Source organism: Mesorhizobium sp. M1307, from assembly GCF_040318155.1.
GTDB lineage: Bacteria > Pseudomonadota > Alphaproteobacteria > Rhizobiales > Rhizobiaceae > Mesorhizobium.
Map to the genome: position 1 here is coordinate 205,786 of NZ_JAMYLR010000005.1, position 53,796 is coordinate 259,581.

A 53,796-nucleotide genomic window follows, 5' to 3' on the forward strand; every position below is an offset into this window, starting at 1 on the left:
CATTTTTGAAAAACTGCTCCGGAGCACGGGTTATAGCGATGAACGACAAGAAGGCCAGCAACCAGATGTGGGGCGGACGTTTTGCCTCGGGTCCGGCCGCAATCATGGAAGCGATCAACGCGTCGATCTCGTTCGACCGCAAACTCTATGCGCAGGATATTCGCGGCTCGATCGCCCATAGCCAGATGCTGGCGCAAACGGGCATTATTTCGGCGGCCGATCAAGAAAAAATCGCTCACGGGCTGAACACGATCCTCGCAGAGATCGAGGCCGGCACCTTCGAGTTCTCGACCAGGCTGGAAGACATCCACATGAATGTCGAGGCCCGTCTGGCCGATTTGATCGGCCCCGCCGCCGGCCGCCTGCATACCGCCCGCTCGCGCAACGACCAGGTGGCGGTCGACCTCAGGCTGTGGGTCAAGGACGAATGCTTTCGTGTCGCCGAGGCGCTGAAGGGCCTGATCACGGCGTTCCTGGATCGGGCCGAGGAGCATGCGGCAACGGTGATGCCGGGCTTCACCCACATGCAGGCGGCGCAGCCGGTGACCTTCGGCCACCACTGCATGGCTTATGTCGAGATGTTTGCACGCGACCTGTCGCGCGTCCGCGATGCGATTGAGCGGATGGATGAAAGCCCGCTCGGCGCCGCCGCCCTTGCCGGCACCAGCTTTTCCATCGACCGGCACCAGACGGCGAAGGCGCTTGGCTTCCGCGAGCCGATGCGCAATTCGCTCGACAGTGTTTCGGACCGCGATTTCGCGCTCGAGTTCCTGGGCTTGGCGGCGATCTGCGCGACGCATCTGTCGCGGCTGGCCGAAGAGATCATCATCTGGTCGACGCCGCAATTCGGCTTCGTCAGGCTATCGGATAGTTTCTCGACGGGTTCGTCGATCATGCCGCAGAAGAAGAACCCGGACGCTGCCGAACTGGTGCGCGGCAAGACCGGCCGCGTCACCGGCCATCTCGTCGGCCTGCTGACGGTGATGAAGGGCATGCCGCTGACCTATGGCAAGGACATGCAGGAAGACAAGGAATCCGTCTTCGACGCGGCCGAGACGCTCGACCTGATGCTGGCGGCAATGACCGGCATGGTGCGCGACATGACGGTGAACACTGCTGCGATGAAAAAGGCGGCCGGCGCCGGCTATTCGACTGCGACCGACCTCGCCGACTGGCTGGTGCGCACGCTCGGCCTGCCGTTCCGCGAGGCGCACCATATCACTGGCCGGGCGGTGGCGCTGGCCGAGGACAGGAAGATCGGGCTCGACAGGCTTTCGCTGGAGGATCTGCAGTCCATTCACCCCGGTATCAGCGCCGACGTGTTTTCGGTTCTTGCCGTGCAGAATTCTGTAAAGAGCCGCACGAGCTTCGGCGGCACCGCGCCGTCCGAGGTGCGCAAGCAGATCCGCTACTGGAAAAAGCGGCTCGCCAAGGCGTAAGACGCGGGGTGCAATGGCCGCAAAACTCGGCTAGAAGCGGCTGCGGGCAACAGTTTCGGACGGATGGCACGATGACCGGAAGCAGGATTTTGGTGACGCTGACGCTGCTGGCGGCAATGGCCACCGTTGCGGCCTGCGGCAGGAAGGCTGCGCTCGACACGCCGTACGCGGCAGCCGTGCAGGCCCGCAAGGACGCCGAGAAGGCCAAGCAACCTTTGCCGCCGGAGCCGGAAAAACCTGTCGAGGACAAGAAATTCATCCTCGACCCGCTGCTCTGATTTCGGACCAATCTCGTGAACCATTTCGACTACCGCGACGGCGCGCTGCATGCCGAGGACGTGGCGATATCAGACATCGCCGCCAGCGTCGGCACGCCGTTCTACTGTTATTCAACGGCGACGCTGACCAGGCATTTTCGCGTCTTCACCGAGGCCTTTGCCGGGCTCGATGCTCTCGTCTGCTATGCCATGAAGGCGAATTCCAACCAGGCCGTGCTGAGGGTGCTGGCAAGGCTCGGCGCCGGCGCCGACGTGGTCTCGGAGGGCGAATTGCGCCGCGCTTTGACGGCCGGCATCCCGGCAAGCAAGATCCTGTTTTCGGGCGTCGGCAAGACCGCTCGCGAAATGGATTTTGCGCTCTCGGCCGGCATTCTCTGTTTCAACGTCGAATCCGAACCGGAGCTGGAGCTGCTGTCGGCCCGCGCCACCGCGCTGGGCAAGATCGCGCCGATCTCGCTGCGCATCAATCCGGATGTCGACGCCAGGACGCACAAGAAGATTTCGACTGGGAAGGCCGAGAACAAGTTCGGCATTCCGTGGCAGCATGCGCGGAAGGTCTATGCGCGCGCGGCTGAGCTGCCGGGCATCAAGGTCACCGGCATAGACACCCATATCGGCAGCCAGATCACCGAATTGCAGCCCTTCGACGACGCCTTTGCGCTGCTGGTGGAGCTGGTCGGCGCCTTGCGCTCCGACGGTCATGCCATCGAGCACATCGATGTCGGCGGCGGCCTTGGCATTCCCTACCGCGTCGACAACAACCCGCCGCCTTTGCCCGATGCCTATGCCCAGATCGTCAGGAAGCATGTTGCCAAACTTGGGCTGAAAGTGACGTTCGAGCCAGGCCGGCTGATCGTCGGCAATGCCGGCATCCTGGTCTCGCAGGTGATCTTCGTGAAGGAGGGCGACGCCAAGAACTTCCTCGTCGTAGACGCCGCGATGAACGACCTGATCCGGCCGACGCTTTACGACGCTTTCCACGACATCAGGCCGGTGGCGCAGCAGCCGGCCGCTGCACCACGCATGAAGGTCGACGTCGTTGGCCCGGTTTGTGAGACCGGCGACTATCTCGGGCTCGACCGTGACCTGCCCCGGCTGAAATCCGGCGACCTGATCGCTGTCTCCACCGCCGGCGCCTATGGCGCCGTTCAGGCCGGCACCTACAATACCAGGCTGCTGGTACCGGAAGTGCTGGTCGACGGCGACCGCTTCCACGTTGTGCGCCCGCGCCAGACCTATGACGAGCTGATCGGACTGGACTCGGTGCCGGACTGGTTGGAGTAGAACTCTGCAGCTACAGCCGGTGCTGAATGAGCGCCCTGGTCTCGGCGATTCTGTCCTCATTCCGGCGATAGAATATCCACTGCTTGATGCGCTTGCTGCGCAAAAGCCCTGCCTGGGTGAGCACGCGCATATGCTCGCTGAGCGTTGCCTGGGTGATCCCCAGCTTTTCCGCGATCAGCAGCGCGCAGACGCCGTCCTCGACCAGATCGCCGTCCGTCTGCGACGGAAAATGCGCTCGCGGGTCCTTCAGCCAATCGAGGATCTGCAGCCTGCGCTCGTTGGCGATTGCTTTGAAGACATCGATCTCTTGCATTTAGGCACTTTGCCAAGTTACTAAGTTATGTCAACTCTGAATGTCAACTCTGGGAGTGAAAGCATGCTGCACGGCCACACGATCACACGCGAGCGCATTGCGGCGATAGAACCCCGCATCCGGCCCTTCGTGCGCCACACGCCGGTGCTGCGCGTCGACATGGCAGATTTCGGCCGCCCGCCTCTGCCTGTCGACCTGAAGCTTGAGTGCTTGCAGCATTCCGGCTCGTTCAAGGTACGTGGTGCGTTCACCAACCTCCTCGAACGGCCGGTTCCTGCGGCCGGCGTCGTCGCCGCATCGGGCGGCAACCACGGTGCGGCCGTCGCCTATGCCGCCATGCGGCTCGGCCACAAGGCGACCATCTTTGTTCCCGAAGTGAGCCCGCAGGCCAAGCTGGACCGCATCCGCGGCTACGGCGCCGAGCTGATCGTCGGCGGCGCCCGTTATGCCGAGGCGCTGGGTGCCAGCGAGAGCTTCGCCGAAAAATCCGGCGCGCTGCAGATCCACGCCTTCAACCAGGAGGAGACGCTGGTCGGGCAAGGCACGCTCGGCCTCGAGATCGAGGCCGACCTGCCGAAGCTCGACACCCTGCTGGTCGCCGTCGGCGGCGGCGGGCTGATCGGCGGCATCGCTGCCTGGTTTTCCGGCCGCATCAGGATCATCGCGGTCGAGCCGGAGGGTGCGCCGACGCTTCATCGCGCCTTCGAGGCGGGCCGACCCGTCGACGCGCCGGCTGAGGGCATCGCCGCCGATTCGCTCGCGCCAAAGCGTGTCGGCGAAATGATGTTTCCTATCGCCGAGGCATTCGTCGAGCGCTCGATCCTGGTCGGCGACGACGACATTATCGCCGCCCAGGCGGCGCTGTGGGACCGCGTGCGAATCATCTCCGAGCCGGGCGGTGCGGCCGCCTTCGCGGCGCTCCTGTCCGGCCGCTACGCACCGGCTGCAGGCGAGCGCGTTGCCGTACTGGTCTGCGGCGCAAACGCCAATCCGGCGAAATTCTGACAATATCCGGGGCATTATTGTTCACGTTTTGGGGAACCGCCTCGCCTTCGCCGTGTTTGTTGGTATCCTTAGGGCGATGTGCATCCGCTTGGACGCACGAAGTACGCGCTAAGATTTTAGGTCTTCGCATCGTGCTTCCCGAAAATCGACTTTTCGGGCCCATGCGATAGACTCGTGAGGCCTGGGCTATCCCGCCCGGCCAGGAAGGGCCGATGACACAACGACCCATTTTCACCAGCGATCGCAGTCTGGCCAGGCGCCTTGCCTTGAGCCGGCTGGGGACGCAGGTCTCGATAATCGTCGAACGCGGCTGGCCATTGCTGCTGCCACTGATCATCGTCGCCAGCCTGTTCCTCAGCATTTCGTGGCTCGGCCTGTTCCCATTTTTGCCCGATCTGGCGCGGATCGGTCTTATCACGGCATTCGGCGTCGCAGCGCTTGCCGCACTCTATCCACTGCGTTTCTTCCGCACGCCATCCAGTGCCGAGGTCGACCGCCGCATCGAGGCGGCCAACCGATTGCTGCACAGCCCGGTGCAGGTCCAGACCGATCGCCCGAGCGGCAAGGAAAGCATTTTTTCGCAAGCCCTGTGGCGCGAGCATCAGCGGCGCATGGCGGACCGGCTGGGCGAGCTTGGCGGCGACGTGCCGCGCACACGCGTGCCGGAACGCGACCCGTGGGCGCTGCGCGCCGTTGCCGCGCTTTTGTTGGTCACTGCCTTTGCCTTCTCCTTCGGGCCATCGGGCGGCAGGCTGAGCGACGGTTTTGTTGCCCGTGCCGCCCGCGACGTCGTGCCGCCGCGCATTGATGCCTGGGTGACGCCGCCGGCCTATACCGGCAGGCCGCCGGTATTCCTGAACGCCCCGGTCCTGGCCAACAACGCCACTCAAGCGCCGCCGGCCTTCACGGTTCCGGAGGGCAGCGATGTGTCGCTGCGCGTCACCGGCGGTTCGGGCGAGGAAACGCTGAGCTACGCCGACACCGACGGCAACACCCGCGCCATCGATCCGACCGGGCCGCAAGCCGCCAAGACTGAGGCAAGTCCGACAACGCCTTCCACCGTGCGCCAGTTCAGCGGCAAGTTAACGGCCGACGGCACGCTGACGCTGCAGTCCAGCGACGGCGAGCTCGGCCGCTGGGCCTTCGCCATAATTCCCGACAAGCCGCCGCAGATCCGCTTTGTCGGCGAGCCGAAGCGCGCCGTCAACGGCGCCTTCGAACTCAACTACCAGATCGACGACGACTATGGCGCGGCCTCCGCCAAGGCGGTTTTCGCATTGGCCGATCCGCAAGTGCCCAACGCGCATCCGCTCTATGGCCCGCCGGAAATGCCGCTGACGTTGCCGCGCCGCGGCGGCAAGGCCAATGCCGCTAAGACGACGAAGGATCTGACCGACCATGTCTGGGCAGGTGGCAACGTCAAGCTGTCGCTTGTCGCCACCGACGGTGCCGGACACACGGCGACCAGCGAAACCAAGACGCTGGTGATGCCGGAGCGGCCATTCTCCAACCCGTTGGCGCGGGCTGTGGTCGAGCAGCGCCGCATACTGGCGCTCGACGCCTATGCCAAGGACCGCGTGCTCGACCTGATGGATGCAATCACGCTCAGGCCGGAAGACACGTTCGACAACATGGCGCACTACCTCGCCATCATGAGCGCCCGCACCCGGCTGAAGATGGCAGACAGCGACGACCAGTTGCGCGACGAGGTCGCTTACCTCTGGGAGATCGCGCTCGGCATCGAGGAAGGCAATCTGTCGGCGGCCGAGAAGCGGCTGCGCCAGGCGCAGCAGGCGCTGCAGGACGCGATCAAGAACGGCGCCAGCGACCAAGAGATCGAGAAGGCGATGAAGGAACTGCGCGAGGCGATGAATCAGTTCCTGCAGGAATTCGCGGCGCGGGCGCAGCAGAATCCGAATGCGCCACAGATGCAGCAGAACGGCCAGGAACTGCGCCAGAGCGACATCGACCGCATGATGGACCAGATCGAGAACCTGGCGAAATCCGGCAATCGCGACCAGGCGCAGCAATTGCTGTCCGAGTTGCAGGACATGATGAACAATCTGCAGGCAGGCCGCCAGCAGCAAGGCGGCCAGCAAGACAGCGAGATGCGCCAGCAGATGGACAAGCTGGGCGAGATCATGCGGCGCCAGCAGGAGATGATGAACGACACTTTCCGTATGGACCAGATGCAGCGCGGCCAGCAACAGCGCGGGCAGAACCGCGACGAGCAGCTCGGCGAGAACGGTGAGCCAGGCCCGATGGGCGAAGAGGGCAAGCCCGGCCCGGGTGACGACCGCGATCCGCTCGGCCGGCCGAACCCGATGACGCCGCAGGAATTTGCTGACGCGCTGAAGCAATTGCAGGAAGGCCAGGGCAAGCTGCAGAGCGAGCTCGATCAATTGAGGAAGAGCCTCGAAGGCATGGGCCTCGACCCCAATGAGGGGTTTGGCGAGGCCGGCAAATCCATGGGCAATGCCGAACAGGCGCTCGGCGAGGGCGAAGGCGACCAGGCCGTCGGTCACCAGGGCCGCGCATTGGAGGCCTTGCGCAGGGGCGCCAAGGACATGATGAAGCAACTGCAGGCGATGCAAGGCGACCAGGGCGGCAACGGCCAGGGCGGACGCCAGCAGAATGCCGACCGTGACCCGCTCGGGCGGCCCCGCACCAGCGAGGGTCCCGACGACGGAAGTTCGGTGAGAGTGCCCGACGAGATCGACATGCAGCGTGCCCGCCAGATCCTCGAAGCGATCCGCAAGCGGCTCGGCAACGCGCTCAGCCCCGATATCGAGCGCAGCTATCTGGAGCGGTTGCTGGAGCTGAAGTAAGGCTGCCCCCCAATATTCGGAAGATCGCCGTGCGGTCCGTGGAGGCCGCCACCGCCGGACTGAGCGGCACGTTTTAACGGTTGGTGAACGCCTCGCGGATCGCCTCTTCCATGCCGTCGATGGCCTCGCCGGAAGCGTTCGGATTGCGCCGCAGCACCACGTTCGAGGAATCGATGTCGCCGAACCCGTCGGCGGCCGTAAGCTCGCGGCAGCCGGCCGGGATGTTGCTGCGCGAGATCGGCGCAATCGCCAACCCGGAGGTGACGGCGAGCCGCAGGCCGCCATTGGTATCGCTGGTGTAGGCGACACGATAGGCGAGACCGCGCTGTTCCAGCGACTTTATAGCGAAATCCTTGCACCAACCGGCACGGTTGTAGAGCGCGATCGGCACCGGCCGCTCCTCATGCATGTGATGCAGCTCCGACGTCACCCATACGGTCGGGTCATGCATCAGCACCTCACCGCCTGACAGATCCTGCCATTCGAACACCACCGCCAGATCGAGCTCGCCGGCGGCGAGCGCCGCGATCTGCGCACCGGAATGCGCGTAGCGGACGGTGATGTCGACCTGAGGATGGCGCTTGGCAAAGGCGCCGAGTGCCCGCGACAGGATCGCGTGGCCATATTCCTCCGGGATACCGATGCGCACCGGCCCGCCAAGCGGCGCCGCGACCATCGATGCCGCCGTCTCGTCGAGCAGTGAAACGATGCGCCTGGCGTTGGCGATGAGTTCGCCGCCGCGCTGCGTCAACGCTACACCGCGCGACCCGCGCTCGAACAGGCTGTCGCCGATCATGCCTTCGAGCCTCTTCATCTGCATCGAGACCGCCGACTGGGTGCGGCCGGCCCGCTCCGCCGCTTTGGTGAAATTGCCGGTGTCGGCGACCGCCACGAAGGTGCGCAACAGGTCGCTGTCGAGATTGGGTCGCATGTGCCCGCCATAAGAAAATCTGATTGCTGGCATCATTCCAATTCGTTTGCAACATGTCAAACGGCGGACGATAGTCGCCTTACCCATTGGATATGCGGCCGCGAAATCGGCTGCGGACCAATCAAAAGTGTCCTCACTCGTACCCGCTGCCCGAAACGGTGGCGGGTTCTTTTTACCCGGATGCAGGCCTGCTTTCGGCCGCGCACGCGGGAGACAGGAGCGCCTATGCAGAATCGGCTTGTGCTCGGCATCCTCAGCCTCTGTCTCGGCGTGCTGGTCTTTTCGCTGCAGGACCCGCTGGTCAAGGCGGTGTCGAGCCACTATCCGGTCACCGAGGTGATGGCGATCCGCTCGATCGTCGCCCTGCCGATCCTGGTTTTCCTTGTCCACGCCGATGTCGGATTGCAGGCAATCCTGTCGAAGCGGTTCGGCATGCTGACGATGCGCGCCTTCATCCAGTTCACCTCCTATACGGCCTACTACCTGGCAATCGCCGCCCTGCCGCTGGCTGACGCGGTGGCGCTCTATTTCATGGCGCCGCTGTTCATCATGGCGTTGGCCGGCCCCTATCTCGGCGAACGCGTGTCCTGGCAGGCGCTCGCCACCGTCCTGGTCGGCATGCTCGGCGTGCTGGTGATGGTGCGCCCGGGCGCCGGCTTGTTCGACTGGGCAGCGCTGCTGTCGCTAGGTTCGGCTCTGCTCTACGGTTTCTCGCAGCTGATGGCACGCAAGATCGGCGACACCGAATCCTCGACTGTCATGGCTTTCTATCAGAACGGCGCTTATCTGGTCGGCGCCGCATTTGTGGCGGCATTGTTTTGGCTGGCAGGCATTGACCACGCCGTGCATCCGAGTCTCGAATTCCTCGTCCGGCCATGGGTCTGGCCGGCGACGCCGGATCTCCTCAAGATGGGGGCATGCGGCTTCGTTGCCTCGGCCGGCATGATCCTGTTGTCGCAGGCCTACCGGCTGGCGCCCGCCAACAGCGTCGCCACCTTCGAATACACCGGTATCATCTGGTCGCCGCTATGGGGTTTTCTGTTCTTTGCCGAAGTGCCGCGACCAGCGACGGCGGCGGGCGCAGCCCTCATCATCGGCGCCGGCCTGTTTGCCCTCAATGCCAGCCGGCGCCTGAGCGGCGCGCCAGCCATTACGGCGACCTGCGACCCTGCCTGAAGGCGGTCGGCCTTGGGCTTTAGGCGAAGCAGGCGAGCGCCTGTTCGACGCGGGCGCGGATTTCAGCCAGCGTGAACGGCTTTTGCACGACGTCGAGAATAATGCCGTCCAATTCCTCGGCGCGCTCGCGCTGGTCGGCATAGCCGGTCATCAGCATGATCTTCATCGCCGGGAACAGCGCCGCTGCCGCCTTGGCCATCTTGATGCCGTCCATCTCCGGCATGCGGATGTCGGACAGCACAAGGTCATAGCTCCCTTGCGCCGCCCGGATCAGAGAAAGGCCATATGCGCCGTCGGCGGCAACAGTGACATTATGCCCGGCACGTTCGAGCGCACGAGCGGCGAGAGTGCGGACGGATTCATCGTCCTCGACGATCAGGAGCTTTGCCATGGGCAGCATATTTGGCGGGGAAAAGTTGATGTTTCCTGAAGGCGCCAAGGATCGATGAGGCCTTTTCAGAATTCGCTCCGCCGAGTCAGATGGCGTGGTTTTCGAGAACCGGAGCGGAGCGGACGTTCGAGTCCGCGAGCACCGACAGGTGGCCGCCGGAGTAGAACTATCAAAAGGCCTCAGGCGTCGCCCTTGACGATGCCGACGAACGGCAATTCGCGAAACGCGTGGGCGACGTCCATGCCATAACCGACGACGAAATAATCGGGGCAGTCAAAGCCGACATAGTCGGCGTTGAGCGTGGTCTGGCGGCGCATGCGCTTGTCGAGCAGCACGGCGATGGCACAGCTCCTCGCGCCGCGCGACAGCATGAGGTCGCGGGTGAAACTCAGTGTCTTGCCGGATTCCAGAATGTCGTCGATCAAAAGCACATCGCGGCCGGCGACCTCGTTGTCGATGTCGCGCAGCACCCTCACCTCACCGCTGGTCATGCCGGCGCCATAGCTGGAGATGAAGATGAACTCGACCTCCGGCGACAGGCCGACATCGTGCATGGCACGGATAAGATCGGCGGCGAAGATGAACGATCCCTTCAGCACCGAGATTACCAGAAGGTCGTGGTAGTCGTGCCCGGCGATCTCCTTGGCAAGTTCCAGGTTCCGCCGCGCGATGGCGGACGCCGAAAACAGGACTTCGATGTCCTTGCCGCGCACAACTGGCATTGGCTGCCCTTCCAGAAATGATCGCCTTGTAGGCGAAGCCGACCGAAACGGTCTTCAACCTGTTTCTAGGCATGTCGAGCCGGCTGGCAAGGCCAAATCTTTCGCAGGACGCCCGCGAACGGTCGGGTGTCCGCAGCGCGTAGCGGATCGTTTATCTGGTGACCTGTTGATTTTCTGGCGCCGCTCTAACGAACCAGCGCATGGCCGCCCGAAATCCAGAAGGCGGCAAAGGCGGCACCGACGCCGACAATCCAGAAGATCGGCCCACCATGCACCCACAACGGCCGTTCGACGGCGGTTTCGGGCTTGCGCAACATGTCCATGCCTTCGATCGAAGGCATGGACATCATGCGCGCAGGCGGCGGCGCAAAGTCTGGACGTGTAAAATGGCGGGGCAGCACCTCATAATCGGCATCGATAACCTCGGCGGTCAGGTCGCGCATGATGCGTTCCGGCTCGGCGGCCGGATCGGTCATGATTTCGCCGGAAACCGGGCGCGCGGTTCGATCCTCAGCCATCATGGCCCAACACTACCGCACCTGTTCGCTTTTCGTTTCTTTTGGGTAAACGGAAATGGTTAACGCTTCCCCACCGGAACCCCTGTGACTCGCTCGAAAAGCCCCCAAATTAACCGTCGGTTAACCATGCCGGCCGATGGTCTTTCCACAGAAAGGGCTGGCATCTTGCCGCCGAGAATTTCAGGTCGTCGAAAGTGATCCGCTTCGAAAATGTCGGCCTCCGCTATGGCATGGGTCCGGAGATTCTCCGCGACATCTCCTTGCACATTCCGGAGCGCTCCTTTCAGTTCCTGAGCGGACCTTCAGGCGCCGGCAAGACGACGTTGCTGCGGCTTTTGTTCATGTCGCTGAAGCCGACGCGCGGCCTGATCACCATTTTCGGCAAGGACCGCTCGCGCATCTCGCGTACCGAATTGCCGCATCTGAGACGTCGCATCGGCGTGGTGTTCCAGGATTTTCGCCTGCTCGACCATATGACTACCTACGAGAACGTGGCCTTGCCGCTGCGCGTGCGCGGCCGCGAGGAGGCGACCTATCGCACTGACGTCACCGAGCTGCTGAAATGGGTCGGCCTCGGCGAGCGCATGCATGTGCTGCCGCCGGTGCTGTCTGGCGGCGAGAAGCAGCGCGCCGCCATCGCCCGGGCGTTGATCGAGCAGCCCGAGATCCTCCTCGCCGACGAGCCGACCGGCAATGTCGACCCGCCGCTGGCACGACGCTTGCTGCGGTTGTTCATCGAGCTCAACCGGCTGGGCACCGCCGTGGTGATCGCCACACACGACCTCGGCCTGATGGAACAGGTCGACGCACGGCGAATGATCCTGGCCGGCGGAAGGCTGGACATCTATGACTGAGCTCTCCGTCGAACATTTCGAGGGTCAGGACGCCGCGGCGGCAAAGCCCCGCGTCCAGCGCAAAATGGCGCCGATCGTGCCGGCGCAGAACATCGCCGGCCGGGCGCTGGTGCTGGTCATCGCCATCATGACGTTTCTGTCCTGCCTGACGTTTGGCGCCGTCACGCTGGTGCGTGACACCGCCTCCGTCTGGGAGAACCAGATCTCGCGCGAAGCGACAATCCAGATCAAGCCGGTCGACGGCCTCGACATGGAGGCCGCACTTGCGCTGGCCTCGCAGATCGCCGGCGAATTCCCTGGCGTGAAAAGCGCCCGGATCGTCGACCACGAAGCGACGGCCCGGCTGCTCGAGCCTTGGCTGGGCTCGGGCCTGAACATCGATGAGCTGCCGGTGCCGCGCTTGATCATCATCACCATCGACGAGAATAGTCCGCCCGATTTCGCCGCACTGCGCGCGGCGATCACGCCGAAGCTGCCGAGTGCCTCGCTCGACGATCATCGCACCTGGGTCGACCGGCTGGTTGCCATGGCCCGCACCACGGTAACGATCGGTGTCGCAGTGCTGGCGCTGATGCTGTCGGCGACGGTGCTGACCGTTGTGTTCGCAACGCGCGGCGCCATGGCCGGCAATGGCCACATCATCGAGGTGCTGCATTTTGTCGGCGCCGAGGCGCGCTTCATCGCGCGCGAATTCCGCCGGCATTTTCTGGTCACCGGCATGAAGGGCGCCGCGGCAGGCGGCGCCGCGGCGATCCTGGTCTTCATCGTCTTCTCCTGGTGGTCGTCACGCAACATGGCAACGCCGCAGGCCGACCAGGCGACCGCCCTGTTCGGCAATTTCGCCATCGGCTCGGCGGGTTATCTCGGGGTCGCTGTCATGGTGCTGGTGATCGGCGCGCTGACGGCGGCAACCTCCCATTTCACCGTGGTTACCTATCTCAGCGACATCGACATTCGCCAGCCGGACGCCGGCTAAAGGAAAGATCGATCACGGATGGAAACGCATCGTCACGAAAATTGCATTTTTTTCCTACCAAAGGCCGTATTTCGGGATTAACCATTTCATGATGGACGTTCGGGACTCGACCGATACCGCTGGATGCATGCCAGTGCTGGTTGCGCGCCCGCCTGTATTCGCCGAGCCTGATGAATTTGCCAAGCCGGATCAGTTCGCCAAACATGGGCGGCTGCTGGCAGCCCGCTCCTTGCGCATCTCGGCTCTCCTTCTGCTCGCCTTTATGGCGCTGTTTGTCGCCGGCTTCGGCTGGTTCGCCAATACCGTCAGCCGCCTGACTACGCCCGCCAATCCGGCAAGGGCCGACGCTATCATCGTGCTGACCGGCGGCCAGTCGCGCCTCGACGCTGCGATGGGCCTGCTTGCGTTAGGCAAGGGCGAGCGGCTGCTGATCAGCGGCGTCCATCCCTCCGCCAGCCGCCGCCAGCTTCAGGCCGCGACCGGCGGCGACAAGAGGCTGTTTTCCTGCTGCGTCGACATCGACCGCGCCGCGCTCGACACGATCGGCAATGCCGAGGAAAGTGCCAAATGGGTCGAGGACCATGCCTACGGCACGGTCATTCTCGTCACCAATAATTATCATATGCCGCGTAGCTTGCTGGAAATGGGCCGGCTGCTGCACGGCGCCAGGCTCGAGCCCTATCCGGTGGTCAACACCAACCTCGAGAATGGCGGCTGGCTGACCAAGCCGGAAGCGCTGCGCGTGCTGTTCACCGAATACAACAAATACCTGCTGGCGCTGGCGCGCGGCATCATGCCGGTGAAGCAATCGCCCAACGGCGTCACGCTGGCCGACGCCGCGGGCGGAAACTGAACGGCACCGGCACTTTTATTCCCTAGCTCTTATTCCCTGGCTGCTGCATCTGATCGCAAGCGTGCGATCTCCTGTTCGAGCCGTTCGATGCGCTTGTCGCGTTCGCCCAGCGCCGCCGCCACGCCGGCAGCTTCGAAACGCTGCGGGATGTGCTGCGAGCAATTTGAATCCCAAGCCGAAACCGTAAACAGGATAACCTGCTCGGGTCGCGCCTTATAGTCTTGCGGCATCAGCTTTGCCGTCAGCTCGGCATCGCCCTCGACGACGCGCGCCCTGCCCCAGATCTTGATGCGCTGCCGGTGCGCATAATCGATCAGGAATAGGAAAGCCTGTGGGTTGTCGCTGAGGTTGCCCTGGGTGATGAACTGCCTGTTGCCGGAAAAATCGGCAAAGCCGATCGTCCGTTCGTCGAGCACCTTGAGGAAACCGGCAGGCCCGCCGCGATGCTGGATGTAAGGCTGCCCGTCCGCATTGGCGGTCGACAGAAAGACGCTGGTCTGCGCCTCGATGAAGGCGGCGAGATCGGGCGTGATTACCGCCTGCCAGCCGCCACGCTCCTCGACACGGGCATAGGCCTGGCGCGAGCCCTTGCGCGCCTGAATCGCCTTCACCGTCGGGGTGAAAGCAACATCGCTGGTGTGAGCGTTCATGGAAGCCTCCTCAAGCGCCGAGCTGCGCTGCATTGCTAGTAAGGAAATAGGTCCTTCCATCTTCGAGATGCAGATGCCATATCTGCAATCTATCCTTCCGTTTTTCGGGAGGGCAAATTTTCGGGAGAGCTATGGATCGCCTCCAGTCCATGTCGCTTTTCGTTGCCGCGGCGGAGACAGGCAGCCTCTCGGCTGCCGGGCGCCGCTTCGGCATTCCGCTGACGACGGTCAGCCGCAAGGTTTCGGACCTGGAGCGGCATCTGAAGACACGGCTGTTGAACCGCACGGCGCGGCAGCTGTCGCTGACCGATGCGGGCCATGCCTATCTCGCCGCGTGTCGTCGCATTCTCGACGAGGTCGGCGAGGCCGAGCGAATAGCCGCCGGCGAATACAGCGCCCCGACCGGCGAACTGATCGTCACTGCGCCGATCGTCTTCGGCCGCCTGCATGTGCTGCCGGTCATCACCAGCTTCCTCTCCGTCTATCCTGAGGTAGGTGTGCGGCTGACACTCGCCGACCGGATAACCCAGTTGGTCGAAGAGCACATCGACCTCGCCGTCCGCATCGGCGAGCTTGCCGATTCGAGCCTGATCGCCACCCGCCTGGGTTCGATCCGCCGCGTCGTTTGCGCGAGCCCGGCCTATCTCGCCGAGCACGGCACGCCGAAAACGCCGCAGGAGCTTGCAGCACACAGTGCAATCGCCTTTGAAGGGCTCACCGCCGCAGCCTGGAGCTTCGCCACCGGCAAGACCGAAGTCAGCGTGCCGGTCCGCTCCAGGTTACGGGTCAACACGGCTGAGGCAGCGATCGATGCGGCGATTGCCGGCGTCGGCGTGACGAGGCTGCTTTCCTACCAGATCGCCGCCGCAGTCCGGTCGGGTAGGCTGCGCCCGGTGCTTCAAGAGTTTGAGCCAGACCCATGGCCGGTGAGCCTCGTCCATGCCGGCCAGGGGCTACTGCCGGTGAAGCTGCGCGCATTCCTCGACTTCGCCGCCCCGCGCCTGAGACAGCGCCTGCTGCAGGCGGCGTGGCAAACGTGACGAAGACGGCCCATCGCAAGGCCGGGCCGATCGCCCGCCTCGCAGCGTTTCCTTTTTGCCGGCGCTTGGTGTAACCAACGCACACCTCCTCACCGGGCACTTGCTGTATGCTGTATTTCCGCTCGCTGGCGTTCAATCTCGCCTTCTACCTCAATTTGATCGTCCAGATGATCCTCTGGACCCCGTATTATTTCCTGTCGCCACGCCATCGCGCCTGGTTCGTGCCGAAATTCTGGTCGCGCACCAGCATGTGGCTCTACGACAAGATCGCCGGCACCAGAAGTGAGATCACCGGCCAGGAAAACCTGCCTGACGGCTCCTTCATCCTGGCGCCGAAGCACCAGTCCTTCTGGGACACGATCGCTTTCCTGCCTTATCTCGACGATCCCGTTTACATATTGAAACGGGAGCTGACCTGGATCCCGTTCTTCGGCTGGTACATTTTGAAGATGCGGATGATTCCTGTCGACCGCGGCAGCCGCTCGAAGGCATTGAAGACGGTGATCGCCGCGACCAAACAGGAATTGGCGCGCAATCCGCGCCAGCTGATCATCTATCCCGAGGGCACCCGCCGCGCGCCGGGCGACGAACCGGTCTACAAATACGGCATCGTCGAACTCTACGCGCAACTTGGCATTCCGGTGGTGCCGGTCGCTCACGTCGCCGGCCTCTATTGGCCGCGCCGCAAATTCCTGCGCTATCCCGGCACGATCAAGGCGCGCTTCCTGCCACCGATCCCGCCCGGCCTCGGCAAGGACGAATTCATGCAACGGCTGATCGGCGAGACGGAGGCCGCCTGCGACCAGCTCCTCGTCGAAGCGGCGCAGACACCGAACCCGCCGCCGATGCCGCCGACGGCGGTGAAACGGCTTGGTGAGCTGGACGCGAAACCTGAATTGAAAGACTGAGACACCCACCGCGGATGCCAGAAAGGCTCATGGCAAGGCAGCCAGGGCGGCTGTTGCAACCAGCGTCACGGCAAACACCAGATTGATGATCCGCGACGCCAGCGGTTTGCGCAGCAAACGTGCAAAAGCCGCGCCGGCGAGAAGCCACAAGAGATGAATGGCAACAATCATCAAGGCGAGGACCGCCAGCTTGGCTGAAATAGCAAGACCGCCGGCGCCGGAAGACGCGCCGGCAAACACGGCGGCAATCGCCACATAGGCTTTCGGATTGGCAACGGCCAGAAGGAACCCGCCCAGGAAAGTGGGAAGCGCCGCCCCACCAATGCGTGCCGCCAGTGGCGGCGGCGTCGCAATCTTGAACGCCAGATAGAGGATGTAGGCTGCTGACGCGACCGCCAACAGCGCTGCGAGCTTCGGCAGCGCGGTGAGAACGGCCATGATGCCCGTCGCCACGACCAAAAGCACGAGGACCGTCCCGACAACGATTCCCGAGGCATAACGGAGCGAATCGCGCAGGCCGAACGCGGCGCCGATCGCGGTGACACTTATCGTCGCCGGCCCTGGGCTGCCCATAACGATGGCCGATGCCAGCACAAGCGCCAGCAATCGCTCCCATAGCTGCTGATCGAGAAGACCCTGTCCGGCCATGCGGCGTCCCTGCATCCTGTGACGAGGCAGGGACGGTAGGGTAAGGCAGCGGCGCCGGTCTTGAACGATCGTGCGCGGCTATGCGCTGGCCTTGTCGAGCTCGACGATATCGTCCGGACTGAGCTGCAACGATGCGGCACGCACCAGGCTGTCGAGCTGGTCGAGCGTCGTCGCGCTGGCGATCGGAGCGGTGACGCCGGGCCGCGCCATGACCCAGGCAAGCGCCACTTCCGCCGGCTTGGCCGAATGTCTGGCCGACACCGCGTCGAGCGCTGAGAGAATGCGCATGCCGCGCGCGTTGAGATACCCTTTCACACCACTGCCGCGCGGGCTTTTGCCGAGATCGGCTTCGCTCCGGTACTTGCCGCTCAGAAACCCCTTGGCGAGGCTGAAATAGGTGATGACGCCGATGTCCTCGGCCGCGCACAGATCGCGCAGCGGACCATCGAAGGACGAGCGGTCGTAGAGATTGTATTCCGGCTGCAGCACCTCGTAGCGCGGCAGACCGCGCAGGCTTGCTACGTCAAGTGCGGCCCGCAACTGGGCGGCGTCGAGGTTGGAAGCGCCGGCATAACGGATTTTGCCCTTGTCGAGCAGTTTCTGGTAGGCGCCGAACGTTTCCTCATAAGGGGTCGCCGGGTCGGGCCAGTGCGACAGATAGAGATCGACGCTATCGACCTGCAGCCGCTTCAGCGAGGCGTCGATGGCCTTTTCGATGTAGGCGGCGGACAGATCCCTCTTGCCCTGCCCCATATCCGAACCGACCTTGGTGACAACGACAACCTTGTCGCGGTTGCCGCGGCTTTTCATCCATTTGCCGATAATGGTTTCGGATTCGCCGCCCTCGTGGCCGGGAATCCAGCGCGAATAGGAATCGGCCGTGTCGATGGCGTTGAGGCCAGCGTCGACAAAGCGGTCGAGTAGGTCGAACGAGGTTTTCTCATCGGCGGTCCAGCCGAACACATTGCCGCCCAGAACCAATGGCGCGATGGATAGGTCGGTGCGACCGAGACGACGTTTCTGCAAGGCTGATCTCCATGGTGATTCATGCTGGGGCGGGTGGGAGCCGCCGACCGGGCTAACCTATGTCGCACCGTGGCAACGTCAAACGCATAGCCTCTTTTCCAGCCCGCCGCCGCTTCACAAAACCGCGACCCGCCGCGCCGTGTCGGGCTTCAAGACGCTGTCCCGAATTTCCAAACCAGTACCCTCTGAGGAAACAATCTGGCAAGTTTAGCACATAGATTGTCAAATCTGCCAATTCAGACCTTTGCCGGCCGGCCATAGGTTCCGCGGCGCCGACGCAAATCTCGGCCAAGCCGGGACTGTTTGCCCCGGATCGTTTGTTGTGGAGATCGGAATGAAAGCAATTGTATTTGACGCCATCGGCTCGCCGCGCGACGTGCTCTATATGGACGACCTGCCGATGCCGCGGATCGGCGACGGCGAGGTGCTGGTCAGGATGGTCTCGGCCTCGATCAATCCGGGCGACTTCCTGTTTATCCAGAACCTCTATCCCGAACCGAAGAGGCCGCATTTTCCCCGGCAGATCGCGGGAAACCATGGCGCCGGCATCGTCGAAGCCGTTGGCGCGGACGTTTTGCTGGAACCGGGCACGCTTGTCGCATTCAGCTATTATGGCAGTTGGGCCGAGTACGCGGCCATTCCCGCCGAATGGCTGATCCCGTTGCTTGCCGGCTATCCGGTCGAACGCGCCGGGCAGATGGTGAACCCCATTACCGCGTGGGATCTGCTGGTGGATTCCCGTGTGCGGCCTGGCCAGTGGCTGGCTGTCACGGCCGGCTATTCGTCAATTTCGACAATGGTGATGCAGTTCGCCCAACGACGCGGTATCAACGTCATCGCGCTGGTGCGGCGCTCGCACCAAAGCTTCGATCTGAAGACGCTTGGCGCCGCCGCCATTCTTGACCTTTCTGACTTGAAGGCAAGTATCCGGGAAGCGGTGATGGATATCACCGGTGGCGCCGGATTGAACGGGATTATCGACAATGTCGGCGGACCTGTCAGCGGCGAATTGATCCGCACCCTGGCGCTCGGCGGGCAGATGGTGATCAATGGCGGCATGAGTGCCGAGCGCTTCGAACTGCACAATTTCGATGTGTTGCTGAGCGGCGTCGAGATCAGGGCGAATATCTATCGCTATTTCTTTTCGCCGCCGGTCGAAGCCGACCGGCCTGTGCTACGCGAGATCATCGACATCTTCGGCCAGCCCGGCTTCCACGTTCCTGTCGGCGGTCTCCACCCGCTGACCGAGTTCAAGCTGGCCGTGGCAAACAGCCTGGATCGCGCCGATCTTGGCAAACAGATTTTCGGGATGTAGCCCGCATCACGACACCGAAATCATCATCGTCAACGGTAAAAGAAGCTACGTCGCGACCCGTCTTGTCACTTCTTCCAGCCAGTGGTCGCTTATACCCAGTGCTTCGAGGTGCTCCAGCGTGCTGAGCACGTAATCCTCATTCCTCCCCGACTGGCCGACGGCGCCGCGGACGACAGCCGCCGCCTCGGCAGCGTCGAGCGCACCGGCATATTGCTCATGGCTGCGGTCGACAACGTAGGCCACGGCTTCCACCGTCTCGCCCCCATTGGTGCCGCGCCTGTCCGTCTCCTCGTTATCGAGGCGGATGCGGAGCACACGTTCGAGATAGACGTTGGTGACCAGCTCGCGTTCGCGCAGATAGGTGATGACCTCGTTGCGCAGCTCGCCTGGAACCCGGAACGCCAGCCCAATGCAGGAGCCGCCGCGGTCGAGGCCGAGCACCAGGCCCGGCCGTTCGCGCGTGCCGCGATGCACGAAAGAATAGACGCAGAGCGAACGGCGGTAGCCATGCAGGCGGGCGCGCCGCGTCTCGACATGCGCGAATCCCGGCCGCCAGATCAGTGAGCCGTAGCCAAAAACCCAAAAATCGCCCATATCGCCAAGCCTGATTGTGACGACCACCTCACCGGTGGTGTTTCAGTCCGTCTACCTGTTGTTGCCGCAAGCGACAGCCCGCCCCTGCCACCCGCGTTAACGAAAGCCGCAGCATGACGTCAAGTGACGAGCGCCCGCCGCCCAGCCAACGTCGCCGCCTGTTGTGGCTTGCCGCTTTCATTCTCGTGCTGTTCGGCATCTACAGCGCGGGCTGGTTCTACCTGGCGGACCTGGTCGAGAGCGCGACCGACAAGGCGGTCGCCGATCTCGACGACAAAGGCATCAGGGCCGACTGCGCCAATCTCGCGGTCAGCGGCTATCCCTTCAGCTTCACCCTTTCCTGCGACAGCCTGGCTTACGAGGACGACAGCCGCAACGTCGCGGCATCGACAGGCAAGATCAACGCCGCCACGCAGATCACCCGGCTTTTGTCGCCTGCCGCCGAGATCAGGGGGCCGCTCAGGACCTCAGTTCCCGGCATGACCCCGCTCTGGATCGACTGGGATGATCTGCGGGCCGACATGAAGCTGTCCTGGCCGCTGCCGAGGCGCCTCTCGCTGCAGGCAGAAGGCCTGTCCGGCCAGACCGATCCGGCAGACGACACCGATCCCGTCTCGCTGTTCAGCGCCGGAACTGCCATCGGGCAATTGCGCCCAAACGGCCCGGACATCGACTATGCCGGCAATTTCACCGATCTCGAAATCGACGCGGCGGCCATCGACGGGCGCGTCTTGCCGCCGCTCGACGGCAGCGGCGACGTGACGCTGAAGAACGGCGTGACGCTGATCAAGGCAAATCCGAAGAGCCTGCGCGGCCAGGCGGCCGAAATCCACAAGCTCGATCTGTCGTCCGGAACTGCGCGCATCACCGTTTCCGGACCGCTGTCGGTCGATGACGACGGTCTCATAAATGCCGACCTGACGATCAGGCTCAATGATCCAAAGGCCGTGGCGGCAATCCTCGCCACCGCCATCCCCGAGCAGAAGAAACAGATCCAAACCGGCTTTGCCGGACTGGCGCTGCTCGGCAACCAGCCGTCGATGCCGCTGAAGATCGTCAGGGGCAAGGCCTCGCTCGGCTTCATCCCGCTCGGCAAGATCAAGCCGCTCGACTAAAGTATCCGCGTTGGTCAAGGGACAGATGGTGTCCAGGTCCGATTGTCCCTGAGTAGTGCGTTTGCGAGGATGATGAGCTTTCGCATGATGGCTGTGATGGCGAGTTTTGAGGCTTTGCCGTCGGCCGTGAGCTGGTGGTATTTTGCCTTTAGATCGGGATTGAAGCGTTTCTGTGAAACGATGAACCGCTCTAAGCCGGGCCGGTCTGCGATCGGCTTACCGCGGCCTATCCCTTCGGCGGATGTTCGATCGCCTGGCGGCCGAAATCCGGTACGTCGATGTCCTGGCCGGCCTCGATAATCGAGCGGCGGACGGCGCGGGTGCGGGTGAACAGGTCGAACAGTTTTTCGCCGTCGCCCCAGCGGATCGCCCGCTGCAGCGAGGACAGATCCTCGGAAAACCGCGCCAGCATTTCGAGAATGGCGTCCTTGTTGTGCAGGCAGACGTCGCGCCACATGGTCGGGTCGGACGCCGCGAGACGGGTGAAGTCGCGAAAGCCGGAAGCCGAGTATTTGATGACCTCGGACTTGGTCACCGACTCCAGATCGTCGGCGGTACCGACGATGTTGTAAGCGATGATATGCGGCAGGTGCGAAACGATGGCCAGCGTCATGTCGTGATGCTGCGGGTCCATCGTATCGATGTTGGAGCCGCAGCGGCGCCAGAATTCCGAGAGCTTTTCCAGTGCTGCGGGATCGGTGCCGGGCAGCGGCGTGAAAATGCACCAGCGGTTCTCGAACAGTTCGGCAAAACCGGCGTCCGGTCCCGATTTTTCGGTGCCGGCCAAAGGATGGGCAGGGATGAAGTGCACGCCATCAGGCACGTGCGGCTGCATCTGCGCGATCACCGACGCCTTGGTCGAGCCGACATCGGTGAGGATGGCGCCCTTCTTCAGCGCCGGCGCGATCTCTGCGGCGACCGTGCCTGAAGAGCCGACCGGCACCGAAACGATAACCAGATCAGCATCGCGAACCGCCTCTTTCGCATCCGTCGTATAGGTGTCGCCAAGGCCGAGTTGGCTCGCGCGTGCCAGCGTCGCGTCGCTGCGCGTCGAAATCGCGACTTGGCCGGCGAGTCCCTCGCGGCGGATGACGCGGGCCAGCGACGAGCCGATCAGGCCGATGCCGACCAGCGCGATCTTTTCGAACATCGGTGAGGTCATGGTGTTCTAGCTTTTCAGGAATGTCGCGAGTGCTGCGACAACGCCGCGATTGGCCTCTTCGGTGCCGATGCTCATGCGCAGCGCGTTCGGAAAACCGTAGCCGGAAACGCGCCGCAATATGTAGCCGCGCGCACTGAGGTAGTCGTCGGCGGCCGCCGCCGAATGCTTTTTGTCCTCGGGAAAGTGGATGAGGATGAAATTGCCGACGCTCGGCGTCACCCGCAGCCCGAGCCCGCTTAGTTGCTCGCTCAGCCAGGCTAGCCAGGTCTCGTTGTGCGCGACGCTGCGTTCGATATGGGCGCGGTCGTGGATCGCCGCGATGCCGGCCTCGATCGCCGTCGCATTGACGTTGAAAGGCCCGCGCACGCGGTTGATCGCGTCGATGACGTGCATTGGCGCATACATCCAGCCGATCCGCGCCCCGCCCAGGCCTAATTTGGAGAAAGTGCGGGTCATGACCACGTTTTCCGCGCTGCCCACCAACTCGACGCCGGCTTCATAGTCGTTGCGCCGGACATATTCGGCGTAAGCTGCATCCAGCACCAGAAGCACGTTTCGCGGCAGGCCGGCATGCAGGCGGCGCACCTCCTGGAACGGCACGTAGGTGCCGGTTGGATTATTTGGATTGGCAAGGAAGATGATCCGGGTAGCCGGCGTCACCGCGGCGAGGATCGCATCGATGTCGGCGCGTTCATCGGTCTCCTTGACCGTTACCGGGACGGCACCGGCCGACTGTATGTAGATCTTGTAGACCATGAAGCCGTGTTCGGTGATGATGGCTTCGTCGGCGGGTGCGAGATAGGTCTGCGCCAGCAGGCCCAGAATCTCGTCGGAGCCGTTCGAGCAGACGATGTTCGCCGGGTTGAGCCCGTGCACCTCGGCGATCGCTTCCCTCAGGCGCCTGGCGCTGCCGTCGGGATAGACCGCGAGCTTGTCGGCGACCGCGCGCGCGGCCTCTATCGCCTTTGGCGAAGGACCGAGCGGGTTCTCGTTCGCCGACAATTTATGGACCTTGGCGGCACCTTCAGGCGCCGCGCTCTTGCCGGGCACATAGGCTTCGATGTCCATGATGCCGGCGCGGGGCCTTGGACGTGTCTGATCCGGGGTCTGGCTCATTTCATGAAATCCGTCGAGAGTGCCTCCATCGGGAGGCCGCAGCGGAAATACAAGCCGTGGCCCGGAATGTCGAGGGGCGGCAATTCGGGATCAAGAACTTGCCGTTGACGAACCCACGCGCGAGTCATAGAAGAGCATCGACAGTTCCGTGGTGATTTGGCCGGTCGGCTTGCAGCCACGTTAAACAACTTGCTAAAGGGCCGTTTGCATCTTGTAACCGGCTTTGCGAAGGCATGGCCGGTTTTTTGTTGCCCTGACTGGCTGTTGCCCGGACCGGCGGACAACGGAAGGCCGGGCAAGGAGATGTAATGGTCGTTTTGCGCGCTCGAAAAACCAACAACGAGGCCGACCAGCCGTCGAGCCCGGTGTTGCGTTTCGGCGCCGACAAGCCGCTCAAGCTCGACGCCGGCACGCTGCTGTCGCCGTTCCAGATCGCCTACCAGACCTATGGCACGCTCAACGACGCGCGTTCCAACGCCATCCTCGTCTGCCATGCGCTGACCGGCGACCAGCATGTCGCCAACACCAATCCGGTGACCGGCAAGCCGGGCTGGTGGGAGGTGCTGATCGGCCCCGGCAAGATCATCGACACCGACCGTTTCTTCGTCATCTCGTCAAACGTCATCGGCGGCTGCCTCGGCTCCACCGGCCCCGCCTCGACAAGTCCCGCCACAGCCAAGCCTTACGGGCTCGACCTGCCGATCCTCACCATCCGCGACATGGTGCGGGCGCAGTTGATGCTGGTCGAGCATTTCGGCATCGAACAGCTGTTCAGCGTGCTGGGCGGCTCGATGGGCGGCATGCAGGTGCTGCAATGGGCCTCCAGCTATCCCGAGCGCGTCTTCTCGGCGCTGCCGATCGCCACCGGCGCCCGTCATTCCTCGCAGAACATCGCTTTCCACGAGGTCGGCAGGCAGGCAGTGATGGCCGACCCGGACTGGCACGGTGGCAAATATTTCGAGCATGGCAAGCGGCCGGAAAAAGGGCTGGCGGTGGCGCGCATGGCCGCCCACATCACCTATCTGTCGGAAGCAGCGCTGCACCGCAAGTTCGGCCGCAACCTGCAGGACCGCGAAGCGCTGACCTTCGGTTTCGATGCCGACTTCCAGATCGAGAGCTATCTGCGCCATCAGGGCATGACCTTCGTCGATCGCTTCGATGCCAACTCCTATCTCTACATGACGCGGGCGATGGATTATTTCGATCTCGCCGCCGACCATGGCGGCCGGCTGGCCGATGCCTTCGCCGGCACCAAGACGCGCTTCTGCCTGGTTTCGTTCACTAGCGATTGGCTGTTCCCGACCGAGGAGAGCCGCTCGGTCGTGCACGCGCTGAACGCGGCCGGCGCCTCGGTATCGTTCGTCGAGATCGAGACCGACCGCGGCCACGACGCCTTCCTGCTCGACGAACCGGAACTGTTCGCCGCCATCAAGGGCTTCATCGCCTCGGCCGCTCGGGCGAGAGGGCTCGGCGCATGACCCCGAAAAGTTGCGGACCGTTCGGATCAGGACCATGCGCCAGGCATCAGCGCATGACCCCGAAAAGTTGCAGACTTTTCGGATCAGGATCATGCGCCAGGCAAGAGCCGAAGGCATGAGCGTCAACCGCGCCCAGCGCGTCGACCTCGAAGTCGTCGCCGATCTCATCCCGCCGCAGTCGCGGGTGCTGGACGTCGGTTCCGGCGACGGCCTGCTGCTCGAATTGCTGCAGGAGACCAAGAAGGTCGATGGCCGCGGGCTGGAACTGTCGCAGCGCGGCGTCAACGAATGCGTGGCGCGCGGCCTGTCGGTTATTCAAGGCGATGCCGACAAGGATCTCCAATTCTATCCCGACAAGGGTTTCGACTTCGTCGTTCTGTCGCAGACCTTGCAGGCGACCCGCAATCCGAAGCTGGTGCTCGACGAACTGCTCCGGATCGGCAACCGCGCCATCGTCTCATTCCCGAATTTCGGCCACTGGCGGGTGCGCCTTTCGCTGCTCTTCAACGGCCGCATGCCGGTGACCAAGGACCTGCCCTATTCCTGGTACGACACGCCCAACATCCATTTCTGCACCATTCGCGACTTCGTCAATCTGTGCGACGAGCTTGGCGCGACGGTGGAAAAGGCAACCGCGCTCGACGCCAACGGCCAGCGGATCGGCTTCTCGATGCCGTGGTGGTTCTGGAACTTTTTCGGCCAGCAAGCGGTATTTCTGCTGAAACGATAAGAGCCAATCGTGGCAGATCGTCCCCCTATTCAAGCACGTCCGTGGCCTTGTGCGGGTGCTGGACGCCATCAACGAAGACCACGTCGGACCGGGAATTGCCGGTACGCAGCGGCAATATCTCCTGATAGGCGGGCGAGTCGTACCATGCGCGCGCCTGCTGCCTGTCGGGAAATTCGATGATTATGAGATAGCCGGGCCAGGTGTTTTCAACGATTTCCACCTCGCCTCCGTGCACCACGAAGCGGCCGCCAAACGGTTCCAGCGTGGCATCGATCTTGTGCAGGTACTCGACGATCTGCGGTCCCGGCGTGACCTGGCGCATATGGGCGACGGCGTAGGCGGTCATGGCGTATCTCCTTGTGGTCGAAGGCCGGACAACCGGCTTGATGGGAGCAGTTTGCCGAGACGTAATGCGCTGGTCGATTACCCCAGAGGTAATGACACTGAATACAAAAACGAAGCGCGGCTGCCGTCACCTGAAAGATATTTCCGCCTGGCACCGATGATTTCCACCCACCTGCGCTGTCCTTATCGATGAGCGCGCCTGGATGGTCCGGCGGCCGGAAACGAGAGGTGATCCATGGGATCGTTGCAAAATCAGAATGTCGTCGTCGTCGGAGGCAGCCGTGGTGTCGGCCGCTCGATCGCGGAGGCCGCTCTCAAGGAGAAAGCGACGGTGCTGGCCGTTGCCCGCGGAAAACAGGCCCTGGCGCAATTTGCCTGGGAGGTCTCGGGCGTGAAGACGCTCGCGGTCGATGCTACGGTGGACTCCGCCCCGGATAAGGTCTTCGCCGCGCTTGAGCCGGACGTGCTGGTGATCTGCGCAGGTGCGCTGGCGCCTTCTGCGCCGGTGCATGAACAGAACTGGAAGGCGTTCTCGGCAAATTGGGACACGGACGTCAAGGCGTCGTTCCTGTTTTGCCGGGCCGCTCTGCGGCGTCCGCTCAAGCCGGGGACCCGGATCGTTCTGATCTCCAGCGGCGCGGCCTTGACCGGCGGACCACCGAACGCCGGCGGCTATGCCGGCGCAAAACGCATGCAGATGTTCCTGGCCGGTCATAGCCAGAAGGAGGCCGACCGGCTTGGCCTCGGCCTGCGCTTCATGGCGCTCGCGCCGATGCGCATCATGCCGGAAACCGGCGTGGGCAAGGCCGGCGTCGACAGCATAGCGGCCTATATGGGCATCCAGCCGGCGGACTTCATCGCCGCCATGACCGACATGCAAACGCCGGCCGATGTCGGACGGGCGGTGGTCGCACTCGCCACCGGCCAGCCGCAAGGCAGTTCCTTCATGGTGAGCGGTAGCGGGCTTGCCCCGGCCGCCTGAGGGGCGCGTAATGCAACGCTCGCTCGTAACCGCACAAGCCACATGACAGACGCTCAACCACCTCTGGAACCAGCACGCCAGCCGATCCTCGATCGGCTGGCCTTCGAGAAGGTCACGGCCGCGCATCGCCGCGAGCTCAAGCTGCATTGTTATCGCATGATGGGTTCGCTGCACGAGGCCGACGACCTCGTCCAGGACACGTTGCTTCGCGCCTGGCGCGCAAGATCGGAGTTCGACGGGCGAGGTTCGGTTCGCGGTTGGCTCTACATGATCGCGACCAACGCTTGCCTCAACGCCATCAAGGCGAGGTCGAGGGCGCGTCGCATTCTCCGGGAACCCGGACGGCAGCCCTCGCACGGGGCGGCCATAGGCGGGCCGGTAGCCGACATCGCCTGGCTGGAGCCCTACCCCGACGCCGAGCTTCCAGACATTGCCGGCAGCGAGCCAGGTCCGGAAGCCCGTTACGAGAGCCGCGAGGCCGTCCAGCTCGCCTTCGTCGCGGCGATCCAGGATCTGCCGCCCAGGCAGCGCGCCGCGCTGCTGCTTGCCGACGTCCTCGGATGGTCGGCCGTCGAGACGGCGCGTTTGCTGGGCGGATCGACGGCTTCGATCAACAGCGCGTTGCAGCGCGCCCGCGCAACCCTTGCAGCGCGCTATCCTCAGGGACGGCCGGCCAGCCGATCACGGCCCAGCCCCGAAGAAGGCCTGCTGCTCGAACGCTACATGCAGGCTTGGCAGGCCGCCAATCTCGACAGCTTGATCGAGCTGCTGCGTGAGGACGCCATCTATACCATGCCGCCTTGGCGTGAATGGTATCAAGGCCGCGAAGCAATCCGCGGTTTCTTCGAGACCGTCTGGCCGAGGTTTGGCGGCTTTCGCACGCTGGCCACCCGTGCCAATGCCCAGCCGGCGGTCGCGGTTTATTCCCGCAGCCACGACGGCCCTGAATGGCGGGCCCATTCCCTGCATGTGTTCGACGCAGCCGAGGGCGGGATCGCTTCCTTGACGATCTTCATAGGGCCGCTCGGGCCATCTCTGTTCCCGGCCTTCGGCCTGCCACCAGCTTAGCTTACCCCTGGGCCAGCCTTATCGGTCGAGTTCCGGGAAATATGGGTCCGAGAAAAACCTTCGGTCGCGCTCGCCTTGCAGGCAGTCGATCGGTGCGTCGATGCGGATCGTCCTCGGATCCACCTTGGGATACTCGATGCCGCTGACCTCGAGGATCAGTTTGCGGCGAGTGGCGGTGGCGAATTCGGAAGCAGCATAGATCGGCAGCACGAACGAGCCCGGCCCGCCGGTGACGCATTCGGCATAGTACCGGTCGAGATGGCTGAAGGTGGGTGACGGGCTGATCAGGATCGGCAGCCCGTTGATGACGATGCCCTTCGCCAGCGCCGCATCGCGTGCCGTTGTGACCGGCAAGCCGGTGTTGTTTGGGCCGTCCCCCGAGACGTCGATGACGCGGCGTTTGCCGGTGAAGGCCGTGCCGTTGAAAAGCTCGGCACCGAAAGCCACAGCACCGGAAATCGAGGTGCCGCGAAAGCTCCTGAACGGGCGGGCCGCGATCTTGTCGGCGAAAGCGTTGGCGCTCTCCTTGCTGTCGACGACCTGCCAGGCAATGACCGCATCGTCGCGGATGGTGCCGGCCCATTCGAAATAGGCGATGGCGATGCGGCCGAAGGTGCCGGCACGCACGGCGTTGATGAAGTCGGGGTGGCGCAGCGCCGCGACATAGCCGGCGCGCTGCAGGGCAAACTCCCTTTCATCCATCGACTGCGAGATGTCGACGGCCAGCACCAGCTCGACATCGACGGCAATTGCATTGGCCGGTGCGGCCGCAGGTGCCGCCGGGGTGCAGGCAAGGCAGGCGAGCAGGGCGAGAGCGTCAAGCATGGCCGATCGGAACGTTCCCATCTGAAACGATCGCGACAGTTTTTCGCCGCGATCGCGGCGAAATAAAGCTTGCCTTCTATTTCTTTCGGCCAGCCGAAACGACAACCGGGGGCGGTTCGATGGCACCTGCCCTGATACGGGCCGGCTTGAGTGGCGGCTGGCCGGCATCCTTGACGATGGTCAACGCCCGCCGGAAGAAGCGGGCATTGTGCTGGCCGCGGCCGATATTGAGGATCGCGGCGTCGGGAAGGCGCTTCTCCAGCATCGACAGCACTTGCCTCAGCGTTGGGCCGTCGAACGCGTCCAGCGCCTCGTCGATGATCACCCATTTCGGCCGTCGCAAGGCCAGCCTGGCAAAGGCCAGCAGACGCTGCTCGTCGTCGCTGAGCTCACGCTCCCAGCGCGCCGAGCGATCGAGCGAGGACGACAGGCGTTGCAGCCCGACATCGGCCAGCACCTCCGAGATCTCGGCATCGCTCGCCTCCGCCGCGCCGTCTGAATGGTTGAGCACCTCGCGCAGCTTGCCGAGCGGGAAATAGGGGGTACGCGGAACAAAGATCGGCGCTTCTCCGGCCGGCATGCCGATCCGTCCGCTGCCCCATGGCCACAGACCGGCAATGGCCCGGAAGAACAGCGTCTTGCCGGCGCCCGGATCTCCGGTGATCATGACCCGGTCGCCGGCGCGGATTTCGACATGCGGCTCGGCAAGCTTGGTGCATCCCTCCGGCGAGGCGACCTCGAGTTTCTCGAAGGTCAGGCTGCCGTCCGGGTTTTCGCCGAACGAAATGCGCCTTTCCGTATGGTGCAGCGCGTCGGTGTCGCCAAGCGCGATGCGAAAGTCGGCGACCCGCATCAGCGTAGCGCGCCAATCGGCGATGCCGCCGATATTGTTGATGAACCAGCGCAGCGACGAATGGACCTGGTTGAAAGCGCCGACGGCCATCATCAGGCCGCCAAAGCTGATATCGCCGGCGAAATAGACCGGTGAGGCGACCAGGATCGGTGCGACGACAGTGATCCAGCCATAGGTGTCGGTAACCCAGGAAAGATTGATCTGGGCGCTGTAGATGCGCCGCATGGCGCCCAGCACCATGCCGAGATCGAATTCGAGCCGGCGCCTGGCATCGGCCTCGCCGTGCGCCAGCGCGATGGCATCGACATTCTCGTTGACGCGAACCACCGAGGAGCGCAGCTCCGCTTCACGCGTATAGCGATCGTTGTTGAAGCGGATCAACGGTCGCCCGACCAGCCAGCTCAACCAGGAGGCGGTGCCAGCATAAAGGATCGCCGCCCAGACCATGTAGCCGGGTATGGCCAGCAAATGGCCGCCTATGTGGAAGACGAAGCCGGAAGACAGCGACCACAGGACCCCAACGAACGAGGCAAGCAGGATGCAGGACTGCAGCAGGCCGATGCCAAGACCGGTGGAAAGATCGGAGAGATGCCCGGCATCCTGCTGCAGGCGCTGGTCGGGATTGACGCCGATGGCGCCGGCATGGGTCAGCCGGAAGGCACGCGCCGGCCGCATCCATTCGTCGATCAGGTCGAGCGTCAGCGCCTCGCGCAGCTTCAGGCGGAGCATCTGGTCGAGCCAGGTCTGGCCGACATTGAGCACCACAAGCCCGCCGGCGATGCCGGCAAAGACCAGAAGCTGATGCAGGAAAGCCGGCATGTCGCGCCGCGCAAGCGCGTCGTAGAAAGGCTGGTTCCAGCGATTGAGCAGAACCTGCCCGATTGAGCTCGCCACGATGACGGCGACGATGCCGATCGCTGCCCAAAGCAATTGTTTTCGCAATGGCGAGCTGGTCAGTGCCAATTTGATTGTTGCCAGCTGCTCACGCAGGCTGCTGGCTTCGATCGACGTGGCAAGCTTCTGGGCGCTGGCCTCGACATCCGGACGATCATCCATCGGTTAAATCCTTGCATTCGGAGCAATGCCAAACCGGTCATAGGATCGGCCGCACGGCCTTCAATCGGACAGCAAACCTGATATCGTCAGATAGGCGTGAAAAAGCACGTCTCGGATCACGAACGCGTCATCCTGGCGGTGCCGGGTGTTCGGCCCGCGACAGCCGGCCAAGCGTCGGCGCGCCATGCGGCGAGAGAACCGGCACGAAGACGCGGCGGGACGCGCGCTGGGCAACCGGCACGCCTTGATAGAGCCGCTTCTGCGCCTCGACGACAATAACGCCCGAAAAGATCGGCCAGAAGCGCCGGCCGGCGCGTTCCAGCACGTTATGGAACTGCATCATGAAACGTCGCGGCGACGGCGGGAAGAACAGCGCATCGGACCACGCCGCCGGCGTGAAATTCGCTTCGCGCAGCAATTCGGTCAGCTGGCCGCGCGAGAACGGTCGGCCATTGCCGAAAGGCGTATGCTCGAAGCGTGCCCAGACACCGCGCCGGTTGGGCACGACGATGACGACGCGGCCGGCCGGCGACAGCACCCGCCAGATCTCGTTCAGCGTCTCGCGCGGGTTCTCGACATGTTCGAGCGAATGGACGAGCAGCATGCGGTCGATGCAGGAATCGACCAGCGGCAGTTCCTCATCGAAGACCAGCGCGGTCGCCGTCGGCCCGGTCGCCGGCCAGACCACCGCGCCCTGTGTTGCCGGCATGAAGGCAAAGACACGCTCGGCATCGCTGCCGAAGCGTTCCAGCCACGGCAAGGTATAGCCGAGGCCGACCAGCCGCTCGTTGGGCACGACGGCCCATATCGAGGACAGCGCCATGGTGATCGAGCGTTCGGCCAGGCGGCCGAGCGTGGTTGAATAAAACGAACGGAGATCGACAATGTCTGAATGCATGCGCGGAACGGTAGCTTCGAAGCAGTCCAAGTTCAACAAAGGCAGATGACATCGGCTGGCAGGCGCCCTATGTCTGCGGCAATAAAGGGAGAGATGCGATGCCGGTCGAGATCGAACAATTCATGTGCCGCAGCGACAATTTCGGCGTGCTGGTGCATGACCCGAAAAGCGGTCAGACGGCGCTCATCGATGCGCCCGAGGAGGCGCCCATCCTGGCGGCGATCAAGCGCACCGGCTGGACCCCGACGATGATCCTGACCACTCACCACCATCTCGACCACGTCGAGGCCAATCTGGCGCTGAAGGAGCGCTTCAAGCTGCGCATTGTCGGGCCGGAAGCCGAAAAGGCAAAGATTCCCGGCATCGACGAAACTGTCGAGCAAGGCTCGGTCGTCCATCTCGGCGACGAGCGGATCGAGGTCATCGCCACACCCGGCCATACCGCCGGCCATGTCACCTATCATCTGCCGGCGTCGAAAGTGGCTTTCGCCGCCGACACGCTGTTTGCGCTCGGCTGTGGGCGGCTGCTCGAATGCAAGCCGCCGGTGATGTACGAATCCCTGAAGAAGCTCGCGGCGCTGCCGGCCGAGACGGTTATCTATTGCGGCCATGAGTATACGCTGGCCAATGCCCGTTTCGCGCTCACCGTCGACCCGACCAATTCGGCGCTGAAAGAGCGCGCCGCCAAGGTCGAGGCGCTGCGCGCCGACGGCAAACCGACGCTGCCGACGACGATCGGCGAGGAACTGTCGACCAATCCGTTCCTGCGCTGGCACGATCCGGCGATCCGCAGGCATCTCGGCCTGGAGAAGGCCTCGGATGCCGAAGTGTTCGCCGAGATCCGCAAGCGCAAGGACAATTTCTGAGCGGCGCCAGGAGCTAGGGTCATGACCAGTTCCGCCGAAATCATCGCCCTGCTCGGCCTGAAGCCGCATCCGGAAGGCGGCTGGTATGCCGAGACCTTTCGCGACGGCGCGGAAGGCGCCCGCGGCCATTCGACGGCGATCTATTTCCTCCTGGAGAAGGACCAATTGTCGGCCTGGCACCGGGTCAGGGACGCGGCGGAGGTCTGGCACTTCTATGACGGCGCGCCGCTGGCGCTGTCGATACACCGAGAAGGCGGTCCCGTCATCGAGGAGATCCTCGGTACGGCACTTGCCGCGGGCGAGCGGCCGCAGATCGTCGTGCCGGCAGGCTGGTGGCAGTCGGCGCGCAGCCTCGGCGAATGGACCCTGGTCGGCTGCACCGTGGCGCCGGGTTTCGATTTCGCCGCCTTCGAACTCGCCGAACCAGGCTGGCTGCCGGGCACGCCCTAGGCACCTTAGCCCAACAGGAAACCCAGCGTGACCGCCAACTGGCCGACGTAATACAGCACCCAGACTGCATGGCGCACCCAAATGCGGTGCGGCGAGATGGCGGGCAGCAGGAACTTTTCCGCAGCGAGCAGCCCGTCGGACAGCATGAGCAGGACGACGCCGACGACGACCCAGACGCTGTTCAGGGTGAGCGCCGCAATGCCCATGGCAAGCAGTGCCGCGGCATGGATGCCAATCGGCAAACGCAAGGCCGGGCCGATGCGGCGCCAGAGCGCGAAAACCATCGCCAGCGCCAACACGGCCATCGCCAGGGCGATAATTCCTCGCCACGGTTCGGCCGAGAGCAGCCCGAGGCCGCTGCCGGCGCGCAGGAACAGCACGACGTAAAGCACATGCGCGGCAAGAAAACTGGCCGTGCCGCCAAGAAATGCCTTCTCGCCGTCGCGCGACAGGAAGGCGTCGCCGATGGCACTGGCGCCCAGCGCGGCGACGAGCAGCCATGGGCCGCCCTGCTGCGCGACCAGCACCGCCAGCATCGCCACCGCCAATGTCCTTGCCGCCGACCGCGAAAGGCGCGGCGGCATGCCGAGGCTGAACGCGTAAATCACCGCCGCCGCCAGCGAAAACAGCAGCGTCGCATTGGCATTGGCATCGATGCCGCCGGAAAACGGCATCAAGCGTTTGCCTCGCTCGTAGCCCTCTTGCGCAGCAACAGCGATTTCGCCGCCAGTGCCGCGCCGCCGGTGATCAGCACGCAGGCGGCGAGGATGCGCCATGACGGCTCGGCGAAGCCGGCGGCGATCAGCACCAGGGTGGACAGCAGCGGCGCGGCATAGCTCGCCGCCCCCAGCACCTGGATGTTGCCGCGCTTGACGCCGATGTCCCAGGCATAGAACGCCGCCCCCACCGGCATCAGACCGAGGCCGAGCACGGCCAGCCACTGGCCGGCGCCGGCGGGCAGCACCGTCTGTTCAAGCAACAGATGGCAGATGAGCGAAAGGGCCGCGGTGGCGGCGCAGAACCAGGTGACGATGCTGGTCGGCACCGACGGGAAGCGTCGCGACAACAGCGAATAGGACGACCACAGCACCGCGCAGACGCCGGCCATCGCGTAGCCGAAGGCATAACGCGCGTCGAAGGCAAGCCCGCCGCCCTTGGTGACGATCAGGACCGTGCCGGCAAGGCCGAGCAGCGCGCCGGCGACGTGGTTCCAGGCCAGCCGCTCGCCCGGCATCAGCGCCGACCCCAGCACGATCAGCAGCGGCCACAGATAGGCAATCAGGCTGGCCTCGACGGCCGGCGCATTGCGCAGCGCGGTGAAATAGAAGAAGTGGTAGCCGAACAGGCCGGCAATGCCGATCACCCAGACCTGGCGCGGTATCTTCGCGGCCCCGTCGGCTGCCGGCATGAACAGCCGGGCAACCAGCCCGACGCAGGTGCCGATCGTGAAGGTGATTGCTGAAAGCAGGAACGGCGGCACGGCGCCCGAGGCATCCGTAAGCAGCGCCAGCAGCGCCCACATGGCGACCGCGCAGAAGCCGATCAGTGTTGCGCGCGCCATACCCGTCGCCCCCTGCCCATCGTTGGCGGCGCACCATCACGCCTATTCGTTTGCTTCGAACCGCTCTGCGCTGATCGTCAGCGGGCCGATTTGCGTGCTGACCGTGGCGCGGATCGGCGCATATACGCCGCTTTGGCCGACCGGTGCAAACGTCACCATGATGCGGCTGCGTTTCTTCAGGTAGTTCAGCGCCTTGCGGTTCTTGCGGTAACCGGCCACCGGCTCGAAGCCCAGCCTGCAGGTGACCGTATCGCCCTTGTAGCCGGCCACCGAGATCGACCCTTTGGACTCGTAGGTCAGTTTCAGATCGGCACGCATTTCGCCGTCATAGAGCTTCACCGTGCGCCCGCAGACCTGGTCGAGGCTGTCGGCATGGATGACGGTGGCGGCCATCGGATCGAGGACCGATACGAGATGGCTGCCGGCCAGCGGTATCCAATTCTCGGGATTGCGCTTCTTCGGCTCAGGCACGACCTTGGTCGAGGTGACGACGCCGTTGGCAAACTGGATGTCGATCATCGATGCCTTCTTGCCGGACGTGTAGTCGGCGTGGAACGCTTGCGGCTGCAACTGCTTGCCCGAAATCTTGCCCTTCGACGAGATCGTGCCTCGCGTGTCGTCGAACAAAGTGGCGAGCCCGGCGGCGGAAACGCTGCCCTCGATCGAATAGGTGTCGCCCTCGTAATGGCTGGAGAATTTCGCCTTGGCCACGGAGAGGCCGAGGAACGACACCGAATATTCGCCCGTGAAGGATTGCGGCTCAGCGGCCGAAACCGTCGTCGAAAGCGCGACGGCCATCAGCACGACCAGGGCATGGAGGAAAGAACGAGGCATGGCGGGTCCTTGATTGTCGACCGGACGGGGCGGCTCCGGTCTGGCATGTCCCTGTGCGACCGCTTATAGGCTGAATTCCGGCCTTAATGTGAAAGGCGCCGTCGGCAGGCAACGTTGGGGCTGGTCGACAGCCAAAATAAAAAACCCGCCTCGGCGGGCGGGTCGTTGGAGCCAATTAGCACCATACCGAAATTAGTAGCATAGCTGCCGGCACAAAGCAAGAACAAAATGTGGCCACCTGGAAAATCGCTACAGGTTTGCGCAGCCCCTCATCGCCCTGCCGGGCACTTCTCCCCGTATAGGGACGGGGAGAAGGTCGCCTTGCAAAGGGTTTCGCCAATTTGCGAAGTTGCAGAAGCGCCGAGCCTGCGGCCAAGCCCCTTCTCCCCGTCACTATACGGGGAGAAGGTGCCGGCAGGCGGATGAGGGGCAGCGCCGGCATCGGTCATCTTTTGATTGATTCCCTTGGCACTAACCAACCCCAAGCTTGACGCCTCGGCGAAATGCAACTATGGAACGCCAACTTTTTCCATAAGGCCGCCTGACCGAAACCGCGCGCCACCCGGCGCGGGTCGAATGTTTGGCCAGGACCGAGAACCGAAGGTTAGAACCATGTCCCGCACCTGCGAACTCACTGCCAAGGCAGTCATGTCCGGCAACAATGTGAGCCACGCCAACAACAAGACCAAGCGTCGCTTCCTGCCCAATCTCGTCAATGTGACGCTGATCTCGGAAGCGCTGAACCAGAACGTGCGCCTGCGCATTTCGGCCAACGCGCTGCGTTCGGTCGAGCATCGCGGCGGCCTCGACGCCTTCCTGGCCAAGGCCGATGCCAAGGAATTGTCGCAGCGCGCCCGCCTGTTGAAGAAGCAGATCGCCAAGAAGCTCGCCGAGCAGCCGGCCGCCTGAGTTTTTCGGCGGCAGCCGCCTTCCAGGGCGCGGTCCGAACTCCGGATCGCGTTCCGCTGGTTCCATTACCCAGGATAAAAAAATGATTTTCCTCTCGCGGTACCTGCCCTTCGTGGCGGCCATGGCGCTCGTCGTCGTGGCCTCGAACATCCTCGTGCAGTTCCCGATGCAAGGCGCAATCGGCGGGCTGTCGCTGGCCGACATCCTGACCTGGGGCGCCTTCACCTATCCGTTCTCCTTCCTGGTCACCGATCTCGCCAACCGCCGCTATGGGCCGGCGGTGGCGCGCAGGATCGTCTTTGTCGGCTTCATGACAGCGGTGATCTGCTCGATCGTCATCCCACCGCTGCTGTTTCGCCACGGCCTGATCGAATTCGAGACCGCCGCCGACCGGCTGGTGCGCATTGCCGCGGCGTCGGGTGCCGCCTTCCTCACCGCGCAGTTGCTCGACGTCACCGTGTTCAACCGGCTGCGCCGGCAGAGCTGGTGGCGCGCACCGATCGTCGGCACGCTGGTCGGCTCCGTTTTCGATACGGTGGTGTTTTTCACCGTCGCCTTCGCGGCGGCGTTCGCCTTCGCCGGGCCCAACGACGGCTTTGCGCTGGAAACCGCGCCGCTGATGGGCGTGCTGCCGGTCGAGACGATGCGCTGGGTCTCCTGGGCGCTCGGCGATCTCAGCGTCAAGCTGATCATAGCGGTGGTGGCGCTGATCCCCTACCGGCTGCTTGCCGCCCGCTGGAGCCAGCCGGCACTGGCAGCATGATCCCGAAAAGTGGGAACCGGTTTTCGGACAAGATCATGCTCAAAGACTATCGAGCATGATCCCCTGGCTTCAACTGGACTCGGCAAAAACGCCTGACGGCGGACAGGAACTCCGCCTGAAGCGGCGCGGCGGCGAATTCTCGATCATGCTTGGCGCGAACGAGCTGATGAACAGCCGGCTCAGCGGTTCCGAAGAGGCGCTGGCGAAACTGTCCTGCCAAAGGATTGCCGGCCGCCGGACCCCAAACATCCTGATCGGCGGCCTCGGCATGGGCTTTACCTTGCGCGCGGCGCTGGCCGAGCTTGCCGACGACGCCCAGGTCACCGTTGCCGAACTGGTGCCGGCGGTCGTGATTTGGGCGCGCGGCCCGATGGCCGAGCTGTTCGGCGGCTGCCTTGACGACCCGCGCGTCAGCATTCGTGAGGCCGATGTCGGTCAGCTCATCCGATCGCAAGCTTCGGCCTGGGACGCGATCCTGCTCGATGTCGACAACGGCCCCGAGGGCATCGTCTACAAGGCCAACGATGCGCTCTACAGCGCAGCCGGCCTGATCAGCGCGAGAGCAGCTCTCAAGCCCGGCGGTGTGCTGGCGGTCTGGTCGCAGGGCCCTGACGCAGGTTTCACCCGAAGGCTCAAGCAGGCCGGCTTCACGGTCGAGGAGGTCAACATGCGGGCCCACGGCAAGCGCGGCGCCCGGCACGTCGTCTGGATCGCGAGCAAAGGGCAATAGGCCCCTCGCAATCCGGGCGGGCCTTGTGGACGCCGCCCGGTACACCGACGAACCTCTACCTCGCCTTCTGAAGCTCGGCGGCGAGCGCCTGCAGCAGCCCGCGCGTGCCCTCCTCGCGCCCTTGCGCTGAATCGACACCATCGAAGAAGGCACCCTGTTCGGTATAGGTCAGGCGGGTGCCCTCGCCGGAGGGTGCAAGCTCGACCGTGGTGAGCGACGCCGACAGCGGCTGCGCCCCGACCGCCATCCGGTATGAAAATACGATGCGCCGCTCAGGGACGATATCCTGGAACTGCGCATCGAGCCTGATTTCCGGGCCGCCCTGATAGCTGAACCGCGAAACCTCGCCGCCGCCGACATGGAAATCGAAGGTGAATTCGGCGATGGTGAAGCCGTCGCCTTCGACACGCCAGCGCCGCACCGTCGCCTTATCGGCAAAGGCGAGGAAGACGCGTTCGGGCGATTGCGGATAGGTCCGCTCGATCGTGAAGGTCGAATGGATGACGGAGTGCTGGTCGTTCACGGGGGCAATCTGGTTCATTTCTTTTCGTCCTTTTCCTGGTCGTGGAGTGTTGCGTTCGGTTGGTCAGTCTCCGCCAGGATCTGGCCGAGACGGTCGAGCTGGCGTTCGGCCGGCGTACGGTGCGCGGCGATCCAGTCGGCGAGCGGGGCGAGCCCGCCGGGCTCGATCCGGCAGGTGCGCACGCGTCCGACCTTCTCGCTGCGGATCAGCCCGCACGCTTCCAGCGCCTGAAGATGCTGGAGCACAGCGGCGAAGGTCATGCCGAACGGCTCCGCCAACTGGCTGACGGTGGCCGGCCCGCGGCTCAGCCTTTCCAGGATTGCCCGGCGCGTCGGCTCGGCAAGAGCCCGCAGGATGCTGTCGATCTCGGAATACTTAAGCATGGACTTGAGTATTTCGCCGATGACACAAATTGTCAAGTCACGACTAAAGTATTTTTGCAGATGGTGAGAGCCGGCTGGAAAACCCGCGACGCGGGTCATTGCCAGGGGAAATTGCAAGGGAAATTGCCTGCGCTGCAAAACGGCGCGGAAACGCCAGCGATGCTGTCAGCCAGCAGGCCGGTCGCGCGTCAATCCTCGTGCAGCACAAATTCCAGGTAAAGATTGCGCTGGAGGATCGAGTGGTTGTCGTCGGACATCAGCGACACGATCAGCGCGCCATCGTCGCGGGTCCAGACGTCGAGCGCTTCCATGTTGTCGATCTGGTAGCCCATGTCGGCTTCGAGCAGCACCGGCCCGTCGGCGACGGCGCCCTTCTCGACGCTTTCGCCATAGATGCGCCGCAGCCGCATCTTGACGCCGCCGGCCATCGAAAAACTGCGCTCCAGAAGCAACAGGTCGCCGTCCGGCAGGAAGGCGCCGTCGGTGATGTCGAAATCGCCATTGCGCTTGATGGTGAAGACGCCCTTGCGCGGCCCTTCGATGATCGCGGCAAAGATGTTGCCGGTCTTGTCGAGGCTCTTTTCCGACACCACGACCAGTCCGCCCGCGTGCTGCCCGTTGAGATTGGCGCGGGTGACGGTCTCAAAGCCGCGATTGCGGCGAAGTTCCCAGGCCGGAATCAGGAAATCCAATTGCCTGAACGGCGCCTTCATGCCGTCCGGATCGATCTTGAACTCGGCGATACGGTGATCGCGCTCGAAACCAACTGTGGCAATGCCGTCCTTGACCGCGAGGCCTTCGGCATCGACCGCCCATTTCTCGTCGATCGGCTGGCCGGCCGCATCGACCATCTGCTGCATGCGAAAATTCTGGATGCCGGAAGGCCGCTTGTCGGCATCGTGGACGAGGGTGCCGAAGAACCAGAAACCGGTGTCGGCAACGCCGATGAAATCGCTGCCTGGCTTGAGGAACCGAAGCGCCGACAGCGCGCCGAAATCGCGCGTCGGCGAGGTCATTTCGAGCCCGCCGACGAATTCGAGCGGCCCGAACTGTTTTTCGTCATTGCCGATGCGAAACTGGGTTATGGGCCGTGCCGAGATTTCGGCCGGCTCGACCGAGGCCGGCCCGGCAGCGACAGCCGGCGCCAAACTGACGCCCAACAACGCAATGGCGGCCAAAAGCTTCTGCCAAAAGCCGCCGCGGGAAAAAATCATCCGGCGCGCCGCATGCCGCCGCGCCGCGTGTCGCGCACGGTTTCCTCGGCGAACAGCGAGGCCAGCTGCTCGGTCATGGCGCCGGCCAGTTCTTCGGCATCGACGATGGTGACGGCGCGGCGATAGTAGCGGGTGACGTCGTGGCCAATGCCGATGGCCAAAAGCTCGACCGGCGAGCGCGTCTCGATGAGCTCGATGATGGCGCGCAGATGCCGCTCGAGATAATTGCCCGGATTGACCGACAGCGTCGAATCATCGACCGGCGCGCCGTCCGAGATCATCATCAGGATCTTGCGCTGCTCCGGCCGCGCGATCAGCCGGTTGTGCGCCCACAGCAGCGCCTCGCCGTCGATGTTTTCCTTGAGCAGGCCCTCGCGCATCATCAGGCCGAGGTTGCGGCGCGCCCGACGCCACGGATGGTCGGCGGATTTGTATATGATGTGGCGCAGATCGTTGAGCCGGCCGGGGTTCGGCGGCTTGCCTTCCTTCAGCCATTTCTCGCGCGCCTGTCCGCCCTTCCAGGCGCGGGTGGTGAAGCCGAGGATTTCGACCGAGACGCCGCAGCGTTCCAGCGTGCGCGCCAGGATGTCGGCGCAGGTCGCGGCGACGGTGATCGGCCGGCCGCGCATCGAACCCGAATTATCGAGCACCAGCGACACCACCGTGTCGCGGAATTTGGTATCGCGCTCCTGCTTGAAGGACAGAGGCTGCATCGGGTCGATGACGACGCGCACCAGCCGTGCCGGATCGAGATAGCCTTCTTCGAGGTCGAAATCCCAGGAGCGGTTCTGCTGCGCCATCAGGCGGCGCTGCAGCCGGTTGGCCAGCCGCCCGACGACGCCGGAAAGGTTGGCGAGCTGCTTGTCGAGGAAGGCGCGCAGCCGGTCGAGTTCCTCCTCCTCGCACAGTTCCTCCGCACCAACGGTCTCGTCGAAGGCCGTGGTGAAGACCTTGTAATCGATCTCTTTCGGCAGATTGGTGAAGGGGTTGTCGTTGCGGCGCGCCTCGCCGGGCGTCTCCGCATCGGCGTCGTCATCGTCGGAGAGATCCTCGGCGGTAGCGTCGGAGGCTTCCGTCTCGGCCGATTGCTCGTCGTCCGACGATGCCTCGGTATCCTCGGACTGCGACTGCTCGGAGCCGGAATCGTCTTCGCCGCCCTCCTCGCTCTGCTCCTCGCCTTGCGGTTGGTTTTCGTCGTTGTCCTCGGAGTCTTCCGTCTCCTGGTCATCGCCGAGCTCCTCGGCCATTTCCATGGAGGCGAGCATCTCGCGCACCACGCGGGCGAACGCCTGCTGGTCATCGAGCTTTGCCGACAGCCCGTCGAGATCGGCGCTGGCTTTTTCCTCGACCCAGGGCCGCCAGAGATCGACCAGCCGTTCGCCGCTTTTCGGCACAGTGCGGCCGGTCAGCTTTTCGCGCACCATCAGCGCCAGCGCTTCCTCGATCGGCGCGTCGGCCTTGTCCTTGACGTCGACGAGGTTGGTCCTGGCGTATTTGTCCTCCAGCATCGAGCCGATATTGTCGGCGACGCCCTGCATGGCGCGGCTGCCGATCGCCTCCACCCGGGCCTGCTCGACCGCGTCGTAGATGGCGCGGGCCTGCTTGCCTTCCGGCGCCAGCCTGGTGTGGATGCGCGCATCGTGGCAGGCGCGCTTCAGCGCCATGGAATCGCCGAGCCCGCGGGTGATGGCGATGTCCGCCTTCGATGCCTTCTTCGGCAATTCCGGCAGCCGGGCGCGGCTGCCGGCCAGCGCCGGCCGGTCCTTGGCGAAGCCGACCTCGAGATCCTTGTCGCCGGCGATGGCGCGCATGCAGACGGTGACGGCGCGCTTGAAGCTGTCGTTCTCAGCGCCGGTCTTGGATTTGTTTCGCGTGTTGTCGCCCGGACCCGCCATCGAGACTCTGCTTAGCCCAGCACCACATTGGCAGCCGATTCCGGCAGATCTTCGCCGAAGGCGCGCTGATAGAACTCGGCGACCAGCGAGCGTTCCAGCTCGTCGCATTTGTTGAGGAAGGTCAGCCGGAACGCCATGCCGATATTGCCGAAGATTTCGGCATTCTCGGCCCAGGTGATAACCGTGCGCGGGCTCATAACCGTCGACAAATCGCCGTTGATGAAGGCCGAGCGCGTCATGTCGGCGACGCGGACCATCTTGTTGACGATCTCCTTGCCCTTGCCGTCGCGGTAGTGCTTGGCCTTGGCCAGCACGATGTTCACTTCATTGTCGTGCGGCAGGTAATTCAGCGTGGTGACGATCGACCAGCGGTCCATCTGCGCCTGGTTGATCTGCTGGGTGCCGTGGTAGAGGCCGGTGGTGTCGCCCAGCCCAACCGTGTTGGCGGTCGAAAACAGCCGGAAGGCCGGGTGCGGGCGGATGACCCGGCTCTGGTCGAGCAGCGTCAGCCGGCCCGACGATTCCAGCACGCGCTGGATGACGAACATCACGTCCGGGCGGCCGGCATCGTACTCGTCGAAGCACAGCGCGACATTGTGCTGATAGGCCCAGGGCAGGATGCCGTCGCGGAATTCGGTGATCTGCAGCCCGTCCTTGACCACGATGGCGTCCTTGCCGACGAGGTCGATACGGCTGACATGGCTGTCGAGGTTGACGCGCACGCAAGGCCAGTTGAGCCGGGCGGCGACCTGCTCGATATGCGTCGACTTGCCGGTGCCGTGATAGCCCGACACCATGACCCGGCGATTGTAGGCAAAGCCGGCGAGGATCGCCATGGTCGTGTTCTTGTCGAACAGGTAGTCCGGGTCGATGTCGGGGACATGCTCGCTCGTCACCGCATAGGCCGGCACCACCATCTTGGAGTCGAAGCCGAATGTCTCCTTCACCGACACCGTGGTGTCGGGCAGGTTGGCGATGTCGCGATCGACCTTGTTCATCTCTATCAACGTCTCCACAAGCGAAACGCCGCGTTTCGCCGGCAATCGATTTTGTTCGGGGGCGGTCTTAGAGCCTTTTCCAACCTTATGAAAGTTGGAAAGCGACACGAACCGTATGGTCGCTCAGCACAAACCTGCCTGCTTGAGCACGCGATACGCCTGGAGCACATCGCGGAACCGGTCTTCCGAACCTCTGTCGCCGCCATTCGCATCCGGGTGGTGGCGTTTCACAAGTTCCTTATAGCGCGCCTTGATATCCTTGCCAGTTGCCTTTGTATCAAGGCCAAGCGTTTCCAGTGCCTTGGCCTCAAGCGGCTTGGCCTTGCGCTCGCGTGCTTCGCGCGGGTCTTTCGGGCCTTTGAACAGGTCGAACGGATCGCGCATGCGATTGTAGTAGCCGGCGCGGCCGGAGCGCGCCTGGGCGAAGTCTGGCGAGGAGCGTGTCGAGGCGCCGTTGACGCCCATTTTCCAGGTCGGCCGGTGGCCGGTCATGGCTTCCTTCTGGAAGCGGGCGATCTCGGTATCGGGAACGCCCGAGAAATAATTGAAGCCCTTGTTGTACTCGCGCACGTGATCGAAGCAGAACTGGAAATACTCGCCTTCCTTCATCCGTCCGACCGGGGCACGGTGGGTACCGGCCTCCTTGCAGCCATCCCACTGGCAGATCGGCGAACGCGACTTCAGCTCCGCGTCCTTCTCCGGGCGGATGCGAATCTTCTCGAAATATTTTGGGTACGGCTTCATCTCACCCATTTATGGGCTGTTCGCGGATGCGAAACAAGAATTGACATTTTCGCGATGATCGCCCTAACCGCTGAATCGCGGCATAAAACCGGCGAATTGCGAATTTTGTGCGATGACATAGATGTGGTGAAGGGAAGCGGCGATGTCCATACAGGCAACGATGGAAGATAAGCTGAAAAAGGCGTTTTCGCCGGAACGGCTGGCCGTCATCAACGAAAGCCATCTCCATGCCGGGCATCATCATGTGGATTCTGGCCATCACGCCACCTTCGACGGCGCCGGCGAGACGCATTTCCGCGTCCGCATCGTCGCGCCAGCCTTTGCCGGCATGAGCCGCGTCGAGCGTCACCGTGCAGTCAACGATCTCCTGGCCGAAGAGTTGAAATCCGGCGTCCACGCCCTGGCGATCGAGCCGGCAGCGCCCGGTGAAACGACGCGCTGGTGACTCAGCCGAGGCTCGCCCTCAGAAAAGCCATCACCGCAGCTGTCAATGCATCGCCTTCGGTGCCGAAGTCGCGATTGATCGACATGTGCGAATAGGCGCTGCCGTCGAACAGCGTGACCCTGGTTCCGGTGGCGCGCAGACGCCCGGCGAAGGCCTGCGCGTCCGCCGCGCGGGCTTTCGCGCGCGAATGGGCGATGAAGGTCGGCGGGTGCTTGCGGCCTTCCACATAGGTGACAGGCGACAGCGCGCGCCACTGCGCCGGATCGGGAAAGGCGCGGGCATAGACCCCTGCCATGCCGCCGCTTCTGGCCAGCGCCTCCAGATCGTAGGCCCTGGTGTCGTCGAGAACCAGCGCCGCGACGCCGGGCAGGCCGCCGCGCAGCCCGGTCAATGCGACGAGATGGCAGCCGGCCGAATGGCCCATGGCGACGATCCGGTCCGGATCGCCGCCATGGCTGGCCATGTTGGCGCGGACGTAACGATAGGCCAGTTCGACATCCGCCGCCTGGGTGGCGACGTCGGCTTCAGGCAGCATCCGGTAGTCGATCGAGACGAAGCAGAAGCCATTGTCGAGCAGGAAACCAGGCTTGGAGTTGATATTGTTGCGGTTGCCGACCCGCCAGGCGCCGCCATGGACGAAGAAGACGACCGGCAGGCCGCTTGCGCCATCGCGGGAATAGATATCGAGCTTGGCCGGCCCATAATCGAAGGTTTCGGGCGACGGCGAACGCAGCCGCAATGCCGCCGCCTGTCCCGGCAGCAGCGCCGCCATCGACGCCAGAAGCAGGCTTCGCCGATCGATCGTCATCAACTCCTGACTGCCCACGGCTGCCATAAGGTGCGCACTGTCATTCTCCAAGCATCGCCGGCTTGATCCTCAGCCGCGCGATACGGTTCTTGTCGCGCTTCATGACGACGAAGCGCTTGCCGTGAAACGTAAAGGCCTGCTTTTCGTCCGGGATCGACTGCGCCTCGTGGATGACAAGGCCGGCGATGGTGGTGGCTTCCTCGTCCGGCAGGTTCCAGTCGAGCGCCCGGTTAAGGTCGCGGATCGGCACCGTGCCGTCGACGACGACGGAGCCGTCGGCCTCCTGCTTGACGCCCTGGATGTCGATGTCGTGCTCGTCGGCGATCTCGCCGACGATCTCCTCGATGATGTCTTCCAGCGTCACCAGCCCTTCGACCTCGCCATATTCGTCGACGACGATGGCGAAATGCGCCTTGCGGCGCAGGAAGGCATTGAGCTGCTCCTGAAGCGTCGTGGTGTCGGGCACGAACCACGGTTTCGACGCGATCTTCATCACGTCGATCCTGGAAAAATCGTTGCCGACCTCGTTCAGCGCGCGCAGCAGATCCTTCGCGTGCAGCACGCCGACAATGTTGTCGAGCGAACCCTTCCACAACGGCATGCGGGTGTGCGGGCTCTGCAGGATCTCGCGAACCACCGCTTCGGGCGGGTCGTCGGCGTTGACGGAGCGCATATTCGTGCGGTGGACCATGACGTCCGACACTTCGAGCTCCTCGAGGTCGAACAGGCCGCCGATGCGGGCGCGGTCCTCGCGCACCACCTGGCCGTCGCGGCGGAAATCGTCGACGGCGCCGCGCAGTTCCTCGCGCGCCGAGCGCTGCGGCTCGATGCGTTGCAGCTCGTAGCCGAAGGCGGCGAGCAGGCGCCGGCGCAAGACGAAGCCCAGCAGGCCGAGGCCGGCGAGCACGGCAGCCGCGATCCAGCCGGCCTGGCTCATCCCGGGCGGCTTTCCTGCCGACCCGGATGGTTCTCCCGGAGGAACGCCAGCACTTCCGAGGCCGGCACATCCCGGGCGATAAAGGCCTGGCCGATGCCGCGCGTCAGGATGAAGGTCAGCTCGCCGCGCGACACCTTCTTGTCCTGGGTGATGAAGGAGAACAGCGTCTCGGCGTCGGGCAGTTCGCCTGGAATGTCGGCCATGCGCCAGGGCAGACCGACGGCGCGAAGATGCGCCTCGACACGCGCCGCGTCGTCGGGGCTCGCCAAATTGAGCCTTGACGAAAAGCGGTGCGCCAGCGCCATGCCGATGGCGACGCCCTCGCCATGCACGAGCCTTGCGCCGTCATAGCCGGTCGCCGCCTCCAGCGCATGACCGAAGGTGTGGCCGAGATTGAGCAACGCGCGGTCGCCGGTCTCGAACTCGTCGCGGGCAACGACGTCGGCCTTGGCACGACAGGCCTCGGCGATGGCCGCAGCCCGCTCCGGCCCGCCGACAAACACTTGACGCCAGTTTTCTTCCAGCCAGGAGAAAAACTCGGGCCGGTCGATCAGCCCGTATTTGGCCAGTTCGGCATAGCCGGCGCGAAACTCGCGGATCGGCAGCGTGTCGAGCACTTCGGTGTCGGCCAGCACCAGCCTCGGCTGGTGGAATACCCCGACCAGGTTCTTGCCGCGCTTGCTGTTGATGCCGGTCTTGCCGCCGACGGAGGAATCGACCTGCGCCAGCAGCGAGGTCGGAACCTGTACGAAGTTCATGCCGCGCCGCGCGATGCCGGCGGCAAAGCCGGCGAGGTCGCCGACGACGCCGCCGCCGAGCGCGATGACGACGTCGCCGCGCTCCAGCTTGGCGGCCAGCACGCCGTCGACCACCTCTTCGAGATGCGCAAAGCTCTTGGTCTTTTCGCCTGGCGGCAACGTGATGACGGCATGTTGGATGCCACCGCTTGCCAGGCCGGCCGCAAGCGTCGCGAGATGCGCGGCCGCGACGTTTTCGTCGGTGACGACCGCCGCCCGCGTCCCCGGCAGACGGCGCGAAATCTCGGCGCCGGCGCGTGACAGCAGGCCGGGACCGATCAAAATATCGTAGGCACGCTCGCCAAGCCCGACTTCGACAGAGACCGTTGCATCAGCGCTCACGACCGCACCTCGTCAATATCGGCAACGCCGAGATGGCCGCGCAGCGCGTCCACCACTTCGGCGGCAATGATCTCCTTGCGGTCGTCGCGGGTCGGCACGATGACATCGGCCGCGGCATAAACCGGGTAGCGTTCCGCCATCAGCCGTTCCAGCACGGCGCGCGGATCGGCGCTTTTCAGCAGCGGCCGGTTCTGTTTCTTGGAAACGCGCTCCATCAACAGGTCGATCTCGGCTTTCAGCCAAACCGAAACGCCATGGCTGGCGATCGCCTCGCGCGTCTGCGCGTTCATGAAGGCGCCGCCGCCGGTCGACAGCACCTGCGGCCCGTGCTCCAGCACACGCAGGATGACGCGCTGCTCCAGTGCCCGGAACTCCGCCTCGCCATAGCGCTCGAACAGGTCCGGGACGCTCATGCGCGAAACAGTTTCGATCTCCTGGTCGCTGTCGATGAAGGGCAGTGCCAGCATCGCCGCCACCTTGCGGCCGATCGCCGTCTTGCCGGCGCCCATCAGCCCGACAAAGACGATGGAACGGCCGCCCAGCCGGCCGAGCAGCGCGGCATGGCTCTCGCCCGGAGGATTTGCTGGTAGCGCGTTCATGCTTCTAGGGCCTCTTTGGCGGCGTATCGACATCAAAAGCCTGTTTGCGTCAAGCGCGGCGCAACCGGGACTATGGGCTTCACCCTTGAATTGGCCGGATTGGCGTCTCATAAGGGCACAGGGTTGGAAATGCAGAATAAGACGACGGGCGAAAATTAATGCCAACACTGTTTCGCTTTGTCGTGACGCTCGCGATTCTGGCCGGCATTGTCTATGGCGCGATGTTCGCCTTGGTCATGTTCGTCGAGCCGAGGAAGGCGGAAATGAGCGTGCGTATCCCTCCAGAAAAGCTCAATCCCAAAAAATGAACAGCGCCGCCCGCATCGAAGCCTTCCTGGAGATGATGAGCGCCGAGCGCGGCGCGGCCGAAAACACGCTTTCCTCCTATCGCCGCGACCTCGAAGACGCTTCCGCCGGGATCGGCGGTGGGCTTGCCGCTGCCACCAGCGCCGACATCCGTGCCTATCTCGACGACATCGCCGCGCGCGGCTTTGCCGCCACCTCGCAGGCGCGCAAATTGTCGGCGATCCGGCAGTTCTTCAAGTTCCTCTATGCCGAAGGCCTGCGGGGTGACGATCCGACCGGCACGCTGGACAGTCCGAAGAAGGGCCGGCCGCTGCCTAAGACGATGAGCGAGGCCGATACCGGCCGGCTGCTCGACCGCGCGGCGCAGGAGGCGATGGACCCCTCCATGCATGACGGCGACAGGCTGGCGGCGCTGCGCCTGCACGCACTGGTCGAGGTGCTCTACGCCACCGGCTTGCGCGTTTCGGAGCTGGTCGGCCTTCCCGTGACGGTGGCACAGCGCGACGACCGCTTCTTCATGGTGCGCGGCAAGGGCAACAAGGAGCGCATGGTGCCGCTGTCGGCCAAGGCGCGCGCGGCGATGCGGACATGGCTTGCCGCACGGGCAACGGTGCCGGCTTTTGCCGACAGCCCGTTCCTGTTTCCGGCCGCCGCCGACAGCGGCTATCTCTCGAGACAGGTCTTTGCCCGCGAGCTGAAAGGGCTTGCCGCGCGGGCCGGCATTGCCACGGCGAAGATATCGCCGCATGTGCTGCGCCATGCTTTCGCCAGCCATCTGCTGCAGAACGGCGCCGATCTCAGGGCCGTGCAGCAGCTGCTCGGCCATGCCGATATTTCAACGACGCAGATATACACGCATGTGCTGGAGGAGCGGCTGGTGCGTCTGGTCAACGATCATCATCCGCTTGCCGACTAGGCGTCATGTCGCTATGTGAGAACGACGTTCCACCGCGCCCAGCCTGCATTTTCAGGCTTGCGTCAGTCATTGCCTTCCGACTTGCCGGTCCGCCCAAGAATGTACAATTACCTCGATTTCGAAAAGCCTGTGCAGGATCTCGAAGGCAAGATCCTTGAGCTGAAGAAGCTTGCCGAGAACGGCGAGGCGGTCGATGTCGGCGATGAGATCGCCCGTCTCGAAAAGCGCTCGCGCGATGCGCTGCGCGACGCCTACAAGGCGCTGACGCCATGGCAGAAGGTGCAGGTGGCGCGCCATCCGGACAGGCCGCATTGCATCGACTACATCAAGGGTCTGCTTACCGATTTCACGCCGCTCGCCGGCGACCGCAATTTCGGCGAGGACCAGGCGATCGTCGGCGGCTTCGCCCGCTTCCGTGGCGAGCCGGTGGCAATCATCGGCCAGGAGAAGGGTTCCGATACGACAAGCCGGCTGAAGCATAATTTCGGCTCGGTGCGGCCGGAGGGCTACCGCAAGGCGGTGCGGTTGATGGAACTCGCCGACCGCTTCCAAATCCCGCTGCTGACGCTGGTCGACACGGCCGGCGCCTATCCGGGCGTCAACGCCGAAGAGCGCGGCCAGGCGGAAGCCATCGCCCGCTCGACCTCGGCCTGCCTTGGCCTGAAGGTGCCGTCGATCTCGGTGGTGATCGGCGAAGGCGGCTCGGGCGGCGCCATAGCGATCGCCACCGCCAACCGCGTCTACATGCTCGAACACGCCATCTATTCGGTGATCTCGCCGGAAGGCGCCGCCTCGATCCTGTGGCGCGACACCACGCGGTCCAAGGACGCTGCGACCAACATGAAGATCACGGCGCAGGATCTGTTGGAGCTGAAGATCATCGACGCCATCGTCGCCGAGCCGCTCGGCGGTGCCCATCGCGCCCCCGAAACGGTGATTGCCGCCACCGGCGACCTCATCGCCAGGACGATGAAGGAATTCTCCGGCGCCAACACCGACTTCCGCGAGCATCGCCGCGAGAAATACCTGGCGATGGGCCGCAATCTGTAACGTCCGGCAGGCACGCGGCCCGAAATGTGGCGGCGTGAACCAGTTTTGCCACAAAAATGCCGCCGCATTCGGCTCAGTGGGGTTGCCGTAAGGGGACGCGCCAGCATGATTGCGGTAAGGAATTTTCAAGGTTAACGGGCTTAGGGTCCGTCAGTGGTCAGTTTAGCAGCCGCGGCATCCGCGGCGCAGAGATGAAGACGATAGCCATATCCATGTTTGCCAAGCTTGCCCGCACCGGAGTTCTGATCGCTGCGATCGGCGTCGCCGGCTGCAATGACGCTTCGATGAAGGATTTTGCGCCGCAAGCCAACAAGCCGCTGCCGGACAAGATCCTGGCCGAGATGAAAGCCAAGGGCATGGTCCGCACCTCCTCGGTGATGGCCCGCATCTTCAAGGAAGAAGGCAAGCTCGAAATCTGGAAGGCCAAGACCAACGGCCGCTACGACCTGGTCGCCAGCTACGACATCTGCAAATGGTCGGGCAAGCTCGGGCCGAAGTTCACCGAAGGCGACCGCCAGGCGCCGGAAGGCTTTTACACGGTCCGCCCGGCACAGATGAACCCGCGGTCGAATTACCACCTGTCCTTCAACATCGGCTACCCGAACGCCTATGACCGCGCCAATGGCCGCACTGGTTCCAACCTGATGGTCCATGGCGCCTGCTCGTCGTCTGGCTGCTATTCGATGACCGACGCGCAGATCGAGCAGATCTACGCCTTCGGCCGCGACGCCTTCCAGGGCGGCCAGACCGAGTTCCAGATCCAGGCTTTTCCGTTCCGCATGACCGCAGCCAACATGGCGCGCTATCGCAACGATCCGAACTACGAATTCTGGAAGATGCTGAAGGTCGGCTACGACAATTTCGAGGTTACCAAGGTGCCGCCGAAAGTCGACGTCTGCGAGAAGCGCTACGTGTTCAACCAGGTTGCGGCCGACGGCTCGACCTTCAATCCGATCGGCGCTTGCCCTCCGACCACCCAGCCCGATTCGCTGAAGAGCGCCATCAACGCCTATCAAAGCACCTATGAGGCGGCCTTCAACGGCGCCGTCAAGGCCAGCGTGCCGGCACCCAAGCCGACCATCGCCGGGATCAAGGAAGCCAGCATCGTTTCCGACTGGTCGAAACGGCGTGCGCGCGGCGAACGCGTTCCGATCGAGCCGCCCTCGCTCAACCCGGACGGCACGGTGGCCGAAACGGCGCGCATGGGCCGCATCGATTCGCCGGCGGGCCGCAAGATGGCGGCGCTCGACGCCGAAAAGGCCGCCAAGCAGAAGGCCGAGGAACAGCGGCTTGCCGCGATAGAAGCGGCGAAGGCCGCGAAAGCGGCAGCCAAGGCACAGGCCTTGGCCGAGAAGAAAGCTGCCAAAGCCCAGGCGCTCGCCGAAAAGGAAGCTGCCAAGACCGCCGCCGAGGTGCCTGTCGCCACCGCCACCGTAGCGCCATCGGAGGCCGCCCCGGCAGTCGAAACGCAGGCTGCGGACGCCGAAAGCACGGCGACAAGGTTGAAGAAAAAGCTGCTCGGCATGTTTGGCGGCTGAACTTCATGCTTGAGCAAGAAGATGGGGGCCAAGAACACAGGCCCTCAACCAGCCCCGCCGCCGTCTACGACCTCAAAGGCCTGAACTGCCCGTTGCCCGTGCTCAAGGCAAAAAAGCGCCTGGCCGCAATGCAGCCGGGCAGCCGGCTGTGGCTCGAAACCACCGACCCGCTCGCCGTCATCGACATTCCCGCCTTCTGCGCCGAGAGCGGCCATCGGCTGGTCGAAACGACGGCGATGGCAGGCGGCCACCGCTTCCTGGTCGAGCGCGGCGGCTGAACGCGTAATCTCCCCCCTTGAGGGGGAGATGGCCGGCAGGCCAGAGGGGGTTGCCGCGCGTCAAGCGCCAACCTTTTCTTTCGTCCCACAGGGCGTCGCGCCAGCCGAGGCGACCCCCTCTGTCGCCTTCGGCGACATCTCCCCCTCAAGGGGGGAGATCACGATCCGGCAATAGCCAGCGGGTTGCTTTCCAGTGCTGCGCGATCCGGCGTGTCGATCGACGGCCGGTTGGTGAAGGCGGCGAACAGCCGCCGGACATAGTCTTCGGGCATGTCGAGCGTGATCAGCACCAGTCTGGTGCCGCGCTGGCTGTCCGGCCAGGCCGGCAGTTGCACCGGCGGATGCAGGATCTTCTGCACGCCATGGATAACCAGCGGCCGCGACGGGTCTTCTGCAAGCTCGATGACGCCTTTCATCCGCAAAAGGCGCTCGCCATGCGCCGAGCGCAACAGATCGAGGAACATCTCGATTGCCGAAAACGGCACCGGCCCGTCATGAACCAGCGAATACGAACGCACGCGGGAATCGTGCCTGTGGTCATGGTGATCATGGTCGGCATGGTCATGCCCGTCGTGATCATGCCCGCCGTGGTCATGCCCGCCGTGGTCATGGTCGTGGCCGGCTTGTTCGCCGAGCCAACGCTGCACATCGACGGATTTGGTGGCCGGATTGTAGAGGCCGCTATCGAACAGGGTCGCGGTGCTTGCCTCGCCGGCGTCGAGCACCACGGCGCCCGGGTTGAGCTGCCTGAGCCGCGCCCGCAACGCCTCGACATCGCCTGCATCCGTGGTCAGGTCGGCCTTGCTGAGCACGATGCGATCGGCGACGGCCACCTGCTTCACCGCCTCGACATGCGCATCGAGCGTCGCATTGCCGTTGACGGCATCGACCAGGGTGATGACGCCGTCGAGCCGGAAGGCCTGGACCAGGGCCGGGTGTGCCATGATCGACTGCAGTACGGGGGCGGGATCGGCGAGCCCGGTGGTTTCGACGATGACGCGGGCAAGCCGGTCGATGCGGCCGGTCTGCAGCCGGTCGACGAGGTCGGCCAGCGTGTCGACCAGCTCGCCGCGCACCGTGCAGCAGAGGCAGCCGTCGGAGAGCTGGATGATGCCGTCGGAGGCCTGCTCGACCAGGAGATGGTCGATCGCCACCTCGCCGAACTCGTTGATGATGACGGCGGTGTCGGCGAGCGCCGGATCCCGGAGCAGCCGGTTGAGCAGCGTCGTCTTGCCGGCACCGAGAAAGCCGGTGAGCACCGAAACGGGGATCGGGAAGCCGGCCATGCGGCTAGTTCAGCGCCTTGGCCGGCTGCTGGACCTGCGCGGCGGTGGCGGATCCGGCCACAACTGGCTCGGCGCCGGCCGGCGGCGCCCGGTCCGGCCGCCATGTCGGCAGCGGCACGTCGGCATATTCCTGCCCGGAGGCGTCGAGCATCGCCTTCGGCTTCGGTCCTGTGGCGCCGCCGAGGCCGACGGCGATCAGCGTCGGTACATGGTCGAGCTTTTCCTGATAGGGCGATTTCGGCACGTCCTTGCCCTTGTCGCCGACGGCGGGTGCGGTTTCCGACTGCTCCTCGACCGGCTTCTTCTTGCAGATTTCGTCATTCATGTCGTTGGCCGACATGGTGTCGCCATAGGCGGGCAGCGCCGCGACCGTCAGCCAGCTCGGCGCCGGCGTTGCAAAGCCCTGGTCGAGCAATTTTGCCGCCGCCTCGGCGCGGGTAATGGCCGATTGCTCGCCGAGCACTACGGCGACCAGGGTGCGGCCGTTGCGGGTCGCCGAGCCGATCATGTTGAAGCCGGACGAGCAGACGAAACCCGTCTTCATGCCGTCGGCACCCGGATAGCGGCCGATCAGCAGGTTGTAGTTGGAGATCGCCTTCTTACCGACGGCAAGGCCTTCGATCGAGAACCAGGGGGCATATTGCGGAAATTCCTTGCGAATCGCCATCACCAGCAAAGCGAGATCGCGCGCTGTCGTATACTGGTCCGGCGAATAGAGCCCGTTCGGATTGACGAAACGGGACCCGCTCATGCCGAGCCTCTGCGCTTCGGCGTTCATGCGTTCGGCGAAAGCCGCTTGCGAACCGCCGATATTCTCGCCGACCGCCATGGCGATATCGTTGGCCGATTTGACCAGCATCATCTTCAGCGCATTGTCCAACCGCATCACCGAGCCCGGCTTGAAGCCCATCTTGCTCGGCGGCTCGCCGGCAGAATGTTTCGTTACCTTGATCGGCGAATCGAGCTGGACCTCGCCCGCGGCAATCGCCCGAAACGCCACATAGGCGGTCATCAGTTTGGTCAGCGAAGCCGGGTACCAGCGCCTGAACGCCTCCTGGTGCTGCAGGATCTCGCCGCTGTTCAGGTCGAACAGGATTGTCGGATTGGCCAAGGCAGGCCCGGCCAGCGACGCAAGCACCACCGTGCCCGCCACCAACAGTTTGAGGAAATGCCTGTAGCGCATCATGAAAACCGAAATAGCCTCTTGCCGCAGTCCCACCTGGCTCCGTAAGATTTCGTTACACGAT

The 53,796-nt window shown here is 64.0% G+C and carries 59 protein-coding genes, 1 pseudogene and 1 riboswitch (1 of these 61 only partly in view); of the genes and pseudogenes, 28 read left to right on the top strand and 32 right to left on the bottom strand.

Annotated features, from left to right (window positions below; translation table 11 throughout):
- Positions 1-3: the 5' end (the start) of a thiol:disulfide interchange protein TlpA gene (gene tlpA / locus NKH16_RS09390; protein WP_023677933.1), read on the bottom strand. Its footprint begins 681 nt before the window's first position; the window shows 3 of its 684 coding nt (coding positions 1-3); it begins with the start codon at positions 1-3; its stop codon lies off the left edge, out of view.
- A 35-nt stretch (positions 4-38) separates the two neighbouring features.
- On the opposite strand from tlpA, the gene argH reads away from it, so the two are divergent.
- From argH to lysA, 3 genes are all read left to right on the top strand, one after another.
- The gene (gene argH / locus NKH16_RS09395) at positions 39-1,439 is read left to right on the top strand and encodes an argininosuccinate lyase (RefSeq protein ID WP_023677932.1); all 1,401 of its coding nucleotides are present in this window, start codon (positions 39-41) and stop codon (positions 1,437-1,439) included.
- Positions 1,440-1,510: 71 nt separating this feature from the next.
- Positions 1,511-1,717: a hypothetical protein gene (locus tag NKH16_RS09400; RefSeq protein WP_023677931.1), complete on the top strand. Its 207-nt coding sequence runs from the start codon at positions 1,511-1,513 to the stop codon at positions 1,715-1,717.
- Between the two features lie 15 nt (positions 1,718-1,732).
- The gene (gene lysA / locus NKH16_RS09405) at positions 1,733-3,001 is read left to right on the top strand and encodes a diaminopimelate decarboxylase (RefSeq protein WP_352743783.1); all 1,269 of its coding nucleotides are present in this window, start codon (positions 1,733-1,735) and stop codon (positions 2,999-3,001) included.
- Between the two features lie 10 nt (positions 3,002-3,011).
- Here lysA and NKH16_RS09410 read toward each other — a convergent pair whose 3' ends face one another.
- The gene (locus tag NKH16_RS09410; protein ID WP_352646661.1) at positions 3,012-3,314 is read right to left on the bottom strand and encodes an ArsR/SmtB family transcription factor; all 303 of its coding nucleotides are present in this window, start codon (positions 3,312-3,314) and stop codon (positions 3,012-3,014) included.
- A gap of 63 nt (positions 3,315-3,377) precedes the next feature.
- On the opposite strand from NKH16_RS09410, the gene NKH16_RS09415 reads away from it, so the two are divergent.
- Together NKH16_RS09415 and NKH16_RS09420 are read left to right on the top strand one after the other, a co-directional pair.
- Positions 3,378-4,319, top strand: a complete 942-nt coding sequence (locus NKH16_RS09415; RefSeq protein ID WP_352743781.1) for a threonine/serine dehydratase — start codon at positions 3,378-3,380, stop codon at positions 4,317-4,319.
- Positions 4,320-4,531: 212 nt separating this feature from the next.
- A complete protein-coding gene (locus NKH16_RS09420) occupies positions 4,532-7,147 on the top strand; it encodes a TIGR02302 family protein (protein WP_352743779.1) in 2,616 nt (871 codons plus the stop codon).
- A 73-nt stretch (positions 7,148-7,220) separates the two neighbouring features.
- Here NKH16_RS09420 and NKH16_RS09425 read toward each other — a convergent pair whose 3' ends face one another.
- A complete protein-coding gene (locus NKH16_RS09425) occupies positions 7,221-8,078 on the bottom strand; it encodes a LysR substrate-binding domain-containing protein (RefSeq protein WP_023677927.1) in 858 nt (285 codons plus the stop codon).
- Positions 8,079-8,303: 225 nt separating this feature from the next.
- Here NKH16_RS09425 and NKH16_RS09430 point away from each other — a divergent pair, with 225 nt between their 5' ends.
- Positions 8,304-9,254, top strand: a complete 951-nt coding sequence (locus tag NKH16_RS09430; RefSeq protein ID WP_352743777.1) for a DMT family transporter — start codon at positions 8,304-8,306, stop codon at positions 9,252-9,254.
- A gap of 19 nt (positions 9,255-9,273) precedes the next feature.
- On the opposite strand, the gene NKH16_RS09435 is transcribed toward NKH16_RS09430, so the two are convergent.
- The 3 genes from NKH16_RS09435 to NKH16_RS09445 form a co-directional block, all read right to left on the bottom strand.
- On the bottom strand, positions 9,274-9,645 hold the full coding sequence (locus NKH16_RS09435; protein WP_352743775.1) for a response regulator: 372 nt from the start codon (positions 9,643-9,645) through the stop codon (positions 9,274-9,276).
- A 179-nt stretch (positions 9,646-9,824) separates the two neighbouring features.
- The gene (hpt, locus tag NKH16_RS09440; protein WP_352743774.1) at positions 9,825-10,367 is read right to left on the bottom strand and encodes a hypoxanthine phosphoribosyltransferase; all 543 of its coding nucleotides are present in this window, start codon (positions 10,365-10,367) and stop codon (positions 9,825-9,827) included.
- A gap of 185 nt (positions 10,368-10,552) precedes the next feature.
- Entirely contained in the window at positions 10,553-10,843 is a 291-nt protein-coding gene (locus NKH16_RS09445; protein ID WP_352743772.1) for a hypothetical protein, read from the bottom strand.
- Positions 10,844-11,079: 236 nt separating this feature from the next.
- Between NKH16_RS09445 and ftsE the strand changes: the two genes are divergently transcribed.
- From ftsE to NKH16_RS09460, 3 genes are all read left to right on the top strand, one after another.
- On the top strand, positions 11,080-11,739 hold the full coding sequence (ftsE, locus tag NKH16_RS09450; RefSeq protein ID WP_023677923.1) for a cell division ATP-binding protein FtsE: 660 nt from the start codon (positions 11,080-11,082) through the stop codon (positions 11,737-11,739).
- Positions 11,732-12,715: a cell division protein FtsX gene (locus tag NKH16_RS09455; RefSeq protein ID WP_352743770.1), complete on the top strand. Its 984-nt coding sequence runs from the start codon at positions 11,732-11,734 to the stop codon at positions 12,713-12,715. The genes ftsE and NKH16_RS09455 overlap by 8 nt, the downstream gene beginning before the upstream one ends.
- Before the next feature lie 262 nt (positions 12,716-12,977).
- Positions 12,978-13,568, top strand: coding sequence for a YdcF family protein (locus NKH16_RS09460; protein WP_502898855.1), 591 nt, complete (start codon positions 12,978-12,980; stop codon positions 13,566-13,568).
- Positions 13,569-13,597: 29 nt separating this feature from the next.
- Here the strand turns inward: NKH16_RS09460 and NKH16_RS09465 are convergent, their stop codons facing one another.
- On the bottom strand, positions 13,598-14,218 hold the full coding sequence (locus tag NKH16_RS09465; RefSeq protein WP_352743768.1) for a pyridoxamine 5'-phosphate oxidase family protein: 621 nt from the start codon (positions 14,216-14,218) through the stop codon (positions 13,598-13,600).
- 131 nt (positions 14,219-14,349) lie between these two features.
- On the opposite strand from NKH16_RS09465, the gene NKH16_RS09470 reads away from it, so the two are divergent.
- Positions 14,350-15,258 carry a LysR family transcriptional regulator gene (locus NKH16_RS09470; protein WP_352743766.1) on the top strand — a complete coding sequence of 303 codons (909 nt, stop codon included), beginning with the start codon at positions 14,350-14,352 and terminating at the stop codon, positions 15,256-15,258.
- 107 nt (positions 15,259-15,365) lie between these two features.
- Complete coding sequence (locus NKH16_RS09475; protein WP_352452463.1) at positions 15,366-16,166, top strand: lysophospholipid acyltransferase family protein; 801 nt, start codon at positions 15,366-15,368, stop codon at positions 16,164-16,166.
- 27 nt (positions 16,167-16,193) lie between these two features.
- On the opposite strand, the gene NKH16_RS09480 is transcribed toward NKH16_RS09475, so the two are convergent.
- Together NKH16_RS09480 and NKH16_RS09485 are read right to left on the bottom strand one after the other, a co-directional pair.
- Complete coding sequence (locus tag NKH16_RS09480; protein ID WP_352743764.1) at positions 16,194-16,814, bottom strand: LysE family translocator; 621 nt, start codon at positions 16,812-16,814, stop codon at positions 16,194-16,196.
- A 78-nt stretch (positions 16,815-16,892) separates the two neighbouring features.
- Complete coding sequence (locus NKH16_RS09485; protein ID WP_352743762.1) at positions 16,893-17,840, bottom strand: aldo/keto reductase; 948 nt, start codon at positions 17,838-17,840, stop codon at positions 16,893-16,895.
- 334 nt (positions 17,841-18,174) lie between these two features.
- On the opposite strand from NKH16_RS09485, the gene NKH16_RS09490 reads away from it, so the two are divergent.
- Positions 18,175-19,155 carry a quinone oxidoreductase family protein gene (locus NKH16_RS09490; protein ID WP_352743760.1) on the top strand — a complete coding sequence of 327 codons (981 nt, stop codon included), beginning with the start codon at positions 18,175-18,177 and terminating at the stop codon, positions 19,153-19,155.
- 45 nt (positions 19,156-19,200) lie between these two features.
- Here the strand turns inward: NKH16_RS09490 and NKH16_RS09495 are convergent, their stop codons facing one another.
- Positions 19,201-19,749 (bottom strand): gamma-glutamylcyclotransferase, encoded by a 549-nt coding sequence (locus NKH16_RS09495; RefSeq protein WP_352743758.1) that lies wholly within the window; start codon positions 19,747-19,749, stop codon positions 19,201-19,203.
- 113 nt (positions 19,750-19,862) lie between these two features.
- Between NKH16_RS09495 and NKH16_RS09500 the strand changes: the two genes are divergently transcribed.
- The gene (locus tag NKH16_RS09500) at positions 19,863-20,864 is read left to right on the top strand and encodes a DUF2125 domain-containing protein (protein ID WP_352743756.1); all 1,002 of its coding nucleotides are present in this window, start codon (positions 19,863-19,865) and stop codon (positions 20,862-20,864) included.
- 14 nt (positions 20,865-20,878) lie between these two features.
- Here the strand turns inward: NKH16_RS09500 and NKH16_RS09505 are convergent.
- From NKH16_RS09505 to hisC, 3 genes and pseudogenes are all read right to left on the bottom strand, one after another.
- Positions 20,879-21,031 (bottom strand): annotated as a pseudogene (locus tag NKH16_RS09505) (IS110 family transposase); the annotation flags it as partial.
- A 59-nt stretch (positions 21,032-21,090) separates the two neighbouring features.
- Positions 21,091-22,026: a prephenate/arogenate dehydrogenase family protein gene (locus NKH16_RS09510; RefSeq protein ID WP_352743754.1), complete on the bottom strand. Its 936-nt coding sequence runs from the start codon at positions 22,024-22,026 to the stop codon at positions 21,091-21,093.
- 6 nt (positions 22,027-22,032) lie between these two features.
- A complete protein-coding gene (gene hisC / locus NKH16_RS09515) occupies positions 22,033-23,142 on the bottom strand; it encodes a histidinol-phosphate transaminase (RefSeq protein ID WP_352743752.1) in 1,110 nt (369 codons plus the stop codon).
- 138 nt (positions 23,143-23,280) lie between these two features.
- A riboswitch (SAM riboswitch) is annotated at positions 23,281-23,358 on the top strand.
- Positions 23,359-23,450: 92 nt separating this feature from the next.
- Here hisC and metX point away from each other — a divergent pair.
- On the top strand, positions 23,451-24,620 hold the full coding sequence (gene metX / locus NKH16_RS09520; RefSeq protein WP_352743751.1) for a homoserine O-acetyltransferase MetX: 1,170 nt from the start codon (positions 23,451-23,453) through the stop codon (positions 24,618-24,620).
- Between the two features lie 115 nt (positions 24,621-24,735).
- The gene (metW, locus tag NKH16_RS09525; protein WP_352471435.1) at positions 24,736-25,350 is read left to right on the top strand and encodes a methionine biosynthesis protein MetW; all 615 of its coding nucleotides are present in this window, start codon (positions 24,736-24,738) and stop codon (positions 25,348-25,350) included.
- Positions 25,351-25,375: 25 nt separating this feature from the next.
- Here metW and NKH16_RS09530 read toward each other — a convergent pair whose 3' ends face one another.
- On the bottom strand, positions 25,376-25,696 hold the full coding sequence (locus tag NKH16_RS09530) for a DUF1330 domain-containing protein (RefSeq protein ID WP_352743750.1): 321 nt from the start codon (positions 25,694-25,696) through the stop codon (positions 25,376-25,378).
- 234 nt (positions 25,697-25,930) lie between these two features.
- Between NKH16_RS09530 and NKH16_RS09535 the strand changes: the two genes are divergently transcribed.
- Positions 25,931-26,677, top strand: coding sequence for an SDR family NAD(P)-dependent oxidoreductase (locus NKH16_RS09535; protein WP_352452472.1), 747 nt, complete (start codon positions 25,931-25,933; stop codon positions 26,675-26,677).
- A gap of 42 nt (positions 26,678-26,719) precedes the next feature.
- On the top strand, positions 26,720-27,745 hold the full coding sequence (locus NKH16_RS09540) for an RNA polymerase subunit sigma-70 (protein ID WP_352743748.1): 1,026 nt from the start codon (positions 26,720-26,722) through the stop codon (positions 27,743-27,745).
- An 18-nt stretch (positions 27,746-27,763) separates the two neighbouring features.
- Here the strand turns inward: NKH16_RS09540 and NKH16_RS09545 are convergent, their stop codons facing one another.
- The 3 genes from NKH16_RS09545 to NKH16_RS09555 form a co-directional block, all read right to left on the bottom strand.
- The gene (locus tag NKH16_RS09545; RefSeq protein WP_023677905.1) at positions 27,764-28,570 is read right to left on the bottom strand and encodes a DUF1194 domain-containing protein; all 807 of its coding nucleotides are present in this window, start codon (positions 28,568-28,570) and stop codon (positions 27,764-27,766) included.
- A 76-nt stretch (positions 28,571-28,646) separates the two neighbouring features.
- Entirely contained in the window at positions 28,647-30,479 is a 1,833-nt protein-coding gene (locus NKH16_RS09550; RefSeq protein WP_352743746.1) for an ABC transporter ATP-binding protein/permease, read from the bottom strand.
- 127 nt (positions 30,480-30,606) lie between these two features.
- Positions 30,607-31,377, bottom strand: coding sequence for a class I SAM-dependent methyltransferase (locus tag NKH16_RS09555; RefSeq protein WP_352451212.1), 771 nt, complete (start codon positions 31,375-31,377; stop codon positions 30,607-30,609).
- Positions 31,378-31,475: 98 nt separating this feature from the next.
- Here NKH16_RS09555 and gloB point away from each other — a divergent pair, with 98 nt between their 5' ends.
- Positions 31,476-32,243, top strand: coding sequence for a hydroxyacylglutathione hydrolase (gene gloB, locus NKH16_RS09560; protein WP_352451211.1), 768 nt, complete (start codon positions 31,476-31,478; stop codon positions 32,241-32,243).
- A 21-nt stretch (positions 32,244-32,264) separates the two neighbouring features.
- Complete coding sequence (locus NKH16_RS09565) at positions 32,265-32,693, top strand: cupin domain-containing protein (RefSeq protein WP_352451210.1); 429 nt, start codon at positions 32,265-32,267, stop codon at positions 32,691-32,693.
- A 5-nt stretch (positions 32,694-32,698) separates the two neighbouring features.
- On the opposite strand, the gene NKH16_RS09570 is transcribed toward NKH16_RS09565, so the two are convergent.
- From NKH16_RS09570 to NKH16_RS09580, 3 genes are read right to left on the bottom strand one after another with little or no spacing between them, the layout of a single operon-like run.
- Positions 32,699-33,367, bottom strand: coding sequence for a lysoplasmalogenase family protein (locus NKH16_RS09570; protein WP_352743744.1), 669 nt, complete (start codon positions 33,365-33,367; stop codon positions 32,699-32,701).
- A complete protein-coding gene (gene yddG, locus NKH16_RS09575) occupies positions 33,367-34,254 on the bottom strand; it encodes an aromatic amino acid exporter YddG (protein WP_352451208.1) in 888 nt (295 codons plus the stop codon). Before yddG ends, NKH16_RS09570 begins: the two co-directional genes overlap by 1 nt.
- A gap of 42 nt (positions 34,255-34,296) precedes the next feature.
- Positions 34,297-35,088 (bottom strand): DUF3108 domain-containing protein, encoded by a 792-nt coding sequence (locus NKH16_RS09580; RefSeq protein ID WP_352451207.1) that lies wholly within the window; start codon positions 35,086-35,088, stop codon positions 34,297-34,299.
- Positions 35,089-35,700: 612 nt separating this feature from the next.
- On the opposite strand from NKH16_RS09580, the gene rpmB reads away from it, so the two are divergent.
- The 3 genes from rpmB to NKH16_RS09595 all read left to right on the top strand — a co-directional run bounded on the left by rpmB (position 35,701) and on the right by NKH16_RS09595 (position 37,490).
- Entirely contained in the window at positions 35,701-35,997 is a 297-nt protein-coding gene (rpmB, locus tag NKH16_RS09585) for a 50S ribosomal protein L28 (RefSeq protein ID WP_006328411.1), read from the top strand.
- An 82-nt stretch (positions 35,998-36,079) separates the two neighbouring features.
- On the top strand, positions 36,080-36,760 hold the full coding sequence (locus tag NKH16_RS09590) for a queuosine precursor transporter (RefSeq protein WP_352451206.1): 681 nt from the start codon (positions 36,080-36,082) through the stop codon (positions 36,758-36,760).
- 55 nt (positions 36,761-36,815) lie between these two features.
- On the top strand, positions 36,816-37,490 hold the full coding sequence (locus tag NKH16_RS09595) for a polyamine aminopropyltransferase (RefSeq protein WP_352899140.1): 675 nt from the start codon (positions 36,816-36,818) through the stop codon (positions 37,488-37,490).
- A 55-nt stretch (positions 37,491-37,545) separates the two neighbouring features.
- Here NKH16_RS09595 and NKH16_RS09600 read toward each other — a convergent pair whose 3' ends face one another.
- The 6 genes from NKH16_RS09600 to NKH16_RS09625 form a co-directional block, all read right to left on the bottom strand.
- On the bottom strand, positions 37,546-38,031 hold the full coding sequence (locus NKH16_RS09600) for an SRPBCC family protein (protein ID WP_352743740.1): 486 nt from the start codon (positions 38,029-38,031) through the stop codon (positions 37,546-37,548).
- Positions 38,028-38,396: an ArsR/SmtB family transcription factor gene (locus tag NKH16_RS09605; protein ID WP_352743883.1), complete on the bottom strand. Its 369-nt coding sequence runs from the start codon at positions 38,394-38,396 to the stop codon at positions 38,028-38,030. Before NKH16_RS09605 ends, NKH16_RS09600 begins: the two co-directional genes overlap by 4 nt.
- Positions 38,397-38,584: 188 nt before the next feature.
- Positions 38,585-39,610 carry an esterase-like activity of phytase family protein gene (locus tag NKH16_RS09610; protein WP_352743738.1) on the bottom strand — a complete coding sequence of 342 codons (1,026 nt, stop codon included), beginning with the start codon at positions 39,608-39,610 and terminating at the stop codon, positions 38,585-38,587.
- The gene (cobT, locus tag NKH16_RS09615; RefSeq protein WP_352743737.1) at positions 39,607-41,505 is read right to left on the bottom strand and encodes a cobaltochelatase subunit CobT; all 1,899 of its coding nucleotides are present in this window, start codon (positions 41,503-41,505) and stop codon (positions 39,607-39,609) included. The genes NKH16_RS09610 and cobT overlap by 4 nt, the downstream gene beginning before the upstream one ends.
- Positions 41,506-41,516: 11 nt before the next feature.
- Positions 41,517-42,503 (bottom strand): cobaltochelatase subunit CobS, encoded by a 987-nt coding sequence (cobS, locus tag NKH16_RS09620; protein ID WP_352451201.1) that lies wholly within the window; start codon positions 42,501-42,503, stop codon positions 41,517-41,519.
- Positions 42,504-42,626: 123 nt separating this feature from the next.
- A complete protein-coding gene (locus NKH16_RS09625) occupies positions 42,627-43,256 on the bottom strand; it encodes a J domain-containing protein (RefSeq protein WP_036238769.1) in 630 nt (209 codons plus the stop codon).
- 133 nt (positions 43,257-43,389) lie between these two features.
- Here NKH16_RS09625 and NKH16_RS09630 point away from each other — a divergent pair, with 133 nt between their 5' ends.
- Positions 43,390-43,692: a BolA family protein gene (locus tag NKH16_RS09630; RefSeq protein ID WP_352451200.1), complete on the top strand. Its 303-nt coding sequence runs from the start codon at positions 43,390-43,392 to the stop codon at positions 43,690-43,692.
- 1 nt (position 43,693) lies between these two features.
- Here NKH16_RS09630 and NKH16_RS09635 read toward each other — a convergent pair whose 3' ends face one another.
- The 4 genes from NKH16_RS09635 to NKH16_RS09650 are packed head-to-tail and all read right to left on the bottom strand — an operon-like array spanning position 43,694 to position 47,175.
- Entirely contained in the window at positions 43,694-44,500 is an 807-nt protein-coding gene (locus NKH16_RS09635) for an alpha/beta hydrolase (RefSeq protein ID WP_352743735.1), read from the bottom strand.
- Positions 44,501-44,540: 40 nt separating this feature from the next.
- Positions 44,541-45,437 (bottom strand): HlyC/CorC family transporter, encoded by an 897-nt coding sequence (locus NKH16_RS09640; RefSeq protein WP_023677887.1) that lies wholly within the window; start codon positions 45,435-45,437, stop codon positions 44,541-44,543.
- The gene (aroB, locus tag NKH16_RS09645; protein WP_352743734.1) at positions 45,434-46,576 is read right to left on the bottom strand and encodes a 3-dehydroquinate synthase; all 1,143 of its coding nucleotides are present in this window, start codon (positions 46,574-46,576) and stop codon (positions 45,434-45,436) included. Before aroB ends, NKH16_RS09640 begins: the two co-directional genes overlap by 4 nt.
- Positions 46,573-47,175, bottom strand: coding sequence for a shikimate kinase (locus tag NKH16_RS09650; RefSeq protein ID WP_352451197.1), 603 nt, complete (start codon positions 47,173-47,175; stop codon positions 46,573-46,575). The genes aroB and NKH16_RS09650 overlap by 4 nt, the downstream gene beginning before the upstream one ends.
- 158 nt (positions 47,176-47,333) lie before the next feature.
- Here NKH16_RS09650 and NKH16_RS09655 point away from each other — a divergent pair, with 158 nt between their 5' ends.
- From NKH16_RS09655 to NKH16_RS09675, 5 genes are all read left to right on the top strand, one after another.
- A complete protein-coding gene (locus NKH16_RS09655; RefSeq protein ID WP_023677884.1) occupies positions 47,334-47,483 on the top strand; it encodes a hypothetical protein in 150 nt (49 codons plus the stop codon).
- A complete protein-coding gene (locus tag NKH16_RS09660) occupies positions 47,480-48,397 on the top strand; it encodes a site-specific tyrosine recombinase XerD (RefSeq protein WP_352451196.1) in 918 nt (305 codons plus the stop codon). Before NKH16_RS09655 ends, NKH16_RS09660 begins: the two co-directional genes overlap by 4 nt.
- A gap of 99 nt (positions 48,398-48,496) precedes the next feature.
- Positions 48,497-49,447, top strand: a complete 951-nt coding sequence (locus NKH16_RS09665) for an acetyl-CoA carboxylase carboxyltransferase subunit alpha (protein WP_352451195.1) — start codon at positions 48,497-48,499, stop codon at positions 49,445-49,447.
- A 212-nt stretch (positions 49,448-49,659) separates the two neighbouring features.
- Positions 49,660-50,985 carry a L,D-transpeptidase family protein gene (locus NKH16_RS09670; protein WP_352743881.1) on the top strand — a complete coding sequence of 442 codons (1,326 nt, stop codon included), beginning with the start codon at positions 49,660-49,662 and terminating at the stop codon, positions 50,983-50,985.
- A 5-nt stretch (positions 50,986-50,990) separates the two neighbouring features.
- Positions 50,991-51,263, top strand: a complete 273-nt coding sequence (locus NKH16_RS09675) for a sulfurtransferase TusA family protein (RefSeq protein ID WP_352743732.1) — start codon at positions 50,991-50,993, stop codon at positions 51,261-51,263.
- 158 nt (positions 51,264-51,421) lie between these two features.
- Here NKH16_RS09675 and NKH16_RS09680 read toward each other — a convergent pair whose 3' ends face one another.
- Together NKH16_RS09680 and NKH16_RS09685 are read right to left on the bottom strand one after the other, a co-directional pair.
- Complete coding sequence (locus NKH16_RS09680; RefSeq protein ID WP_352743731.1) at positions 51,422-52,549, bottom strand: CobW family GTP-binding protein; 1,128 nt, start codon at positions 52,547-52,549, stop codon at positions 51,422-51,424.
- 4 nt (positions 52,550-52,553) lie between these two features.
- Positions 52,554-53,732 carry a D-alanyl-D-alanine carboxypeptidase family protein gene (locus NKH16_RS09685; protein ID WP_352743879.1) on the bottom strand — a complete coding sequence of 393 codons (1,179 nt, stop codon included), beginning with the start codon at positions 53,730-53,732 and terminating at the stop codon, positions 52,554-52,556.
- Positions 53,733-53,796: the final 64 nt, after the last annotated feature.

Bases quoted from the DNA above. Each gene is read 5' to 3' on its own strand.
- argH (WP_023677932.1), top strand. From the start codon at position 39: ATGAACGACAAGAAGGCCAGCAACCAGATGTGGGGCGGACGTTTTGCC.
- NKH16_RS09400 (WP_023677931.1), top strand. From the start codon at position 1,511: ATGACCGGAAGCAGGATTTTGGTGACGCTGACGCTGCTGGCGGCAATG.
- NKH16_RS09410 (WP_352646661.1), bottom strand. From the start codon at position 3,314: ATGCAAGAGATCGATGTCTTCAAAGCAATCGCCAACGAGCGCAGGCTG.
- NKH16_RS09415 (WP_352743781.1), top strand. From the start codon at position 3,378: ATGCTGCACGGCCACACGATCACACGCGAGCGCATTGCGGCGATAGAA.
- NKH16_RS09420 (WP_352743779.1), top strand. From the start codon at position 4,532: ATGACACAACGACCCATTTTCACCAGCGATCGCAGTCTGGCCAGGCGC.
- NKH16_RS09425 (WP_023677927.1), bottom strand. From the start codon at position 8,078: ATGCGACCCAATCTCGACAGCGACCTGTTGCGCACCTTCGTGGCGGTC.
- NKH16_RS09430 (WP_352743777.1), top strand. From the start codon at position 8,304: ATGCAGAATCGGCTTGTGCTCGGCATCCTCAGCCTCTGTCTCGGCGTG.
- NKH16_RS09435 (WP_352743775.1), bottom strand. From the start codon at position 9,645: ATGGCAAAGCTCCTGATCGTCGAGGACGATGAATCCGTCCGCACTCTC.
- hpt (WP_352743774.1), bottom strand. From the start codon at position 10,367: ATGCCAGTTGTGCGCGGCAAGGACATCGAAGTCCTGTTTTCGGCGTCC.
- NKH16_RS09445 (WP_352743772.1), bottom strand. From the start codon at position 10,843: ATGACCGATCCGGCCGCCGAGCCGGAACGCATCATGCGCGACCTGACC.
- NKH16_RS09455 (WP_352743770.1), top strand. From the start codon at position 11,732: ATGACTGAGCTCTCCGTCGAACATTTCGAGGGTCAGGACGCCGCGGCG.
- NKH16_RS09460 (WP_502898855.1), top strand. From the start codon at position 12,978: ATGGCGCTGTTTGTCGCCGGCTTCGGCTGGTTCGCCAATACCGTCAGC.
- NKH16_RS09465 (WP_352743768.1), bottom strand. From the start codon at position 14,218: ATGAACGCTCACACCAGCGATGTTGCTTTCACCCCGACGGTGAAGGCG.
- NKH16_RS09470 (WP_352743766.1), top strand. From the start codon at position 14,350: ATGGATCGCCTCCAGTCCATGTCGCTTTTCGTTGCCGCGGCGGAGACA.
- NKH16_RS09475 (WP_352452463.1), top strand. From the start codon at position 15,366: ATGCTGTATTTCCGCTCGCTGGCGTTCAATCTCGCCTTCTACCTCAAT.
- NKH16_RS09480 (WP_352743764.1), bottom strand. From the start codon at position 16,814: ATGGCCGGACAGGGTCTTCTCGATCAGCAGCTATGGGAGCGATTGCTG.
- NKH16_RS09490 (WP_352743760.1), top strand. From the start codon at position 18,175: ATGAAAGCAATTGTATTTGACGCCATCGGCTCGCCGCGCGACGTGCTC.
- NKH16_RS09495 (WP_352743758.1), bottom strand. From the start codon at position 19,749: ATGGGCGATTTTTGGGTTTTTGGCTACGGCTCACTGATCTGGCGGCCG.
- NKH16_RS09500 (WP_352743756.1), top strand. From the start codon at position 19,863: ATGACGTCAAGTGACGAGCGCCCGCCGCCCAGCCAACGTCGCCGCCTG.
- NKH16_RS09510 (WP_352743754.1), bottom strand. From the start codon at position 22,026: ATGACCTCACCGATGTTCGAAAAGATCGCGCTGGTCGGCATCGGCCTG.
- hisC (WP_352743752.1), bottom strand. From the start codon at position 23,142: ATGAGCCAGACCCCGGATCAGACACGTCCAAGGCCCCGCGCCGGCATC.
- metX (WP_352743751.1), top strand. From the start codon at position 23,451: ATGGTCGTTTTGCGCGCTCGAAAAACCAACAACGAGGCCGACCAGCCG.
- metW (WP_352471435.1), top strand. From the start codon at position 24,736: ATGAGCGTCAACCGCGCCCAGCGCGTCGACCTCGAAGTCGTCGCCGAT.
- NKH16_RS09530 (WP_352743750.1), bottom strand. From the start codon at position 25,696: ATGACCGCCTACGCCGTCGCCCATATGCGCCAGGTCACGCCGGGACCG.
- NKH16_RS09535 (WP_352452472.1), top strand. From the start codon at position 25,931: ATGGGATCGTTGCAAAATCAGAATGTCGTCGTCGTCGGAGGCAGCCGT.
- NKH16_RS09540 (WP_352743748.1), top strand. From the start codon at position 26,720: ATGACAGACGCTCAACCACCTCTGGAACCAGCACGCCAGCCGATCCTC.
- NKH16_RS09545 (WP_023677905.1), bottom strand. From the start codon at position 28,570: ATGCTTGACGCTCTCGCCCTGCTCGCCTGCCTTGCCTGCACCCCGGCG.
- NKH16_RS09550 (WP_352743746.1), bottom strand. From the start codon at position 30,479: ATGGATGATCGTCCGGATGTCGAGGCCAGCGCCCAGAAGCTTGCCACG.
- NKH16_RS09555 (WP_352451212.1), bottom strand. From the start codon at position 31,377: ATGCATTCAGACATTGTCGATCTCCGTTCGTTTTATTCAACCACGCTC.
- gloB (WP_352451211.1), top strand. From the start codon at position 31,476: ATGCCGGTCGAGATCGAACAATTCATGTGCCGCAGCGACAATTTCGGC.
- NKH16_RS09565 (WP_352451210.1), top strand. From the start codon at position 32,265: ATGACCAGTTCCGCCGAAATCATCGCCCTGCTCGGCCTGAAGCCGCAT.
- NKH16_RS09570 (WP_352743744.1), bottom strand. From the start codon at position 33,367: ATGCCGTTTTCCGGCGGCATCGATGCCAATGCCAATGCGACGCTGCTG.
- yddG (WP_352451208.1), bottom strand. From the start codon at position 34,254: ATGGCGCGCGCAACACTGATCGGCTTCTGCGCGGTCGCCATGTGGGCG.
- NKH16_RS09580 (WP_352451207.1), bottom strand. From the start codon at position 35,088: ATGCCTCGTTCTTTCCTCCATGCCCTGGTCGTGCTGATGGCCGTCGCG.
- rpmB (WP_006328411.1), top strand. From the start codon at position 35,701: ATGTCCCGCACCTGCGAACTCACTGCCAAGGCAGTCATGTCCGGCAAC.
- NKH16_RS09590 (WP_352451206.1), top strand. From the start codon at position 36,080: ATGATTTTCCTCTCGCGGTACCTGCCCTTCGTGGCGGCCATGGCGCTC.
- NKH16_RS09595 (WP_352899140.1), top strand. From the start codon at position 36,816: ATGATCCCCTGGCTTCAACTGGACTCGGCAAAAACGCCTGACGGCGGA.
- NKH16_RS09600 (WP_352743740.1), bottom strand. From the start codon at position 38,031: ATGAACCAGATTGCCCCCGTGAACGACCAGCACTCCGTCATCCATTCG.
- NKH16_RS09605 (WP_352743883.1), bottom strand. From the start codon at position 38,396: ATGCTTAAGTATTCCGAGATCGACAGCATCCTGCGGGCTCTTGCCGAG.
- NKH16_RS09610 (WP_352743738.1), bottom strand. From the start codon at position 39,610: ATGATTTTTTCCCGCGGCGGCTTTTGGCAGAAGCTTTTGGCCGCCATT.
- cobT (WP_352743737.1), bottom strand. From the start codon at position 41,505: ATGGCGGGTCCGGGCGACAACACGCGAAACAAATCCAAGACCGGCGCT.
- cobS (WP_352451201.1), bottom strand. From the start codon at position 42,503: ATGAACAAGGTCGATCGCGACATCGCCAACCTGCCCGACACCACGGTG.
- NKH16_RS09625 (WP_036238769.1), bottom strand. From the start codon at position 43,256: ATGGGTGAGATGAAGCCGTACCCAAAATATTTCGAGAAGATTCGCATC.
- NKH16_RS09630 (WP_352451200.1), top strand. From the start codon at position 43,390: ATGTCCATACAGGCAACGATGGAAGATAAGCTGAAAAAGGCGTTTTCG.
- NKH16_RS09635 (WP_352743735.1), bottom strand. From the start codon at position 44,500: ATGACGATCGATCGGCGAAGCCTGCTTCTGGCGTCGATGGCGGCGCTG.
- NKH16_RS09640 (WP_023677887.1), bottom strand. From the start codon at position 45,437: ATGAGCCAGGCCGGCTGGATCGCGGCTGCCGTGCTCGCCGGCCTCGGC.
- NKH16_RS09650 (WP_352451197.1), bottom strand. From the start codon at position 47,175: ATGAACGCGCTACCAGCAAATCCTCCGGGCGAGAGCCATGCCGCGCTG.
- NKH16_RS09655 (WP_023677884.1), top strand. From the start codon at position 47,334: ATGCCAACACTGTTTCGCTTTGTCGTGACGCTCGCGATTCTGGCCGGC.
- NKH16_RS09660 (WP_352451196.1), top strand. From the start codon at position 47,480: ATGAACAGCGCCGCCCGCATCGAAGCCTTCCTGGAGATGATGAGCGCC.
- NKH16_RS09665 (WP_352451195.1), top strand. From the start codon at position 48,497: ATGTACAATTACCTCGATTTCGAAAAGCCTGTGCAGGATCTCGAAGGC.
- NKH16_RS09670 (WP_352743881.1), top strand. From the start codon at position 49,660: ATGTTTGCCAAGCTTGCCCGCACCGGAGTTCTGATCGCTGCGATCGGC.
- NKH16_RS09675 (WP_352743732.1), top strand. From the start codon at position 50,991: ATGCTTGAGCAAGAAGATGGGGGCCAAGAACACAGGCCCTCAACCAGC.
- NKH16_RS09680 (WP_352743731.1), bottom strand. From the start codon at position 52,549: ATGGCCGGCTTCCCGATCCCCGTTTCGGTGCTCACCGGCTTTCTCGGT.
- NKH16_RS09685 (WP_352743879.1), bottom strand. From the start codon at position 53,732: ATGCGCTACAGGCATTTCCTCAAACTGTTGGTGGCGGGCACGGTGGTG.